At 38.7% G+C, this 57671-nt stretch carries 54 protein-coding genes, 4 tRNA genes and 1 pseudogene; 48 read left to right on the top strand and 11 right to left on the bottom strand.

Going from position 1 to position 57671, the window contains the following annotated elements:
• The first annotated feature begins 347 nt into the window (after positions 1–347).
• The 6 genes from ACWTVK_RS08525 (at position 348) to ACWTVK_RS08550 (ending at position 5794) form a co-directional block, all read left to right on the top strand.
• Positions 348–1688 (top strand): sensor histidine kinase, encoded by a 1341-nt coding sequence (locus ACWTVK_RS08525; protein ID WP_308522791.1) that lies wholly within the window; start codon positions 348–350, stop codon positions 1686–1688.
• The gene (locus ACWTVK_RS08530; protein WP_005387927.1) at positions 1685–2374 is read left to right on the top strand and encodes a response regulator transcription factor; all 690 of its coding nucleotides are present in this window, start codon (positions 1685–1687) and stop codon (positions 2372–2374) included. The genes ACWTVK_RS08525 and ACWTVK_RS08530 overlap by 4 nt, the downstream gene beginning before the upstream one ends.
• Before the next feature lie 674 nt (positions 2375–3048).
• Positions 3049–4143, top strand: a complete 1095-nt coding sequence (locus ACWTVK_RS08535) for a S1C family serine protease (protein ID WP_456046553.1) — start codon at positions 3049–3051, stop codon at positions 4141–4143.
• Between the two features lie 336 nt (positions 4144–4479).
• A complete protein-coding gene (locus tag ACWTVK_RS08540; protein ID WP_456046554.1) occupies positions 4480–4809 on the top strand; it encodes a PadR family transcriptional regulator in 330 nt (109 codons plus the stop codon).
• Positions 4796–5371 carry a DUF1700 domain-containing protein gene (locus ACWTVK_RS08545; protein ID WP_456046555.1) on the top strand — a complete coding sequence of 192 codons (576 nt, stop codon included), beginning with the start codon at positions 4796–4798 and terminating at the stop codon, positions 5369–5371. Before ACWTVK_RS08540 ends, ACWTVK_RS08545 begins: the two co-directional genes overlap by 14 nt.
• Positions 5372–5380: 9 nt before the next feature.
• Complete coding sequence (locus tag ACWTVK_RS08550; RefSeq protein ID WP_456046556.1) at positions 5381–5794, top strand: transcriptional regulator; 414 nt, start codon at positions 5381–5383, stop codon at positions 5792–5794.
• A gap of 191 nt (positions 5795–5985) precedes the next feature.
• Here the strand turns inward: ACWTVK_RS08550 and pyrE are convergent, their stop codons facing one another.
• Together pyrE and pyrF are read right to left on the bottom strand one after the other, a co-directional pair.
• Positions 5986–6573 carry an orotate phosphoribosyltransferase gene (gene pyrE, locus ACWTVK_RS08555; RefSeq protein WP_456046557.1) on the bottom strand — a complete coding sequence of 196 codons (588 nt, stop codon included), beginning with the start codon at positions 6571–6573 and terminating at the stop codon, positions 5986–5988.
• Positions 6570–7289, bottom strand: a complete 720-nt coding sequence (gene pyrF, locus ACWTVK_RS08560; protein WP_456046558.1) for an orotidine-5'-phosphate decarboxylase — start codon at positions 7287–7289, stop codon at positions 6570–6572. Before pyrF ends, pyrE begins: the two co-directional genes overlap by 4 nt.
• Positions 7290–7492: 203 nt before the next feature.
• Here pyrF and ACWTVK_RS08565 point away from each other — a divergent pair, with 203 nt between their 5' ends.
• From ACWTVK_RS08565 to ACWTVK_RS08580, 4 genes are read left to right on the top strand one after another with little or no spacing between them, the layout of a single operon-like run.
• Positions 7493–8122: a 3'-5' exonuclease gene (locus ACWTVK_RS08565; RefSeq protein ID WP_005387936.1), complete on the top strand. Its 630-nt coding sequence runs from the start codon at positions 7493–7495 to the stop codon at positions 8120–8122.
• 14 nt (positions 8123–8136) lie between these two features.
• Positions 8137–8799 (top strand): deoxyribose-phosphate aldolase, encoded by a 663-nt coding sequence (deoC, locus tag ACWTVK_RS08570; RefSeq protein ID WP_456046559.1) that lies wholly within the window; start codon positions 8137–8139, stop codon positions 8797–8799.
• 53 nt (positions 8800–8852) lie between these two features.
• On the top strand, positions 8853–10154 hold the full coding sequence (locus ACWTVK_RS08575; protein ID WP_456046560.1) for a pyrimidine-nucleoside phosphorylase: 1302 nt from the start codon (positions 8853–8855) through the stop codon (positions 10152–10154).
• A gap of 10 nt (positions 10155–10164) precedes the next feature.
• Complete coding sequence (locus ACWTVK_RS08580) at positions 10165–10560, top strand: cytidine deaminase (RefSeq protein ID WP_456046561.1); 396 nt, start codon at positions 10165–10167, stop codon at positions 10558–10560.
• Between the two features lie 42 nt (positions 10561–10602).
• Here the strand turns inward: ACWTVK_RS08580 and ACWTVK_RS08585 are convergent, their stop codons facing one another.
• Together ACWTVK_RS08585 and menA are read right to left on the bottom strand one after the other, a co-directional pair.
• Positions 10603–11424 carry a MetQ/NlpA family ABC transporter substrate-binding protein gene (locus tag ACWTVK_RS08585; protein ID WP_156719647.1) on the bottom strand — a complete coding sequence of 274 codons (822 nt, stop codon included), beginning with the start codon at positions 11422–11424 and terminating at the stop codon, positions 10603–10605.
• A gap of 257 nt (positions 11425–11681) precedes the next feature.
• A complete protein-coding gene (menA, locus tag ACWTVK_RS08590) occupies positions 11682–12578 on the bottom strand; it encodes a 1,4-dihydroxy-2-naphthoate octaprenyltransferase (RefSeq protein ID WP_314108246.1) in 897 nt (298 codons plus the stop codon).
• A 239-nt stretch (positions 12579–12817) separates the two neighbouring features.
• Between menA and ACWTVK_RS08595 the strand changes: the two genes are divergently transcribed.
• The 4 genes from ACWTVK_RS08595 to ACWTVK_RS08610 all read left to right on the top strand — a co-directional run bounded on the left by ACWTVK_RS08595 (position 12818) and on the right by ACWTVK_RS08610 (position 16278).
• Positions 12818–13762 carry a hypothetical protein gene (locus ACWTVK_RS08595; protein WP_456046562.1) on the top strand — a complete coding sequence of 315 codons (945 nt, stop codon included), beginning with the start codon at positions 12818–12820 and terminating at the stop codon, positions 13760–13762.
• Position 13763: 1 nt separating this feature from the next.
• Positions 13764–14540, top strand: a complete 777-nt coding sequence (locus ACWTVK_RS08600; RefSeq protein ID WP_105085320.1) for a hypothetical protein — start codon at positions 13764–13766, stop codon at positions 14538–14540.
• A gap of 117 nt (positions 14541–14657) precedes the next feature.
• Positions 14658–15029 carry a RidA family protein gene (locus ACWTVK_RS08605; protein WP_456046563.1) on the top strand — a complete coding sequence of 124 codons (372 nt, stop codon included), beginning with the start codon at positions 14658–14660 and terminating at the stop codon, positions 15027–15029.
• A gap of 1 nt (position 15030) precedes the next feature.
• On the top strand, positions 15031–16278 hold the full coding sequence (locus ACWTVK_RS08610) for an L-cysteine desulfidase family protein (RefSeq protein WP_456046564.1): 1248 nt from the start codon (positions 15031–15033) through the stop codon (positions 16276–16278).
• A 48-nt stretch (positions 16279–16326) separates the two neighbouring features.
• Here the strand turns inward: ACWTVK_RS08610 and ACWTVK_RS08615 are convergent, their stop codons facing one another.
• The 3 genes from ACWTVK_RS08615 to ACWTVK_RS08625 all read right to left on the bottom strand — a co-directional run bounded on the left by ACWTVK_RS08615 (position 16327) and on the right by ACWTVK_RS08625 (position 19052).
• On the bottom strand, positions 16327–17514 hold the full coding sequence (locus ACWTVK_RS08615) for an MFS transporter (RefSeq protein ID WP_456046565.1): 1188 nt from the start codon (positions 17512–17514) through the stop codon (positions 16327–16329).
• Positions 17515–17664: 150 nt separating this feature from the next.
• The gene (locus tag ACWTVK_RS08620) at positions 17665–18519 is read right to left on the bottom strand and encodes an IS3 family transposase (protein WP_456046592.1); all 855 of its coding nucleotides are present in this window, start codon (positions 18517–18519) and stop codon (positions 17665–17667) included.
• Positions 18483–19052: a helix-turn-helix domain-containing protein gene (locus ACWTVK_RS08625; protein ID WP_456046566.1), complete on the bottom strand. Its 570-nt coding sequence runs from the start codon at positions 19050–19052 to the stop codon at positions 18483–18485. The genes ACWTVK_RS08620 and ACWTVK_RS08625 overlap by 37 nt, the downstream gene beginning before the upstream one ends.
• A gap of 434 nt (positions 19053–19486) precedes the next feature.
• On the opposite strand from ACWTVK_RS08625, the gene ACWTVK_RS08630 reads away from it, so the two are divergent.
• Positions 19487–19717, top strand: a complete 231-nt coding sequence (locus ACWTVK_RS08630; protein WP_119206496.1) for a hypothetical protein — start codon at positions 19487–19489, stop codon at positions 19715–19717.
• Positions 19718–20013: 296 nt separating this feature from the next.
• Here ACWTVK_RS08630 and ACWTVK_RS08635 read toward each other — a convergent pair.
• Positions 20014–20104: transfer RNA gene (locus tag ACWTVK_RS08635), tRNA-Ser, on the bottom strand.
• Positions 20058–20603 carry a tRNA adenosine(34) deaminase TadA gene (gene tadA / locus ACWTVK_RS08640; protein ID WP_456046593.1) on the bottom strand — a complete coding sequence of 182 codons (546 nt, stop codon included), beginning with the start codon at positions 20601–20603 and terminating at the stop codon, positions 20058–20060. Before tadA ends, ACWTVK_RS08635 begins: the two co-directional genes overlap by 47 nt.
• Positions 20604–20686: 83 nt before the next feature.
• Between tadA and ACWTVK_RS08645 the strand changes: the two genes are divergently transcribed.
• The 27 genes from ACWTVK_RS08645 to ACWTVK_RS08775 all read left to right on the top strand — a co-directional run bounded on the left by ACWTVK_RS08645 (position 20687) and on the right by ACWTVK_RS08775 (position 43804).
• The gene (locus ACWTVK_RS08645; protein ID WP_287512089.1) at positions 20687–21334 is read left to right on the top strand and encodes a trimeric intracellular cation channel family protein; all 648 of its coding nucleotides are present in this window, start codon (positions 20687–20689) and stop codon (positions 21332–21334) included.
• A 128-nt stretch (positions 21335–21462) separates the two neighbouring features.
• Positions 21463–23277, top strand: coding sequence for a DUF4127 family protein (locus ACWTVK_RS08650; RefSeq protein ID WP_456046567.1), 1815 nt, complete (start codon positions 21463–21465; stop codon positions 23275–23277).
• Between the two features lie 10 nt (positions 23278–23287).
• Positions 23288–24409 (top strand): acyltransferase, encoded by a 1122-nt coding sequence (locus ACWTVK_RS08655; RefSeq protein ID WP_456046568.1) that lies wholly within the window; start codon positions 23288–23290, stop codon positions 24407–24409.
• A 174-nt stretch (positions 24410–24583) separates the two neighbouring features.
• Entirely contained in the window at positions 24584–25441 is an 858-nt protein-coding gene (locus ACWTVK_RS08660) for an aminotransferase class IV (RefSeq protein WP_316061914.1), read from the top strand.
• 55 nt (positions 25442–25496) lie between these two features.
• Complete coding sequence (locus ACWTVK_RS08665) at positions 25497–26543, top strand: methionine ABC transporter ATP-binding protein (RefSeq protein ID WP_456046569.1); 1047 nt, start codon at positions 25497–25499, stop codon at positions 26541–26543.
• Positions 26524–27177 (top strand): methionine ABC transporter permease, encoded by a 654-nt coding sequence (locus ACWTVK_RS08670; protein WP_024066186.1) that lies wholly within the window; start codon positions 26524–26526, stop codon positions 27175–27177. The genes ACWTVK_RS08665 and ACWTVK_RS08670 overlap by 20 nt, the downstream gene beginning before the upstream one ends.
• 9 nt (positions 27178–27186) lie before the next feature.
• Positions 27187–27483, top strand: a complete 297-nt coding sequence (locus tag ACWTVK_RS08675; RefSeq protein ID WP_005387967.1) for a YerC/YecD family TrpR-related protein — start codon at positions 27187–27189, stop codon at positions 27481–27483.
• A 65-nt stretch (positions 27484–27548) separates the two neighbouring features.
• On the top strand, positions 27549–28343 hold the full coding sequence (locus ACWTVK_RS08680; RefSeq protein ID WP_456046570.1) for a TSUP family transporter: 795 nt from the start codon (positions 27549–27551) through the stop codon (positions 28341–28343).
• Between the two features lie 11 nt (positions 28344–28354).
• Positions 28355–29122 carry an SDR family NAD(P)-dependent oxidoreductase gene (locus ACWTVK_RS08685; RefSeq protein ID WP_119208432.1) on the top strand — a complete coding sequence of 256 codons (768 nt, stop codon included), beginning with the start codon at positions 28355–28357 and terminating at the stop codon, positions 29120–29122.
• Between the two features lie 137 nt (positions 29123–29259).
• A complete protein-coding gene (locus ACWTVK_RS08690) occupies positions 29260–30111 on the top strand; it encodes a hypothetical protein (RefSeq protein WP_005387972.1) in 852 nt (283 codons plus the stop codon).
• A gap of 19 nt (positions 30112–30130) precedes the next feature.
• Positions 30131–30475: a YkvA family protein gene (locus ACWTVK_RS08695; protein ID WP_060924113.1), complete on the top strand. Its 345-nt coding sequence runs from the start codon at positions 30131–30133 to the stop codon at positions 30473–30475.
• Between the two features lie 118 nt (positions 30476–30593).
• Positions 30594–31013, top strand: a complete 420-nt coding sequence (locus ACWTVK_RS08700; protein WP_005387975.1) for an acyl-CoA thioesterase — start codon at positions 30594–30596, stop codon at positions 31011–31013.
• On the top strand, positions 31006–31809 hold the full coding sequence (murI, locus tag ACWTVK_RS08705) for a glutamate racemase (protein WP_456046571.1): 804 nt from the start codon (positions 31006–31008) through the stop codon (positions 31807–31809). Before ACWTVK_RS08700 ends, murI begins: the two co-directional genes overlap by 8 nt.
• A 12-nt stretch (positions 31810–31821) precedes the next feature.
• Positions 31822–32361: a hypothetical protein gene (locus tag ACWTVK_RS08710; protein WP_105085335.1), complete on the top strand. Its 540-nt coding sequence runs from the start codon at positions 31822–31824 to the stop codon at positions 32359–32361.
• 12 nt (positions 32362–32373) lie between these two features.
• On the top strand, positions 32374–33024 hold the full coding sequence (locus ACWTVK_RS08715; protein WP_005387981.1) for a coenzyme F420-0:L-glutamate ligase: 651 nt from the start codon (positions 32374–32376) through the stop codon (positions 33022–33024).
• 64 nt (positions 33025–33088) lie between these two features.
• Entirely contained in the window at positions 33089–34798 is a 1710-nt protein-coding gene (locus tag ACWTVK_RS08720) for a hydantoinase/oxoprolinase family protein (protein ID WP_456046572.1), read from the top strand.
• Positions 34788–36200 (top strand): histone deacetylase family protein, encoded by a 1413-nt coding sequence (locus tag ACWTVK_RS08725; protein ID WP_456046573.1) that lies wholly within the window; start codon positions 34788–34790, stop codon positions 36198–36200. The genes ACWTVK_RS08720 and ACWTVK_RS08725 overlap by 11 nt, the downstream gene beginning before the upstream one ends.
• A 104-nt stretch (positions 36201–36304) precedes the next feature.
• Positions 36305–37060: a ribonuclease PH gene (rph, locus tag ACWTVK_RS08730; protein ID WP_456046574.1), complete on the top strand. Its 756-nt coding sequence runs from the start codon at positions 36305–36307 to the stop codon at positions 37058–37060.
• Position 37061: 1 nt separating this feature from the next.
• A complete protein-coding gene (locus ACWTVK_RS08735) occupies positions 37062–37637 on the top strand; it encodes an XTP/dITP diphosphatase (protein ID WP_456046575.1) in 576 nt (191 codons plus the stop codon).
• Between the two features lie 66 nt (positions 37638–37703).
• Entirely contained in the window at positions 37704–38201 is a 498-nt protein-coding gene (locus ACWTVK_RS08740; RefSeq protein ID WP_105085340.1) for a metallophosphoesterase family protein, read from the top strand.
• 87 nt (positions 38202–38288) lie between these two features.
• Positions 38289–39071 carry an adenosylmethionine decarboxylase gene (gene speD / locus ACWTVK_RS08745; RefSeq protein ID WP_287499228.1) on the top strand — a complete coding sequence of 261 codons (783 nt, stop codon included), beginning with the start codon at positions 38289–38291 and terminating at the stop codon, positions 39069–39071.
• Positions 39072–39340: 269 nt separating this feature from the next.
• A complete protein-coding gene (locus ACWTVK_RS08750; RefSeq protein ID WP_456046576.1) occupies positions 39341–40546 on the top strand; it encodes an NAD(P)-dependent malic enzyme in 1206 nt (401 codons plus the stop codon).
• A gap of 262 nt (positions 40547–40808) precedes the next feature.
• Positions 40809–40885, top strand: a tRNA-Pro gene (locus ACWTVK_RS08755).
• 11 nt (positions 40886–40896) lie between these two features.
• Positions 40897–40970, top strand: a tRNA-Gly gene (locus ACWTVK_RS08760).
• Between the two features lie 105 nt (positions 40971–41075).
• Positions 41076–41152 (top strand) — tRNA-Arg (locus tag ACWTVK_RS08765).
• Positions 41153–41238: 86 nt separating this feature from the next.
• Entirely contained in the window at positions 41239–42729 is a 1491-nt protein-coding gene (locus ACWTVK_RS08770) for a DUF5677 domain-containing protein (RefSeq protein WP_456046577.1), read from the top strand.
• Positions 42704–43804 carry a hypothetical protein gene (locus tag ACWTVK_RS08775; RefSeq protein WP_456046578.1) on the top strand — a complete coding sequence of 367 codons (1101 nt, stop codon included), beginning with the start codon at positions 42704–42706 and terminating at the stop codon, positions 43802–43804. Before ACWTVK_RS08770 ends, ACWTVK_RS08775 begins: the two co-directional genes overlap by 26 nt.
• A 16-nt stretch (positions 43805–43820) precedes the next feature.
• Here the strand turns inward: ACWTVK_RS08775 and ACWTVK_RS08780 are convergent.
• Positions 43821–44300: pseudogene (locus ACWTVK_RS08780) on the bottom strand (site-specific integrase); the annotation flags it as partial.
• 73 nt (positions 44301–44373) lie between these two features.
• Positions 44374–44562 (bottom strand): hypothetical protein, encoded by a 189-nt coding sequence (locus tag ACWTVK_RS08785; RefSeq protein ID WP_456046579.1) that lies wholly within the window; start codon positions 44560–44562, stop codon positions 44374–44376.
• Between the two features lie 360 nt (positions 44563–44922).
• Between ACWTVK_RS08785 and ACWTVK_RS08790 the strand changes: the two genes are divergently transcribed.
• The 6 genes from ACWTVK_RS08790 (at position 44923) to ACWTVK_RS08815 (ending at position 57483) form a co-directional block, all read left to right on the top strand.
• Positions 44923–47127: an ATP-dependent Clp protease ATP-binding subunit gene (locus tag ACWTVK_RS08790; protein WP_287499230.1), complete on the top strand. Its 2205-nt coding sequence runs from the start codon at positions 44923–44925 to the stop codon at positions 47125–47127.
• Positions 47128–47398: 271 nt separating this feature from the next.
• Positions 47399–48169, top strand: a complete 771-nt coding sequence (locus ACWTVK_RS08795) for a LamB/YcsF family protein (RefSeq protein ID WP_456046580.1) — start codon at positions 47399–47401, stop codon at positions 48167–48169.
• 186 nt (positions 48170–48355) lie between these two features.
• Entirely contained in the window at positions 48356–49552 is a 1197-nt protein-coding gene (locus ACWTVK_RS08800) for an NRAMP family divalent metal transporter (protein WP_456046581.1), read from the top strand.
• A 74-nt stretch (positions 49553–49626) separates the two neighbouring features.
• The gene (pxpB, locus tag ACWTVK_RS08805) at positions 49627–50367 is read left to right on the top strand and encodes a 5-oxoprolinase subunit PxpB (protein ID WP_456046582.1); all 741 of its coding nucleotides are present in this window, start codon (positions 49627–49629) and stop codon (positions 50365–50367) included.
• Entirely contained in the window at positions 50357–51391 is a 1035-nt protein-coding gene (locus tag ACWTVK_RS08810; RefSeq protein WP_456046583.1) for a 5-oxoprolinase subunit C family protein, read from the top strand. The genes pxpB and ACWTVK_RS08810 overlap by 11 nt, the downstream gene beginning before the upstream one ends.
• A gap of 464 nt (positions 51392–51855) precedes the next feature.
• A complete protein-coding gene (locus ACWTVK_RS08815; RefSeq protein WP_456046584.1) occupies positions 51856–57483 on the top strand; it encodes an ESPR-type extended signal peptide-containing protein in 5628 nt (1875 codons plus the stop codon).
• Positions 57484–57671 lie beyond the last annotated feature (188 nt).

A 57671-nucleotide genomic window follows, 5' to 3' on the forward strand; every position in this document is an offset into this window, starting at 1 on the left:
TATGCTTATTTTTTTGCAAAAAAATAATGTTGGAAGTGACACCGTAGTGGTGTCACCCCAACATTTATTATAGAGCCAGTATTTATGAGTTCTTGTTCCTGATGTCCTAAAAACTACCTATACTACATTAAAATTAATTACCCGGATACGTGTAGATTGTATTTAAAGTTTAAAAACACTAGATAATAAAAGGTATACAGAACATATGTAATAACGGCTAATTATAAACTGATAATGAAGAAAATATGAAAGTTAAATCACTTTTTTACGCTTTTTACTTGCTTTAAGTATTAAAAATAGCGTAAACTATAAGAAGTATCTAATATTTATGATATTGAGGTAACCCTGTGAATTTACAAATACGGATTTGGATATCCAATGTTGTGCTCTTTGTAGTGCCTATTTTGATAGCAATTATCTTATTTTTGCTATACTTTACAGGTCTGCGCATATTGGCTAATGCCGGTTACTATTTGCGTATTGAGCAGGAACAACAGTTTAAAAGTGTCAGTCGAATCACTGAAACAATTACCTTTTATGGTTTAGAAAACAACTTAATAGATAGCTTAGTAAAGCCTAGCTATAGTCTACTTGATCCAAAGGAAGTATATGTAGAGGTACTAGATCAAGGTAATATGGTGTACAGCTATGGTAATCCTCAAATCTATAGCGCTTCAGCTATTGTTGGTCTTATTGATGTAAACCCTGAATTACAAGGTATTGTATATCAGTCCAATAATACGTTCGTATATGAAATGCGGAAATATGATGGGCGTCATACTTACGTATATCATATTGCTATAAAGCGCGCTACTCATGGTAGTGATAGCTTAATGGAATCAGTTTCCTTCTATATTATTGTAGTGGCTATATTACTCTTTATTGTTACATTCTTTGCTATTAACCGATTTGTTACACGCTTTATCATGATTCATGTTAAGAATATGACAAAATCCTTAGAAATGGCCAATCGTCAGATTGAAATGGAACAGGAGCAACAAAAAGAGTTACTAGCAGGGATATCCCATGATATTCGAACGCCGTTAACAGCGATTAAAGCGTATGCAGAAGGCGTTCGTGATGGTATTGCACCAACCGAAGAGCAACAAAAACGCTATATGGGAATCATTTTGAAACGTGCTAATGATTTAGATTCGATGTTAGAGGAATTATTCCTCATTACAACTTTGAATTATAAAAAAGAGTCGCGTCCATCTGAACGAATTGAACTCGGTCAATATGTACGTGATTTTGTAGAAGATCATTTGGCTCCTTATCAAACAAGAGGTCTAGAAATTAAATTCCGTATAGCAGCGGAAAATGCTTTCATTAATGCAAACCCACAATTGTTACAACGGGTTTTACAAAATGTGTTGAACAATAGTGCTAAGTATAAAATGGCCGATGTTGGTCATTGTGTTATTGATGTAACTAGTGATGATGATTTTGTATACTGTGTTATCAGTGATGATGGCCCAGGGGTACCACCAGAATCTCTAGAACGTCTAATGCGTCCATTCTACCGTGTAGATTCATCTCGTACGAATCCACAAGAAGGTAGTGGTCTTGGATTGTCGATTATTCGTCGAATTATGGAAATCTTTGAAGGCCGAGTTGTGATTGAAAATGTAAGACCACATGGTCTACGTATTATATTAGAATTTCCTAAACAAGGAGAAGAATCATGAGTGAACATATCTTAATTATTGAAGACGATTTGGATATCGCCAATATTGAGCGTGATTATTTGATGGTGGCAGGTTATGATGTAACTATTATGACTAATGGTACTGAGGGTATTGAGGCTGCCTTAAATACTCCTGTAGACCTTATCATCCTTGATGTTATGTTGCCAGAAATGGATGGTTTTGAAGTTTGTCGACAAATTCGTGACAAGGTTCGTGTACCAATTGTTATGGTAACAGCTCGTCTCGATGATATCGATAAAATCCGTGGTCTCGGCGTAGGTGCTGATGACTACATTGAAAAACCATTCTCTCCATCTGTATTGATTGCAAAAATTAAAGCTATGTTGGCACAATATAAACGCTTAACAGAGCGTGATGCAATGGAAACTAATGCGATTCAATCTGGAGAAATCCGTCTTGATCCTAAGATGATGAAAGTTTGGGTAAACGAAAAAGAAGTTCACCTTAAAAAGAAAGAATTCCAGTTATTAGAATTCTTGATGCGCAACCGTGATATCGTATTTAGTAAAGAAGAATTATACTCTCGCGTATGGGGCCTTGATTCCTATGGTGATTATGCAACTGTAGCGGTTCATATCAACCGTTTACGTGAAGAAATTGAAGATAATCCATCCGATAGTAAGCACATCATTACTGTATGGGGCGTTGGTTATAAATTTGTTTGATAACTGAAAAGCACTTTCATATTACGCTCACGTTTTTGGTGGCTGTTGATAAAATATGAGTTTATAGGAAGTTATTATATAGATATAATCAAAGATTTAAAAATTGTTTATATACTTCCTTTGATAGTTTAGATATTCCATGTATACTTATTTAAGTAAGGCTGACTTTTGATTCTAGATAAGAAACAACTAAACTTCTCTCTCTTAATAAGTTCTCTCTCAACTTATCTAGATCACATATACTCTCTCTCAACAGTCCTTACACTCTCAAACTATATGCATAAAGGGCATTCCTAGCGACGGCTAGTGAATGCCCTTTATGTTTTATATGGTACATTTTTATATAGATATGTTTTTATGTAATTTCTCTACAGTTGAATCGTCTTGAAATTAGATTTGCTCTTAACGTATTACGAGATACATATTATTTATAGAAATTATATTTTTATAATAGATGTAATAAATTGTTATCTTGCAATGTCATGTCTTGCGTACTATAATAGGTTCATCAAAAATTGATTTTATAAAATTGATTTTGGTGAAAGTAGACATATACTGCTATATATTGCTATGTTACATTATTGTTAAAGTGTGTATTTGATTGCGATTGACATTTTATATAATAAGGAATATGGCACTAAGAAATCATTAAGAAATGATATAAGGAGATATGCATGAATTTTTCAAAATATAAGAAATCAATTATTGCTTGTGTGCTAGCCCTCGGTATTGGCGTAGGTGGAGGATACTATTTCTTTGGTAATCCCGTTACACATCAAACGACTGTACGAGAACAAACAAAACAAACAAAACCTATTACGGATACGCGTAATACATACGTGGTACAAGCGGCTAAAGAATCTGGTCCGGCTGTAGTGGGGATTACTACACAAGTTTTCCAAAAGGATATTTTTAACCGTACCATCTATGCTGGGGAAGGTGTAGGCTCTGGTGTATTGATTGACAATGATGGACATATCGTAACAAATAATCACGTTGTAGCTGGTGCAAAAAATGGAGAGGTTACAGTTTCCTTGTCCAATGGATCTACGGTCACAGGTACAGTTATCGGTACAGATGCCCAAACAGACTTAGCTGTTGTTAAAATCGATCCACCAAAGGATATTCAACCCATAAAAATTGGTGACTCTGACTCTTTACAAGTAGGGGAACCTGCTATTGCTATTGGTAATCCATTAGGTCTAGAGTTTAAAGGCTCTGTTACATCTGGTGTAATTAGTGCGTTAGCTCGTACTATTGATGATCAAGGACAACGCTTCCCATTGATCCAAACGGATGCAGCTATCAATCCAGGTAACTCCGGTGGTGCGCTCATCAATGCGGACGGAGAGTTAATTGGTATTAATAGCTCTAAGATTTCTAAAGAAGGTGTGGAAGGTATGGGATTTGCTATTCCTATTAATTCCGCTATGACCGTTGTAGACTCTATTATTAAAAATGGTAAGGTTGTACGCCCTTATATTGGTGTGTGGGCTGTGGATCGTCAAACAGCAGCGCGTAACAATGTAAGTTATGAAGGCGAAGGTCTTCTTATTGTCCAACTTGATGCGAATGGTCCTGCTGCACAGGCTGGTTTAGTGGAAGGAGATACAATTGCTCAAGTTGATGGTAAGGATATTAGCACATTGTTAGAATTAAAAGAGCAAATTGACGCTAAGAGCCCTGGTGATACAGTTTTGGTATCTTATACTCATAATGGCAAAATGAAGAGCACACAGCTTAAATTAGGCCAAGCATCTTCGAATTAATCGGAGTATTAAATATATTAGTAGATTAAATTTAACTGAAATAAAAATCCTCATCTAAGATGAGGATTTTTTATTTCAGTTGAATTATTAGACTAGATTTGTGTAAAACCACTTGTAAAATATATAAATTTCTAAAGTATTTTATATCTATAAATTCAGTAATTATCTATGTTTGTGATCGTTGGAATGTGTTAATTTTTATTTTGTAAATTATATTTTTAACAAGGTACCTTGCAATACGAGGTACCTTGTGTTATTATGTATTTGTCAGTACATGATAGTGACCGTAAGAGAGCTTTCACATTGGCAGGTAGGCACAACCTAAAGGGAGGAACTATGCAAGTTCAATTAAAAAAAGGTGTTATGGATATGCTTGTGCTAGCATTATTAACACAAAGTGATCGCTATGGATATGAAATCGTAAGCACCATTTCGGAGTATATTGAAATTTCGGAAGGAACGATATATCCATTATTTAATAGATTAAAAAAAGAAAAGTATGTTGAAACATATTTGAAGGAATCTTCCACAGGACCATCTCGAAAATATTATCATATCACGGCTGATGGTCGTGCAGCATACAATAAGATGCGCCAAGAATGGGATGAATTCTCTGGTGTAATAAATATCTTGTTGAAAGGAGTAGACTATAATGAACAAAAATAACTTTTTAGAAGCACTGCGCAATATATTTAAGAAAGCGCGCGTTGCTGATGTAGAGAGTATTATAGAGGTTTATGAGGAACATTTTGCTGTAGGCTATGAAAAAGGTCTTACAGATAGTGAAATCATTAAATCTTTGGGAACTCCAGAAGAAATCTATACATCCTATGTAGATGCAGGTATTATTACAGATACATTAGGACAAGATGGTGCTGAAAGTAAATCTGTTAATATGCAAGAAATTTATGCACGCTTTGATGATTATAAAGAACGTTTATTACCACAATTACCAGGTATGGCTAAAAAAGCATCCAAAACATTGTTATCTATTGGAAGTGGTTTGTCATATATTGTAGGGGTTTTACTATTTATTATTACACCTGCTATCTTATATTTACTCGGAAGCTCATGGCAACCGTTTGAGAATGTAACGGCATTTCCTGCATTATCATTGGTAACTTTAGTTGCACTTGGTGGTGTAGGTCTCTTTGGGGGCCTTACATGTATCTTTATTGGTATTGAACTTCGTGGTGTACGCGAACGTTATTTCAGCAATGTAGATTAAGGAGGACCTATGAGACGAATTATAATTGCTGCCATTCTAACTGTAATCAGTGCTGTAGGTGTAGGTACATCCTTTGCTGTAAATGATTTACCAAATTTTGGTGAATGGATGAAAACCAATGAACAACAGTTTAGAAAACCACATAGACATGATGGTTCTAATATGCATATGGACCAACATATGATGGATGGAAATAATCAAATGATGCCTCAAGATGGTATGGGACCAAATAATGGTCAACATATGTACCAAAATTGTCAAAACCAAATGATGCCTCAAGATGGTATGGGACGAAATAATGGTGGTCAGCATATGTATCAAAATGGTCAAATGCCTCCACAAGGTCCAGGACCACAACAATCTAATGGTAATGCACCACAACAACAAACTGGTCAAGGTGCATCACAAACTACACAAAACTAACCATATTTTATGAGTCCTTTTCTCTCATAAATAATAGAGAACGTGGTCGTGAAAGTGCATTCATGGCCACCGTAGAGCCACACACTCTATGTGATACATTCGTATCAGAATCTCTCTCTTACACACAATAACTACACACAAACAAAAAGAGCTCCTCAGTGAAGGAGCTCTTTTTGTATCTGTTTATAATTTTATTTGATGTGTTTAGAACCACGTTCGGTCATAGCTACGCCATCTTTACAAAGAGGGCATTCTTCCTGTTTATATGTAGGAACTTCGAGGTTAAGCAATGCTTGTACTTTTTCATGAGGTACGCCGAATTCTGCTTTACCACCAGAGCGGTTAACAAGCAAACCTACACCTACGATTTCACCACCGGCTTGGTTTACAACATTTACTACTTCTTGTACAGAACCACCAGTAGTTACGATATCTTCAACGATAAGTACGCGTGTGCCTGGCTCAATTTTAAAGCCACGGCGCAATGTCATAACACCTTTTTCTCGTTCAGTGAAGATCGCACGTGTGCCAAGAGCTTTACCCACTTCGTGAGCAAGTAAGATACCGCCAGTCATAGGTCCAATAACGAGTTCTACATTTTGGTCGCGGAAGCGTTCAGCTAATTCTTTACAAAGCGTTTCAGTGTATTTAGGATGTTGCAATACATTGAATTTTTCAACGTACATTGGGCTGTGGAGTCCAGATGTCAAAAGGAAGTGACCTTCTAAAATAGCTTGAGTATCGATGAGTAATTGTTTTACTTCTTGTTCTGTCATCATTTGGATACATTCTCCATTTCTTCAATAATTAAACGAACTGCTTCACGAGGATTTTCAGCCTGTGTAATAGGGCGGCCAATAACGAGGCGAGATGCGCCATCTTGTAATGCACTAGCAGGAGTAGCAATACGTTTTTGGTCATTTGTTGCTGCAAAGGAAGGGCGAATACCAGGTGTTACGATGAGGAAATCATCACCACATGCTTCACGAATCATCTTAGCTTCTAATGCGGAACATACAACACCATCCATACCACATTCTTTAGCAAGCTTAGCAAGGCGAATTACTTGGTCGGAAATAGGTAGTTGGCCACCGATAGCAGTCCAAGATTCATCGTCGAAACTAGTTAGAGCAGTGATAGCCAATAATTTTGGTCGCTCAACGCCTAGTATTTCACCACTTTCACGAGCTGCCTCTACAGCGGCTTTCATCATGACAGGGCCACCTTGACCATGCAAAGTGATTAAACTAGCGCCGAGACGTGTTAAGGAAGAAACTCCATGGGCTACGGTGTTTGGAATGTCGTGCAATTTCAAATCAAGAAATATTTGTTTGTTTTGCTCTTGTAAAAAGCGAATTGTTTTTGCTCCTTCGGCGTAGAATAGCTCCATGCCGACCTTGTAAAAGCTAACCGAATCACCGAGTGATAATACGATTTCTTTTACAGCATCCATCGTGGATACGTCAAGGGCAACGATTAATCTGTCATCTGCCATGTTGCAACCTCCATACTACATATATATCTAAATAATTTTCACATACAGAGGGCCCATCTGTCAATTAAAATTACTGTGAAAGCGGTGACTATTAGTCACCCTTGAATAGTAGATTATAGACTGTTTCATGCTATAATAAATGGAGAAAATGAATATAATTCTTATATATAAATTTTGAAACATATAGATTTGAAAGGAGTCCTATGTTAGATTTTGTTGCATTAGACTTTGAAACAGCTAATAAATTTAAAAATAGCGCGTGCTCCTTGGCGGTTATTACCGTAAAGGACGGACAGATTATAAAAAAGGCATACAGCCTTATTAAACCACCATTCATGAGCTTCGATGATGAATGTATTGAAATTCATGGCATTCAACCAAAGGATGTTATCCACGAGAAAACATTTGATCAATTGTGGAATGCTATCTACGAAAATCACTTAAAAGGCAATATCATGGTAGCTCACAATGCAAAATTCGATATGAATGTATTGCGTGCTACACTGGATTACTATAAAATCCCTTGGCCTGATCTTGATTATGCTTGTACGGTGAAACTTTCACGTGCAGTATGGCCAGATTTAGTAAATCATAAGCTAAATACAATGGCTGCATACATCGGAGTCGAGTTTAAACATCACTACGCATTAGATGATGCAGAAACATGTGCTAAGGTTGTATTGGAGGCGGCTAAAGCTAAGGGCGTTAATAGCTTGCCAGATTTATTGAAGGCTACAGGTGTACCACTAGAACCATTTATTGATGACAAAAATCGCGCTGCTCAAGAGGCTTTACATAAAGAGCCTGAGCCAGAGCAAATGTCATTTTTTTAGTAAGGAGAGACACTATGTTAGGTAAAGAATTATTATCCTATGTGGACCACACACTATTGCGTCCCACAGCTACATGGGATGATATTAAAGAAATCTGTGAAGCTGGCGTAGCCTATAAAACAGCATCTGTATGTATTCCACCGGACTTTGTGGCTTCTGCCCATGAAGCATATCCAGGCCTCAATGTATGTACTGTTATTGGTTTCCCTTTAGGCTATGAAACAACAGAGGTGAAGGTGGCTGAAACAAAGCAAGCCCTTGTAGAAGGCGCCTCTGAAATTGATATGGTCATAAACCTTGGCAATGTAAAACAAGGTGATTTTGATGCCGTTACTGATGAAATTAAAGCCCTTAAAGCAGCCTGTGGAGATAAAATCCTAAAGGTTATTATTGAAACTTGCTACCTTACTGATTCTGAAAAGGTAGCGCTTTGCAAATGCATTACGGATGGTGGTGCTGACTATATCAAGACATCTACAGGTTTTGGTAGCAGTGGTGCCAGTATTGAAGATATTCAACTCTTTAAGAAACACATCGGTCCTAATGTAAAAATTAAGGCTGCCGGTGGTATTCGTTCTATCTCTGACATGAAAGCCTATATTGCAGAAGGTTGCAGTCGTATTGGCGCTAGCGCAGCAGTAGAACTACTTAAAGATCATTTAGACGAAGAAGTATAATAGAAAACCACCTAGGCCGTGCTTAGGTGGTTTCTTAGAATGGCGGTATAACCATGCGCATGTATGATATTATTCTAAAAAAGCGATCTAATTTACCCTTAACAGATGAGGAAATTCGTTTTGTCATCTCAGGCTATGTAAATGGGGATATCCCCGACTATCAAGTGAGTGCCTTATTGATGACCATTGTATTTAATGGGATGAATGCACGTGAACTCGGCACATTGACATTAGCGATGGCACAATCGGGGCATATGGTAGATTTGTCCGATATTGATGGGATAACAGTAGATAAGCATAGCACTGGTGGTGTAGGGGATAAGACAACACTTATCATAGGTCCTCTCGTAGCTGCTTGTGGAGGCAAGGTGGCGAAAATGTCTGGTCGTGGTTTAGGGCATACGGGCGGCACTATCGATAAGATGGAGTCCATACCAAATCTAAAGGTATCATTGGACCAAGAGGCATTTATTAATCAAGTCAATACAATAGGTCTTGCCGTCATCGGACAATCTGAAGGGCTGGCACCTGCAGACAAGAAGCTATATGCTTTGCGTGATGTAACAGGCACCGTCGATAGTATCCCTCTAATTGCATCCTCTGTAATGAGTAAAAAATTAGCCTCTGGGGCACAAGCCATTTTGCTGGATGTAAAGGTTGGTAGTGGCGCCTTTATGAAAACCTTAGATGATGCTCGTGCATTGGCTAAAGCAATGGTAGATATTGGAACGGAAAATGGCCGCTCTGTTAAGGCTGTTTTAACTGATATGGATAGACCACTGGGTCATGCCATTGGTAATGCTTTGGAAATCCGTGAGGTTATTGATACGTTGAAAGGTCATGGCCCAGAGGATTTAACTCATGAATGTGTTATTATGGCAGCTCATATGCTCGTATTAAGCCAAATTTGTGATTATGAAACAGCTCTCAGTCGTGTACAAGAGGCCCTTAATTCGGGATCCGCTCTTGAACGATTGCGCATGATGATTGATGCTCAAGGTGGAGACAGCCGAGTTCTTGATGATGAAAGCTTATTAGCAATCGGAAAATTTACCTATGATGTTACAGCGCCTCAAGATGGTTACATTACACACATGAATACAGAACAATGTGGTATTGCATCTGTTATGCTTGGAGCTGGTCGCACCGTTAAGGATGGGCCTATTGATTATAGTGCGGGCATCGTAATGCATAAGAAAACAGGTGATACTGTTCGAGCTGGTGAAAGTATAGCTACCTTGTATGCTTCAGATGAAAGCTTGCTCGCCAATGCTAGTAAAACATATTTAGAGTCAATTACCTTTGGCAAAACTGCACCAATTGTAGTGGATACGATTCTTGATATGGTGGAATAAGGAGATCCATATGACGGAACAAGAAATTAAAAATCTTATTGACCATGCTATAGTAGCGCGTGAGAAAACCTATAGCCCGTATTCTCATTTTGGAGTGGGTGCAGCCCTTCTGTGTGAGGATGGGGCAATCTATGAAGGTTGCAATATAGAAAATGTATCTTATGGTTTAACTAACTGTGCAGAACGAACTGCTATATTTAAAGCCGTATCAGAAGGTCGTACAAAAATTAAGGCCCTCGCCGTAGTTGCTGATACGGAAGGGCCTTGTGCACCATGCGGTGCCTGTCGCCAAGTAATTTCTGAATTTGAAATACCACAGATTATTTTGGCTAATTTAAAAGGAAATTATAGAGTCCTTGACCTTGATGAATTATTACCATTTAGATTTGGTGCGGACAGCTTATAGTAAAAAAAGAGACCACCAATGTGGTCTCTTTTTTGTTATAACTTAGAATGCAGGAACAACTGCACCTTTGTATTTTTCTTCAATGAATTTTTTGATTTCAGGGCTATGAAGAGCTTCCATCAATTTTTTGATGCGAGGATCGCTTTCATTGCCTTTAAGTACAGTTACGATGTTTACGTAAGGGGAATCTTTAGATTCGATTGCCAATGCATCTTTACTAGGGTTAAGACCTGCATTTAATGCATAGTTTGTGTTAATAGCTGCTAAAGCTACATCGTCAAGAGAACGAGGTATTTGAGCTGCTTCTAATTCAACAAATTGGTAACCATTAGGATTGGAAGTGATATCTTGAATTGTAGACAAGATATTGCTGGAATCTTTCAATGTGATAAGACCTTCTTTTTGCAATAACAATAATGCACGACCACCGTTTGTAGGGTCATTAGGGATAGCGATTTTAGCGCCTTTAGGAAGATCTTTTAAATCTTTAATTTGATGGGAGTATAAGCCCATTGGCTCAAGGTGAACACCACCAGCAGATACTAGTGGAAGGTTGTGAGCTTTTGCGAATTCATCCATGTAAGGTACATGTTGGAAGAAGTTTGCATCGATTTCTTTATCACCCAAAGCAATGTTTGGTGTGTTGTAATCAGTGAATTCAGTGATTTGTAAATCAATACCATCTTTTGCCAAGACAGGTTTAACTTGTTCCAAAATTTCTGCGTGAGGTACTGCTGTAGCACCGATTTTTAATACTTGTTTGCCGTTGTTAGCAGCTTGTTTGTTATTGTCATTACCGCAACCAGCGATTAATAAAGCACCGCCAAGGATTACAGTAGCTGCTAATGCTAAAAATTTTCTCATTAGACACACTCCTTTTACAATCATTTCATATAAAATATTACATTTATAGTACTAAATTATTTCCTATCTATCAAGAAGGAATTGTTACGAGTTCTCCATAGCTTAAAGTTATACCAAAAAGAGATTTCCAAACTAGTATCTATAAATAGTTGATAGTGTTTGGAAATCTCTCTTTATTTTATGTAATTTTATTTATTGTATTTAATGTATGTATTGGTAAACACTTATTTGCTAATAATTGAATCTATGGTTCAACCTTATTTACCTATGATAAGTCCAATGGACCACATGATTTGGTAAATCATTGCAGCCCCTGCAGTTGTACCCATAGCTTTGTCGAGTAGGAACTCATCTGTTTTAGTACTTAAGGTATGTACTGTTTTGAAAGCTAGTGGTACTGCGAGAAAGGCGAAGAGGGAGAACCATGTCATGTGACCTACGATGATCCATGCAAGAATCCAAATGAAATTGAATAGGTAAGTGATGCTCATCAAACTGAGGGCACGTTCACGACCCAATACGATTGGTAATGTACGACGACCATGGCTTTCATCATTTCGAATATCACGAATATTATTCGTGAGCATAATGGAACCAACGAGCAATGTAGATGGAATAGCAGGGATTAATAATGCTAAAGATAAGTCTCGCGTCCATGCATAGCCTGTAATGAGGACGATGGCAAAACCCATAGCGATACCAGAGGAAATTTCACCAAATGGTGTGCGAGAAATCGGTTTTGGCCCACCAGAGTAGAGAAAACTGATGAGAATGCAAAGAAAACCAGCTGGAATATAGTACCAAGTAATGGTTGCCGATAGATAAAGACCGATGATAATAGGTACAACCATGAGTACCTTAATCATGGTAACGATGAGCTCTGGTGTAATGGCACCACGGGTGATAGAACCAGCATTGCCGACCTTCTGCCCCGCATCGAGACCAGATTTAAAATCTTTATATTCATTCCATAAGTTAGCAACAATTTGAGCTGTTACAACAGCTAAAAATATTAAAATCGTATGGAAAATGGCGAGACCTGTACCCTTTACAGCACCAAATGCGTAATAACTAAAGGATGCACCTAAAATGGTAGGCCCTAAAGCGGCCGCTAATGTACGAGGCCTAGTGAGTGGAATTATTTCTTGTATCATAATAAAAGCACACCAAGTGTGCACTCCTTTCTATTTCTCATACTCTATGTTTACATATCTATTTAAGTATTGTATAGCAGAACTGAAAGGTTGTAAATTATACTATACAGTTATACATCTCTATATAGTATAATAATTAATATATGCAGTATAGATTATCTTTTTGAAATCTATATATGCAATACAGGTTATAAATATAATCTGTATACATAGTGTATTGTTAAATCGTGAGGTGTCTTATGAGAGCTCTCAATAAAAAATTGATGACATTGGCTTTTGCCACATGCTTGACTGTTGGCGTGGGTGCAGTGGCATATGCTGATACAGTAGATTTAGGCTATGGTTTATATGGCAGTACGTCTCCTACGGTGAAAGCTGTAGAAGTCATGCGCGTTCCTACGGATGCAAAGCTACGTAATAATGAGCAAAGCCAAATAATTTCAGTGGCAAATAAAGCGGCTGTTGATGCTGTTAATACTAGTTTAAAATTACAAGCACCGGTACAGGTTGAACCTATGAAGGGCGATGTGTTAGATGGTTTTTCCTACTATCAATTACAAGGAACTGACAAACAAGGTCACCATGTAGGGCAGTTAGTTGTTGTAGACTATTCTAAAAATGCTATAGATCAAGTGATTAATATGAATAAAACTATTTTAGAAAAGGTTCCAGACTCAGAAAAAGCTAAAATAAAAAGCTCTATCTCTAAATATGTAGATTCCTACTCTAAAGAGAAGGCTCAACAACAATTACAAGGCTTGAAGGGCAATACTATTGAAGGTGCTAAATTAGCGAAAGATTTGAAGATGCTAAATGACAAGTTACCTGCTCACATTATGGGGGTAGTTGATAAAATGCTTGCTACAGAAAAGAATTTATCTCCTAAAAGTAAAGAAGAGCTCCGTTCTTATGTAGACTTTATGGCAAAACAAGTGAGCCTAGATGCAACTCATGTAGGATATAAACCTGTTCAAACACGTTATGGTACGGCTGTAACAGGCGATTTGCGTGGTGCTCTTAGCTATGATGGCTTTAGAAATTCTTATGCTTTGATTGGTTATGCCGTTCCTACAGATAAAGGTATATCCTTACAGATTTTATCATCTGATGATTCTAGCTATGATTATTGGGCTAATGAGTTGAATCATATGTATCAAACACAATCTCTCAAGGGAGGTAAATAATATGAAATCTTTGAAAGTATTGGCTTGTGCAGCCTGTTTATTAGGTACTGTATCTGGCGTAGGTTTCGCTAAGGATGTGCAAACTATTGCAGGTTCTATGGTAGTGCCTAACAATGTAAATGTTGTTTCTGCATCTAAAACAAATACACGTGATTTTGTAGAAAAACAATTGAATGAGAATCCTTCAAAATCTTCAATGGCAAATATGATGGCCAAGGAGCTTCTTCAAAACTTTGGCACTACTTTTGACGTATACCAATTAAAAGGTGCTGACAAAACAGGTCAAAAGGATGCGTTAGTAGTAGCTGTAGATGTAAAACAAATTGCACAGCAAGTGGCTAAGGACAAAGCTAATGATCCTATGTTTGTAGCGGCTATGGCGGCTCTAGATAAAGGTCAAATTGACCCTGTTACAGAACAACTCATGTTAGGTGCTATTAACAAGCAAATTCCAACTACTACAACTGTAGTACCTTTAAATGATCCGAAACGCTATGCTAATCTTAAGACTCGGTCAGGTGAACTGCTTATAAAACCTAGAACGCTTACCGTAGAAAATGCGGAACAAGTACATCCTGTGGCAGGCACTAAATATCAAACTTATGCAGCAAGTTCTCGATTGTTATATGCGGATGGAAATGTACAAACTCCGCTTTATGCAAATGCTGCATTTGTGTTAAAGCCAGGCAAACCGGTACTATACGTAGGTGTAACAACTGATGTACAACGGGATTATTTCAAAACGATATTTGACAATGCCTTCAAATCTATTAAATAATTTGTTATAGATATACTTTCACAGAGTATGTCATATACAAGGTAATTACTAATGTGAGTATGTCGGCATTAGCATGATTTATATTATTTTTTATTATATTTTTAAAGGAGAATTATTATGAACACAATTCACACAGACAAAGCTCCAGCAGCAGTAGGTCCTTACTCTCAAGCTAAAGTAGTAGGCGGTTTATTATTCGCTTCTGGTCAAATTCCACTCGATCCTGCAACTGGTTCCATTGTTGCAAGCGGTATCGTAGAGCAAACTGAACAAGTATGCAAAAACATTGATGCTGTATTGGCTGCAGCAGGTTCTGACTTCTCTGAAGTTATTAAAACTACTTGTTTCTTGGCTGATATCGGTGACTTCAAAGCATTTAACGAAGTGTATGCTAAATATTTCACTTCTAAACCAGCTCGTTCTTGCGTAGCAGTAAAAGATCTTCCATTGGGTGCTTTGGTAGAAGTGGAAATTATTGCGGAAGTATAAGATGGATTATATTTCCTTATTAAAATCAGAGATGCGTCCTGCCTTCGGGTGCACTGAGCCGATTGCATTGGCTTATGCGGCTGCGAAGGCAGTCTCTGTTTTAGATGAGTTTCCTAATCATATTCACGCACGATGCAGCGCGAATATTATTAAAAATGTAAAATCCGTAGTAATTCCTAACTCTGGTGGACGAAAGGGCCTTCAAGCGGCTGCTACCCTTGGTGCCATCGTAGGTCATCCTGAGCGTGAGCTAGAGGTACTAGAATCTGCTACAGATGAAGATCGTAAATGGCTTGGCACATTGTTAGATGCTAACTTCTGTATGGTCTCACTCGCTGAAGGTGTAGATAATCTTTATATCGAAATCACTGCTGAAACAGATGAACATACAGCGGTGGTTCGCATTGAAAATGACCATACGAATGTAACCTATGTTGCTGTAGATGGTGAGATTGTGTCTGAAACAATCAATGAAATCCAGAAAGCAGCTAAAACCAAATATGCAATGACCTTTGATAGCATTTACGAATTTTCTAAAACGGCAGATATTTCTGGCGTCATACCTCAAATTAAACAGCAAGTAGAATACAATACAGCTATTTCTCGAGAAGGTTTGTCTAATGATTATGGCTCCAATATTGGCCAGCTCTTGTTGTTGGATGAAGAAAACCCGTCTCTAGAAACAAAATGTAAAGCTCATGCAGCGGCTGGATCAGATGCGCGCATGAGTGGCTGTCCATTGCCTGTAGTTATCTGCTCTGGCTCTGGTAACCAAGGTTTAACCGTGTCGGTGCCTATCATTACAACTGCCGAGGAACTTGGTAAAAGTGATGATGAACTTTATCGTGCGCTAGTCTTTGCTAACCTGTTAACACTGTATGTTAAATCTGGCATTGGTAAATTGTCTGCCTACTGCGGCGTTGTATCTGCTGGTGTTGTAAGTGTAGCAGGCATTGCCTTCCTGAAAGGTGATAGCAAGGATATCATTGAGAATACCTTAGTAAATGGTCTTGCCAGCTTATCCGGTATCGTTTGCGATGGAGCAAAACCATCTTGTGCAGGTAAAATTGCTATCTCCCTTGATGGTGCCTTTATGGGATATAAACAAGCACGCCTTAATAAGAACTACCAAAAAGGCGATGGCCTTGTAGCATACTCCGTTGATGAAACCATACGCAGTATCGGCACTGTGGCTCAAGGGATGAAAGAAACGGACGTAGTTATCTTGAATGAAATGCTAAAACACTAATTTAGCTAACTATAAAAGCCCCCGTAAGGGGGCTTTTCTCTATTGTAATTATTGTAATTTTTTAGGATCTTTAAGTATCAATGATGCCCCAAGGCCCATTACGAGGAATGGCACGAGTGTCATCATAGCAACAGGTAGGGAGTAGGTATCTGCTAGGTTACCTACGACAGGAGCGATGACGCCACCGATGGTTTGGCTCACGCCGAGGGTGATACCCGATGCAAAGCCGATACTTTTGGCTAGATATGTTTGGCCTAGTACGATAACTGGGCTGTAGCTAATTGCTTTAGCAGCACCAATCATGAGTAGTAGCAAGTAGGCTACAGGCATCATGATGAATGGCGAGAAGGTTGGCACCTCTGTTAATAGGAACATAGCAGGTAACCAAACTAATAGGGATAGTCTGATAATCTTGATAGGACCATATTTATCGCCCAATAGACCGCCGATATAGGTCATGAAGATACCGATACTAAAGAATACGGTTAAAGCAAAGCTGCCTTGTTCGGGGCTTGTACCGAGCTCGCGAGTCCAGAAAATCGGAATAAATGCATTGATAACGCGGAAGTTTACTGATTGGCTCAAGATAATAATGAACAAGATGCCAAAGTATTTCCAGTAGTTCTTCAGTGGTTTCGCCGCCACTGTTGGATTTTCTGTGGCAATTGCTTGGTCGATGGTACGTGCATGAGCTACAATGCGAGGCATTAGTACGAACAATATAGTAGATATAATAATACCTACTACAGTGAAAGCTGCCAATCCATGAGGCCCAACTGTATAAGCAATGGCACCTGCAAAGAGTGGACCAAAGGCGAAGCCTGAGCTGCCGCCGATAGCAAAGGTGCCCATGGCCTTACCTTTCTTGCCACCACCGAGACGGTTCATAATCTTCGCGCCTTCAGGATGGAAGATGGAAGAGCCAACGCCCGCTAATGTGGCACAAACGAGGAGGCTTTCATAAGAGGTAACAAAGCCCATCATACCTGTACTACATGCAGATAATAAAACGCCGAAGGCAATGAGCCGCGGTTGATTGATCTTGTCTGAAATATAGCCTAGTAAAGGCTGTAATAATGATGATAATGCTGTATTAGCTAAGATGAGAAAACCTGCTTGCTCTAAGCTCAGTCCATAGGTATAAATGAACAATGGTAAAAGGGCAGGCAACACACTTTGACAGGAATCGTTGATCATGTGACTCACTGTGATGAGATAAGGGTAATATTTTTTCATAGTAGTGTCCCCTTGAGTCTATTTAATAGCAGTAATTATATCTTGTGTATATTATAACTCATAAAGTTACTAAAGTATTGATAAATATAGATACAAAAAAAGCGCTAACCATAGTGATATGTACCCATTTTCCTGGACACATATTATTTACTAGCCTAAACACATGGATGCTTCCCTGTATTTTACAGGGGGCATCCATTTTGTTTTTTTCTGGATCCTTCTGTTGTTGTAATAGTTAATGTATTCTTCTATCGCTACTGCAAAAGCATTAAATGATGAATATTCTGTTTCAAAACCATAATATATTTCTGTTTTCAATCTACCAAAAAAGGTTTCCATCACAGAGTTATCATAACAATTTCCTTTTCGAGACATAGATTGAATAATACCGTGTTCTTTGAGTGTTCTCCTAAAGTACTTATGTTGGTATTGCCATCCTTGATCAGAATGGAGGATTAATCCTGAAAGATTCGTAAACTTCTTGAATGCCTTCTCTAACATACGAGAAATTTGTTCTAAGTTGGGCCTTAATGCTAAGTCATAAGCAATAATCTCATTCGTATTCATATCTAAAATAGGCGACAAATAGCATTTTCCCCACGAGAAATTAAATTGAGACACATCAGTAGTCCATTTTTGTAATGGTGCAGTTGTACTAAAATCTCTATTGACGATATTTTCGGCTACCTTACCGACTTTCCCTTTGTAAGAGTGATACTTTTCTTTCGGTCGATTTCCTGCGAGTCCCATACAATGCATAAGTCTTTGTACTCGTTTATGATTAACTACAAAACCTCGATTAAGAAGCTCCCGATATACACGGCGTACACCATACCGCCCTTTATGTTCTGTAAAAATCTTTTGAATTTCATCTTTTAGCTCTGTATTTCTTTTATCTACAAGATCTACTTTATTAAGTTCAAAATAATAGGTAGATTTGGACATTGGCATAGCTTTCAAAAGATGTTTTAGTTGATAGCCTTGCTGGCGGAGCGTTTTGATAATCGCTGCTTTTTCGCCTTGAGTCGCGCAGCCTCTTTTTCTTCTCTCAAGGCAATCTCTTTTTTTATGACTTCATTTTCAGCTTTAATATAAGCATTTTCAGCTCGTAAGCGAATGAGTTCCTCATATTCACTCTCTTTGAGCTCTCGAGGTGAGATAGTCTTAGGTACTTTCATTTTGCAATCCTTTGGTGGTCGTCCTTTAGGTTTATTAATAAGACCATTGTATCCCAAAGTTTTGTATTTATGAACCCATTGATACAGTTGTCCAGAATTAATACCCGCTACAATAGCTACTGATCTTAAACCTTGACCTGAAAGAACTTGGCATACTAACTCAAATTTTTCTTTTGGAGACCAACACTTATTAGTCCCTCGACATTTATTAATGTCTGAACCATGAAGTCTTTCTAATTTAACCCAATCTCTTATTAGTTTATGAAATGTATCTGTCCTCACACCGTTAGGCGTCTTGGGCCATTCACCTTGATAGAATAATTCAATTGCTTTTCTTTTAAATTCATAACTATATCTCATGAAAATACCCCCTTTACTGGTTGTCCAGTAAAGGGGGTACATATCATAGTTAGCGTTTTATATAGTTTAGTTGGCGTTAACTAAAACAGAGTTTAATATCATTCAAGATGAATTCATCAATTTGATAGATATTGAAGTGACATGCGACATATCTTTTGTAATAAGCATTTAATCGTTACGGCCGTAGTGAGTAGGAAACAGATATGAAGATACATTTCTCATGCAGTAACGAGGCGGAGTATATCCGCCTCAATCCTATCATAAAGTTATTGATAAGTGATAAATCATTAAAATATAGAGAAAAAGTAGATAAAGATGGTAGAACTCATATTTACTTTATTACTAAAAAGGCCTAGTCATGACTAGGCCTAAATATTGTATCTTGTTTTAATACTATGTATAATGAACTTAAATGATATGGAAAGAGTGGTAAAATGTTATCTCTTATATTAATAAAACTAAATGAAGAAAAAGCTATATATGAGTTCCACCCTAACGCTAGTGCTGAGTATGGCATAATAGAATTAGATCGTAAAAGCAATGTGGCTATTGTTAAAGAACCATTGCAAGGTAGTGAGTGGCATACAGTACACGCTTTAAATAAATTGGAGGAATACGGAAGTTTAAACTCATTTCCTAAAGAAGAAACATTATATTGGTATTAAGAGTTATGCAACATGTATAACTCTTTTTTATAAGCATTTTACGCTCTTTCATGTGTGATGATTGGGCACATTTTTATTGGTGTAAAATAAAACATCCTGCTTATATGGCAAGGTGTAAGAGATGATTATATGATTTTGTAAAATGTCATGGGGCAATAAATGGGGCAAATACCACCATTTAATAGAGAATGATTGATACACAAAATTCACTCAATAATATAAGAAAACCTAGATAACATCTGTATTATGTGTATCTAGGTTTATCTATTATATCTCTATCATTATCATTTAAAAGTTGGCAGAGGAGGAGGGATTTGAACCCCCGCGCCGGTTGCCCGACCTACCGCATTTCGAGTGCGGACCCTTCAGCCTCTTGGGTACTCCTCCGTGCTTTACGGCGCTCTTTAAAGAAGTCTTTCATAATTTGGCTACATTCATCACCAAGCACTCCAGATGCTAGTTCTGGTTCATGATTTAAACCAGGATGAGAGAGCACATTGAATAGCGATTCCACGGCGCCTCCTTTGTAATCACTTGCACCATATACAACACGGTCTATACGACTGTTAATGATGGCTCCAGCGCACATCGGACACGGCTCTATCGTAACATACAGGGTACAACCAGTCAACCGCCAGCGCTTGAGTACATCGCATGCTTCGCGGATTACGAGGACCTCTGCATGAGCCGTTGCATCATGGTCGAGTTCACGACGATTATGGTGGCGTGAAACAATTGTATTATCTTTTACGAGAATGGCACCGATAGGGATTTCTCCAAGTTCATAAGCCTTGCGAGCTTCTTCCATGGCAATGGCAATAAAATATTCGTCCCGTGTGCGTTCATCCATATTTTCAATGTCTGTAGGTGTAATGTCTTTTGTCATTGGCATACCTCTTCATGTATAATATCTTACATAAAGTCTATCATAGTGTACGCAGTTATGCGAATAGATTATTTGGGGGAATTATGGACATTATTTGGTATATATTTGATATGATTGGCACCATTGCCTTTGCTGTATCCGGTGCACTCGTTGGGGTATCCCGGAAGATGGATATATTTGGTATGACTGTCCTTGCATTGGCTACTGCTATTGGTGGTGGTATTGTACGGGACGTGTTGCTCGGCTATTTTCCGCCGAATTCATTGCGAAATATAGTGTATGTTACTGTTGTTTTAGTGGTAACTGTTATCGTGTTCTTGATTTATAACAGCCGATATCGCAAGCATGCGATGGGGCCTCGTAGTCGAGCTAGTTACTTGCTGGCCGATGCGTTAGGGTTAGCATCATTTACCGTAACAGGTGCTTCTGCAGGTTTTAAACTTTATCCAGAGTTGCCTATCTTTATTGTGTTGCTCGGTACAATCACTGCTGTTGGTGGCGGTATTATCCGCGATATGTTGGCGCAACGCATCCCATCTGTTTTGAAAGAGGATGTATATGCCTTGCCTAGTATTATTGGAGGCATCGTTTATTATCTTATGGTCACATCGAGTTGGGACAGTATGGCCGTATATGGTGCTTTCACAGTAGTACTCGTTATCCGTCTGCTAGCCCTCAAGTACAATTGGAGTCTGCCTAAGGTAGGAAAAACCAAGCCGGTTGCGAAATAATAGTCAAATGATATAATTATACTATTGAGCATATGAACATTTCATAAAAGTGTCAGAAAAAGAGAGTATTATAAAACAGTTAATTTCGCGAGTCGGGAGTACTCGCTACACAGAAGGAGATTTGATTTATGACGAATAAATGGTTGAAAGTAGCACTTATGGCTGCAGCTATCGCTACTGGCACATCTATTAAAATTGATGCGGAAACCGTGTTGTATGTACCTCAAGATGATCGCCCTGTAAGCTTACAATATACTGTAGATACAGCTCGCGAAGCAGGTATGACTATATTGACACCACCTCAGAACTTGATTTCTGGTAAGAATTACCAAGGTCAAGCAGATCAAATCATGGCTTGGGTTGAACAAAATGCAGGTCGTGCTGATGTGATGGTATTGAGTACAGATACGCTTATTTATGGTGGTCTTGTAGACTCTCGTAAACACAACATTCCACTTACTACATTGGAAAGCCGTTTAAAACGTATTGAATCCTTAAAAGCTCGTAATAAAAACGTGCGTATTTATGGTTTTGGCACTGTAATGCGTTCTCCACGTGCTAGTGGGGGCGGCACTGAACCAGCTTATTATGCGGAATACGGTCCTACTATCTTCCAAATTGCAGCATTGCAAGATAAATTAGACTCTGGCTCCTTAACACAAGAGGAAACTCAAAAATTGATGAGCTTACAAGCCTCTGTTCCTGTAGAATATTTACAAGACTGGTTTGACCGCCGTCAAAAAAATATGAAAATCAACAAAGAGTTAATCGACGAAACTCGTAGCGGTGTATTCAATTACTTTGCATTGGGCCATGATGATACATCCCAATTGTCCCAATCTGCATTAGAAGGTCGTTACTTAAGTAAATATTCCAAGGATATTCCTGTTGAGAAATATGGTAGCTTCCCTGGTGCCGACCAACTTGGGCTCTTGTTGATGGCTCGTTCTCGTACAGATGAAAGTACAGAAAAACCTACATTCTCTGTAATTTACCCACTCGGTGGTGGCGGTAAAACATTGCCAGGTTACGAAGACCAAACCATCGATAAAACAATTGCTCAACACGTTGAGGCCGTAGGTGGCACAATGGTGACACAAGGCAAACCAACTGTGTTGTTAGCAGTGAATACACCACTTACTACAAGCACAGGTGAATCTGAAAGCTTCGAGAACTTCCCGATGATTTCTAATTCTACAAATGCTTTCGTAGATCGAATTCAACAAGCTGTTGATTCTGGTGTAAACGTAAGCGTTGCTGATATTGCTTATAACAATGGTGCGGACAATACATTAGTAGCTGCTATGTACAAACGCGATATGTTATACAAAATCGGTGCGTACAATGGTTGGAATACCGCAAGTAATACGGTAGGCTACGCCATTGCGCAAGGGGTATTGCTCAAAACTATGAGCCCAGAAGGTCACCGCAAAATGTTGACTCAACAATATTTGGATAACTGGGCGTACCAAGCAAATATCCGCAAAGATATTTACCGTATGCAAGACTCTATTCGCACAGATAATGTACGTTATTCTGGCGAGTTAAATGAACGTCTTGAAAGCTACTTAGGCGAACGGATTCAAGACTTCGCTGAAAAATATCTTAAAATCGATCCTCGTACAGTAAAAGCTACATTCCCTTGGGGGCGTCTATTCGAAACAGATATCACTGTTTACGACAAACCAGTGGTACCTCTTGAAAAAGAATTGCGCTTGAAACGTGAAGCAGAAGCGAAAGCTAAAGCTGAGGCAGAAGCTAAGGCTAAGGCTGAGGAAGCAGCTAAAGCGAATGGTCAAGCTGCGCCAGCACAACCTGCTCAACCAGCAAAGACAACAGCTGTTCAAATTACATCATCTGTAATTCCAGTAGTTAAACAACCGGCTACAACATCTCAAGGGCCACGCCTTGTGCCAACACCTGCAGTTGTATCTGGTCAATAATGAATAGGGAATGGCTATGAAAAAAGCATTTTTACCGGAAATTACATATATGCGTGGCCTCTGTATGCTCGGTGTTATCGGCATTCATGTAGGTTCTTACGCATTACAAAATCCTTTTGTAAATTTAGAACTCATTAGCGTCTTAGAAATTCTATCGCGCTTTGGAGTACCAGCATTTTTCTTCCTCTCTGCATTTGGATTGTTCTACCATACATCTGTAGAGGGACCATTCTCATATAAGGAATTTATGCACCGCCGTATTCAGGTGGTGCTATTTCCATATATTACGTGGTCCATATTTTATTTGCTCTACACGGGACTAACGGCGCATAATCTAGGTAATTTGCATCCTGGACCATTGGCTGTAAATCTATTATTTGGTACGTCTATGTATCATTTATACTTTATGGTTATCCTCTTATGGTTCTACGTGATGATGCCTCTATGGCGAGCTATGGTGAAAGTCATCTTAAAACGCCCTGTATTTTGGATGGTTCTATTATTTATCATCCAAGTGGGCATCGATTATGTTTCGTCTTACATGCTCGGCCGGTGGGTAACAGAACACCTCAGCAATAATCCTGTCTTGAAATATCTCTTTGATATGAGACTAAATTATTGGGTTATCCATTATGTGTGGATATTCCTGTTGGGGGCTGTATGTGCTGAGCGCTATGAAACGGTATGCGAATACATGTGGCGCTATCGTTACTTATTAGGCATTAGTGCAGTAGGCTCTATTTTGTTGATGCTTGGATCCTACTACTATGTCATGGACGTATGGCATTATACAGTGCTTGAAGCAATTTATACAGTTCATCAAATGAGCCCAATGGGTGTTCTCTATACTGGACTGGGAACACTATTTAGCCTGTTCTTATTCCAAACCTTACCAATGAATGCAACTATGGAATCTACTTGGTCAGAAATAGGGGATAAGTCCTATGGTATTTATTTAGCACATCCATTCTGGTTGTTGATCATCTCTGGTGTGATGGCTAAATATAATCTCCTCTATACAGTGGTCAATGTACTTGCCATGTATGCTATGGCGCTAGGCCTGTCCTATTTGACTACCGTGACATTAAACCATGTACCTAAACCATTACGTAAATTTATATTAGGACATTAATAATATACATCCGCTAGGATATAGTTTTTAACTATGGTATCCTAGCGGATTTTTGTATATCTAAGTTACATCTTTCACAAAGTAAAGTGTGAAAATTTGAAAGTAATTGTGATATAATAAGTCCATGATGATTACTACTTGATAGAGTAACGATATAGAAAAAGAGGTGCTCCTATGCAAGAATTAACATATTTTAATGGCGAGTTCGTTGAACCAGGTGCCAAAGTTATCAGTATTGATGACCGTGGATATTTGTTTGGTGACTCTGTATACGAAGTGGTACGTGTCGTAAAAGGCCGTTGCTTCGCATTGTCTTACCATCAAGATCGCTTGTATCGCTCTATGCGTGAAATGGATATTCCAGTAAAAATGACCCCAGATGATTTAACAGAATTGCACGAAATTTTAATCGAGCAAAGTGAAATCAAAGAGGGCTATATTTATTTGCAAATCTCTCGTGGTGTAGCGCCACGCCATCATGCATACGATCGTTCTAAACTAGAACCACAAATGCTCATGTCTATCCGCAATTTGGATATGGATGAGGTTAATAAATTGGGTGAAGGTGTAAAAGCGATTGCATTACCTGATGAGCGTTGGGACCATGTAGATGTTAAGACTACTAATTTGATTCCAAATATTTTGGCACAAACTAAAGCGGAGAAGAAATTTGCTTATACTGCCATGTTGTTCCGTGATGGCGTTTGTACAGAAGGTGCAACATCTAATGTATTTGCTGTCAAAGATGGTATCTTGTATACTCATCCAGCAGATAATCATATCTTAAAAGGTATTACGCGCCAAATGATTTTGACCCGCGTAGCACCATCTCTAGGTATTACCGTTATTGAAAAAGAATTTGACCGCGCTTTTGTAGATGATGCGGACGAATTATTCTTTACCGATACAATTGGTGGTGTCATCCCAATTACTAAGCTAGACAGAAATCCAGTATCTGGTGGTAAACCAGGTGCTATTACACTTCGTCTACGCGAAGCACTAGAAAAATTGATGGAAGAAGGTTTGCCTTAATAGGTAATCTACTTTCATTACATGGTAAACTTTTACCTTAAGAAAGGACATTATTTTGATTCAATTACAACACATTAGTAAAGTCTATGAAGGCGCTACTCGTGTGGAAGCCTTAAAAGATATTAGCCTTGATGTTAAAGAGGGTGAAATCTTTGGCATTATCGGTCAATCTGGGGCCGGTAAATCCACATTGATTCGATGCATCAACATGCTTGAAGCGCCTACATCTGGCTCTGTTATCGTTAATGGTACAGATTTAACAACACTTAGCAAATCCGATTTGCGTAAAGCGCGCAAAGATATTGGTATGATTTTCCAACATTTTAACCTTTTGTCCTCTCGTACAGTGTATGACAATGTGGCATTCCCGTTGGAATTACAAGGCTTGAGCAAATCTGAAATCAAGGAACGCATTACGCCAATCCTTGATATCGTAGGCCTTACTGAGCGTATGAACAACTATCCATCCCAATTGTCTGGTGGTCAAAAACAACGTGTTGGTATTGCTCGTGCCTTAGCGTCTAATCCAAAGGTTCTTCTTTGTGATGAAGCTACATCTGCTCTAGATCCGCAAACAACAGAATCCATTTTGAAATTGTTGAAAGATATCAATGAAAAAATGGGCCTTACTATCGTTCTCATCACTCATGAAATGCACGTAATCCGTGAAATTTGTGATCGTGTAGCGGTTATCGAAGGCGGTGTAATCCTTGAGGAAGGTAGCACTGTTGAAGTATTTACACATCCTCGTGAAAATACTACAAAAGAATTCATCAGCTCTGTTGTGAGTGACAACTTACCACCAGAAGCGCTAGAACATTTGGAATTGCATGATCAATGGATCGGAGGTACAGCTCCATTAGTACGCCTTAAATTTACAGGTCAATCTACGGATGAACCTGTAGTGGCAGGTCTCGTACGACGCTTTAACCTCGATGTAAGTATCCTCTTTGGTGGCATCGACTATATCCAAAATACATGCGTTGGTCGCCTTATCGTTATCTTGAATGGTGACCCTGAAAATGCGCAAGAGGGCTTAGATTACATCAAAACATTACCAATTGAAAGCGAGGTGATCGGTTATGTCAGAGCAAATCATTAATCTTCTCATAACTGGTACCCTTGATACATTGCAAATGACCATCATCTCTACGGTCATGGCTATGTTACTTGGTATTCCTCTCGGTGTTATTTTGGTAGTAACCTCTAAGGGTCATATCTTAGAAAATGTAGCGCTTAATAAGGTGCTAGGTGCTATCGTCAATGCAACGCGTTCCGTACCATTTATCATTTTGATGGTAGCTATCATTCCATTCACTCGTATGGTAGCAGGCACATCTATTGGTACCACTGCAGCTTGTGTACCTTTAACAATCGCTGCAATTCCATTCTTAGCACGCCTTGTAGAAACATCTATTAAAGATATTAACTTTGGCGTAATTGAAGCGGCCCAATCCATGGGGGCAAGTCCACTCCAAATCATTTGGAAAGTATTATTACCTGAAGCATTGCCTACGATTATCGATAATGTAACGGTTCTTATTGTTAACCTCATCAGTTACTCTGCAATGGCTGGTGCTATTGGTGGCGGTGGCCTTGGTGATATTGCTATCCGCTATGGTTACCAACGTTTCCAAGCTGATATTATGATTGCTACCATTATCATCTTGATTATTTTGGTACAATTAGTCCAAATGATTGGCGATGCTTGGTCTAAAGCGATGAATAAGAAGTAGGAGGATCCTATGAGTATCAATGAGAAGTTGAGAAGTGAACAAAACGATGAGCTATTCACCGCTATATTAACGCTTGAAAATACTGAGGAATGCTATGCATTCTTTGAAGATATCTGTACGATTAATGAATTGAAAGCTTTGTCTCAACGCTTACAAGTAGCAAAAATGCTACGTGCCGGTGATAGCTACGAAAAAATTGTAGAAGAAACAGGTGCGAGCACGGCTACTATTAGTCGTGTCAAACGATGCTTAGTCTATGGTGCTGATGGATACACATTAGCTTTAGATCGTCTAGGTGCAAAATAAAATAAACTAGCATGACAACGGTGGCCTTTTGGCGACCGTTGATGTGCTATCTATAGGAGGTTTATATGGAGTGGCTTATTGAGGTAACAGGTTTACCATTTGATATCCTAATTCTCGTTTTGCTCGCTGTAGCAGGTGCTTTTGCCGGCTTTGTAGACTCCATTGTGGGTGGTGGGGGCCTAATCTCTGTTCCCGCTATGCTATTAACCAACCTTCCGCCGAGCATGGCCTTAGGCAGTAATAAGCTGTCTAGTATATTCGGAGCTGGCAGTGCGTCAATTACATTCTTAAGAAATCATATGGTTGATTTTTCTCTAGTTCGTAAATTACTACCTTTTACATTTATAGGATCCATGCTTGGTACCTTAGCAGTTGTATCATTGCCACCCTTGTACGTAAAGCCTATTATTATCGTCCTACTCGTTTGTGTCACACTTTTTGTGGTATTAAAAAAGGATTGGGGCGAAATAAACCGTACCTCAGCAGTAGCAGGAAAAGCATTGTATATTTGCATGTCTTTTGCTCTTGGCATTGGTGTTTATGATGGTTTTATTGGTCCTGGTACAGGTACATTTTTGATTATGGGCTTTATTTTTACTGGCTTTGATTTTCTGCATGCTTCTGCGAATGCAAAAATATTGAATTTTACCAGTAATTTAGCATCCTTAATCGTATTTTTCTGCTTAGGTCACGTCAATATTAAGTACGGCTTAGCTACAGGGGTAGGCCAAATTATAGGTGCTTACTTAGGATCTCATTTAGCTATTGCTAAAGGTTCGTCGTTAGTACGTGTTGTATTCTTGTCGGTAACGACAGTTATGTTGTTGAAATTAGTCTATGACTATGTTTCCACATTATAGGAGGGCAAGGTATGCCTCATAAAAGTGATGTACAAGTGGCATTGATTAGTGGTGGCACATCGGGCATCGGATTTGCTACGGCAAAATTGCTTCTTAAAGAAGGCTGGTGTGTTGTCATTAACGGTCGTGATGAAAAATCAGGACAAAAGGCTAAGATGAAATTGCGCCGCTATTCTTCAAGGGTGCAGTACATCCAAGGGGATGTATCGAAGATTGAAGATTGTCAGCGTATTGTAAAAGAAACCGTTAAATTATTTGGCGGTGTTTCTGCTCTCGTAACAGCAGCAGGCTATTATGAAGAAGAGCTTCTAGCAGATGTAACGGAAGCTGCCTTTGATGAAATGTTTGGTACCAATGTGAAAGGTACGGTTTTCTTGTGCCAAGCGGCATTGCCCTATTTGCGCGCTACAAAGGGCAGTATCGTAACGGTAGCTAGTGATGCAGGCTTACAAGGCAATGTGGCTTGCTCTGTATACGGTGCTTCAAAAGGTGCGGTAGTGAGTTTTACGAAATCACTATCCCTTGAAATGGCACCACATAATGTGCGCGTTAACTGTGTTTGTCCTGGTGATGTGGATACCTCTTTAGTAGATAAACAAATTGCAAATGCTCAGCAAGATGCAGAGGCTGCTAAGGCTGAAATGGGCCAACATTATCCCTTGGGACGCATTGGTCAACCTCATGAAATTGGGGAGGTTATTGTATTTTTATTGAGTAATAAAGCTTCCTTTGTAACGGGGGCAGCATGGACTATCGATGGTGGTCTCACTAGTTGGTAAGATAGAAAATATTGGAAGTTATTTTATTTTTTAAATCTATAGATAATTAGAAAAATTCATTTCACTTCTAGCAATAGAATGGTATAATAATACTAATAATATGACCTATAGTTGGTTCACAACAAAGGAGAATACTTATGGCAGAATATAATGGCGTAACACTTGAGCCACTTATGGATGGTTCTCAAGATCGTGACTATCAAGTTGAACAATTTATTTTCTGGGGTGCAGGTCGTGCAGCGGCATTGGCATTATCCCCTAAATTCAGCAGTGTTGCTTTGTGCGCCAATGCAACGTATATGGTAACTCGCATTGCACATCTTTACGAAGTAGAATTGCAATCTGGTGCTGTAGTGGGTCTAGTTGGTGGTCTTAGCACAGCTGTAGGTACAGCGGCTATTTCTCTTCTTGTTCCTCTAAAAGCAGTTCGCGTTCCTGTAGCAGTTGGTTTAACATATGCTATCGGTAAAATTGCTCACATTTGGATCCAAGATGGTATGCCTTCTGATATCGAACGCTATAAACCAATGGTTGCTGAATTCCTTGAAAGCGGTAAAGCTATAGCAGGTGACATCATCCGTGATGCAAGTGCTAGCATTCCTTTCACACAAGGTCAACGCGACGTTTGGGCTGGTATTGCTAATGAAACAGGTCTTGCTAAAGAAACTTTGAAACAAGTTTACGAAGAAAAAGTAACACCTGCTATCGATAAATGGAATACAGAAACAAAATATCAAATCCATGACAATGCAGCAGAAGTTGTGGCGAAAGTAACCGATGCGGCAAAAGAGAAAATTGATGTTGCTAAAGGAAATATTGATGTAGCTAAAGAATTAGCTAAAGGTGGCGTAGAAGTAGCTAAAGCTTCTGCACAAGCTGCAGTAGAAACTGCAAAAACTAAAGCTAATGATGCTGTTGAAACAGCAAAAGATGTTGCTACAAACACTGTTAATACAGCAAAAGATAAAATTGGTGGTTTGCGCAAATAGGCGCTAAAGGATTATGAAGATGAATCCATTAAAAATTATTACATATGGTAAGTATTTTAACGAATCTAAATTCGCCGCTTTTTTAGGACGATATGGTAAGAAGCTTGCCTTTGTACAACGAGCAGTGACCTTGTTCCTTTGTATGCGTGACAAGGACACTCCAAAATATGTAAAAGCAGTCATTGCTGGTGCCTTAGGGTATCTCGTATTACCTATTGATATTGTACCGGATACAATTCCTGTATTAGGTTGGATAGATGATGTAGCCGTGCTTGGTCTTGCCTTCAAGGTTGCCAATCGTTACATTAAAACTCGTCATCAAGAAGAGGCAAAAAAATACTTCCCATTTGGTGGCAGTAACTAGCTTTTAACCATTAAGGCAGTTTGATCCGTTGCGATTGAACTGCCTTTATTTATTTGACACGCTAAAGTAATAGATATACAATGAAGGTTGTATTCTATGAAAAAAGAAGGATAAATATATGCATATTGCTTCAGTAAATGTACGCTTTTACGAAACCGATATGATGGGTATTGCGCACCATAGTAATCATTTTAGATGGTTTGAAATGGCACGCATTGAATTCCTTCGTCAAATCGGTGTAACCCTGTGGGATATGATGAATGAGGATATTGTATTTCCTATCATGAATGTATCCTGCAATTATAAAGAACCAGCAAATTTTGATGATGAACTTCACATCGAAACATATTTGGTTAAGATGACACGTGCTCAAATGATATTCCGTTATCGTATGCGCCGTGCCAGTGATGGTGCGCTCCTAGCTACGGGAGAGACTAAGAATGCATTTATGTCAAAATCAACAGGTAAAATTGTGCGATTAGACGATACTTTTTATCAGCCTATGTTAGCAGCTGTTGAGGAGATGCCTAATGAGTAATGTACAACAATTGCCTATCGGCGTGTTTGACTCCGGTGTAGGCGGGCTATCTGTTTTAAAGGTCTTACAAGAACAATTCCCTAACGAAGACTTCATCTATATTGGTGATAATGCGAATAACCCGGTGGGGAATCGTAGTGATGATGAAATTACTTATTTAGCTTGTCATATTGCAGAGGCTCTTGAAAAACAGCCTGTAAAATTGATGGTTATTGCTTGTAATACATTTACTGTTGTAGCCCTTGATGCGGTACGTGAACGCGTGTCTGTACCCGTTATTGGAGTATCACAAGGCGTAAAAACAGCGATTAGTCAAAGCAAAAGCAAGACAATTGGTATCATGGCGACGGCAGCAACTGTGAATAGTCATATTCATAAACATGTAGCCCTTGAAGTTGATCATGAAGTGCTCGTATGGGAGCAACCATGTCCTGAATTGGCAGGCCTCATTGAACAAGGTCATTTAGATGACTATTTTGTACGCGATGTATGTACTGAATATCTAGAGCCTTTATTATCTCGAGAAATTGAGGTCGTAGTTTTGGGTTGTACTCATTTCCCATTTGTACAACCTTTGCTAGAGGAACTAACGTCAGGGCGCATTCAATTCATCGACCCTGCTTTTGAAACGAGTGAACTTGTTCGCCGCAGATTAGAGGGTAAAGATTTGTTTAACCCTCAAAAAACGGCGGGTACTGTGTCATTGTATTTTACAAAGGATATTGAGCTTGGTGATACGTTGAGCGCCTCTTTCCTTGATACAAGTCGTCGCAGCATTGAACGTATTACATTATAAAGGAGATGCCCTATGTGGTTTTATAACATCCTAAGTGTAGTAATAGCTATTATTGTAGCTATTGCAGCTTTGTATTTATTATTCCGTTTGTTCGTATTGAAACAAGGTAATGAAAAGGTTATTTTATTGCCAAAACGTGCAACAAACTTCCAAGTATCTGATCGTAATTTTGAATCTATTACCTTGTTCTGTGATATTCCATTTGTGAACAAAGGACGTCAACTTGGTACAATTATGGACTTATTCCCACGTCCATTGTTGCCAGAGGAACATTTTGATGCTGTGAAAGTAGATGCATGGGCTATGGACATTAATCGTCCTCGTCATGATGGCTATTTTGAAGCTGTTATTATCAAACCTCGTAAAGGCGGTACTATTCGTGTATTCGTTACCTTAACAGGCAAAAATGGCAATATTCGTGAAGATATTAAGGGCTTCCCTTATATGGACATCGATATTTACTACCAAATCGTAGGCCGTACAGATTATCATATCGATAAACAACGTATTCGTTTGACTGCTGAAGAAGTTCAAGCAGCATTGGTTCAATAAGGAGGCATAACAATGGCAGAATTAGAGTTAGTATGTGTGCCAACACGTATTCTTACAGATAATGATGACATCGTGGATGCTATCGTTGAATTTGGCGGTCATAATATTGGACCTGAAGATATCGTATGTGTAGCTGAATCTGTAGTGGCTATTACACAAGGTCGTTTTACACGTCCTGAAGAGCTAAATGTTTGCTGGCAAGCTCGTTTAATTAATCGCTTTATCCATCCAGATGGATCTATGGCATCCATTTACGGCATGCAATCCGCTATGAATCTAGATGGTAAATGGAAAGTATTGGGTGCCTTCATTTTAGGCGCTATTGCTAAGATTTTCCGTAAACCAGGGGTATTCTATGCAATTGCTCGTGCAGCATCTTTAACAGATGATGTAACTGGTACAATGCCTCCATTCGACAAGCACATCGTATTTGGTCCAAAGGATCCAGATAAAGTAGCTGAGAAAATCGTATCTCGCACAGGCTGTTATGGCGCTGTTGTAGCTGACGTTAATGACTTGAAACGTTCCGCTGTGTTAGGTACAAGTCGTGGCATTGACGGTAATAAAATTGCACAATTGTTGATTGACAATCCATTTGGTAATGATAGCCAAATGACTCCGATTGTTATCATTAAAAATTACGCATCTGTATCTGGTAAATAACAGAAGGCTGTACTCATTACATAGAGATGGGTACAGCTTTTTTTTATACTAATTAGGAGGTCTTATGTTACTAGGTTTAGACGTAGGTGGTACTTTTACAGATGCGGTCATCATCGATGGCCATCGTGTAGTAGCATCTGCTAAAAGACGGACTACCAAAGATAATTTAATGCAAGGCATAGGCGAGGCCCTTGATGCAATTCTCCAACATTGTGATACTACAAATATTGATCAAGTTACGCTGTCTACTACTGTGGTAACAAACACCATTGTGGAAGAGAAAGAGCAAGTGGTAGACTTGTTTGTAGTAACGGGACCTGGCCGAAATGTGGATGATATATTCCCTGTAAATCCTATCTATCTTCAAGGCTATACTGATCATAGAGGTATTGTGGTGGAACGTACACCTACAAATGCAGTTCGAGATATAGCCAAAATGGTACAATCTCGCAGTGGCACAGATTTGGCTGCTGTATCTGCTAAATTTGGGGTACGGAATCCTCAAGAGGAATTATCTATAACAGAAGCATTGAAAGATAGATATAATACTATCTCTAATGGCAGCTTATTAAGCGGCTCTTTGAATTTTCCACGTCGCACTATTAGCGCATATTTTAATAGCGCTGTAACACCGGTATTTACAGTATTTAAGAAGAATGTAGAAGATGCGTTAAGCGTGCGAAACATTAAGGCTCCACTTCATATATTAAAGGCCGATGGAGGGTCTTTACCTATGGAACATATGGTGAGTAGACCAGTAGAGACCGCTTTTACAGGACCTGCAGCAACCGTACTGGGCTTATCTGCTCTTGGAGCTATTGGGAATGAACATACAGTTGCTTTAGATATTGGCGGTACCACTACAGATATTTCTTTGTGGAAACAAGGCAGACCGTTGATGACTAAAAGTGGTGTATCTATTCGTGAATACCCAAGTGCGGTACGCTCCTTTGCCGTTACCTCTGTTGGTATTGGCGGTGAATCTGTCGTTCGAATTGTAGATGGTGAAATTACTGTCGGACCTGAACGGGTGGGCCCATCGGTAGCATTAGGTGGGACAGAACCTACACTAGGGGATGCTCTCATTGTACTAGGTTATGCGTGTTATGGTGATGTTGGATTAGCTGAACGTGCTATGAATATATTGGCTAATAGACTAAATGCTAGTACAAAGGGAGTAACAACTCAGACTCAACAACAATTAGCAGAGGATATAACTGCTTCTGGCGTTGCTCAATCAATCGTAAATAAGGCGTTGCAAACAATTCAGCATGGTATAGATGAGGTGGTAAGGGCAGAAAACAAACGACCTATCTATGTAGTAGCGGATATTGTGAACCCCGATGTATTTGTGCCTGCTCAAATCGTGGTAGTAGGTGGAACGGCGCCAAGTCTTGGACCTAGCATAGGTAAATATATGGATTTACCGATTACCATACCAGAAAATGCGGCGGTGGCGAATGCTATCGGAGCAGCCCTAGCATTATCGACCATTGAACTCACTGTTCATGTCGATACAAAACGACGCTTACTCGTTATTCCTGAACTAGGGATTAAACAACAAACCTGTACGTTGAAGCGAGTAGAACAAGTGGTGGAACGAGCTAAAGAAGCCCTCAGTGAAGAAGCATTGCGTTTAGGTCTTGGTAAGGACCAAGATATAGAGGTCATTAGTATAGAAGATTTCCCTGTTGTTGAGGGCTGGCAATCGATGGAACGATTAATCACTGTAAAAGTACAATTAGCAGCGGGGGTGAAACAGTATGTGGAATAAAGGCTTATCCTATCGTGAGCGTCATGGACTTATTAATAGCAATAAAAGTGTACATAATAAGTTGAATACTGACAAAAATACATCAAATCATAGTTTAGGGCTTGTATTCTTCCCTGCTTTCGACTGGAAAATTTCTGAAACTCATCCAGAACGACAAGAGCGCTTGCTGTATACGCGTGATCAAATCGTTGAGGAAGGCTTATTAGATATACCTAATATTGTGGAATATAATCCTATCGTAGCCGATTGGGATACCATAGAGCGCGTTCATGTAGGCGCTCCTGACTTAGAGTCCTGGGTAACGGAAGCACATCGTGTGTCTGCAGGTGGGGCTATTGCCGCTGCTGATGCGGTTATGCGCGGTGAAGTAGATCGCGCTTTTGCCTTAGTAAGACCGCCAGGGCATCATGCGATGGCCATGGTTCATGGTATTCGTGGTTTCTGTACCATTAACATTGAAGCTGTCATGATTCAACATATGCGTCAAACCTATGGTATTAAACGGGTTGCTGTAGTGGATACAGATGTACATCATGGTGATGGCTCTCAAGATGTGTTCTACCATGATCCAGATACACTATACATTAGTTTCCACCAAGATGGACGGACCTTATATCCTGGCACAGGTTTTATGGATGAATTCGGTGGTCCACAGGCTATCGGTGGAAATATAGATATTCCATTGCCACCTGGGACTGGTGACGAAGGCTTGATGAAGGTTATGCGTGAGTTAGTATTGCCAATCCTAGAAGAATTCCATCCAGACATTGTTATTAATTCTGCGGGGCAAGATAATCACTTTAGCGATCCATTGGCTAATATGCAGGTAACCGCAAAGGGCTATGCTGAGCTTGTAGATTTATTGCAAGCAGATATAGCTGTTTTAGAAGGTGGTTACTCCGTACAAGAAGCATTGCCATATGTAAATACTGGTATCATTTTATCTATGGCAGGCCTTGATTACAGCAAGGTCGTCGAACCTGCCTTTGATCCTGTTAAATATAAGCAAAGCCAAAATGTAACCGCTTATATTGATGACCTTATCGCTAAGTGGAAGGTACAATGGGCTAACCGTCATAAGATGGCCAAAGAGGAACGCACCGGTGTGGGCGATATATGGTCGAACCGCTACAATGTGTACTATGATGAAACAGGTGTACAAGAGGAACGCCTTGAAAAGGTGCGCATGTACGAAAATAAAGTTGGATGGCATAGCGTACTTTCACATGGTCAATATGGACCCTATGGGCCACAAAGTGTTTATGCCATGTTCATTCCTTGGCAAGCCGATGAGGGAACTCGTCAAGATGCCATTACAGAGGCCAAACGGGCTAAAGCAGAAGGCGGTGCAAGCCGCTATGTTGTGGTAGATCCACTTGGTGATGGACAATATATAATCTGATTCGTAGTGATAAAAAATAGTTAAATTGTGATATAATAAAAAAAGATAACGCCCCTTTGTGTAAGGGGCGTTCTAATGTTTAGATTTAGAATGGTGAGGTTCCTATGCGCAGCGATAATAGAACAGCAGGTCAATTGCGACCTATTAAAATAACACGGAATTTTACAGAGTATGCAGAAGGTTCTGTACTCATTGAGTGCGGCAAGACAAAGGTTATCTGTACGGCTACTGTGGAGGATTCTGTGCCGCGATGGCTCAAAGGTTCTGGCCAAGGCTGGGTAACAGCAGAATACTCCTTGTTGCCACGTTCTACGCAAACTCGCGTTAGTCGTGAGGCTGCAAAGGGGAAACAAACGGGCCGTACTGTAGAAATTCAGCGCCTTATCGGTCGTGCATTACGCGCTGTTGTAGACCTTGAAGCATTAGGTGAACGCTCTATTACAATCGACTGCGATGTAATCCAAGCCGATGGTGGCACGCGTACAGCATCTATTACAGGTGCTTTTGTAGCCCTTGTTGATGCGGTGGATTTCACCTTTGGTGGAGCAGGAAAATTCCCAATTACTGACTTCTGTGCAGCTATTTCAGTAGGTATTGGTCCAGAAGGCCCTATTACGGACCTTTGCTACGAAGAGGATAGTGCGGCTATCGTTGACATGAACGTGGTGCGCACCGGCTCTGGTAATATGGTTGAGGTACAAGGTACTGGTGAACATGGTACCTTTAACCGTGATGAGCTCAATGCATTACTTGATTTAGCAGAGGCTGCTACAGATGAGCTCATGGCAAAACAACGGGAAGTACTTGGTACAACAGCAGATAAAGTAGGTAAGGTATATTCTACAGCTCCGGAGGTGTAAGGTGGAACAAATCGTATTAGCTACAGGCAATAAAGGGAAAATTCGTGAATTTTCTGAGGCTTTCTCCCATTTATCTATCGATTGTATACCAGTAAAAGAGGTTGTTACCATTGAGGAACCTGAGGAAACGGGTACCACTTTTATGGAAAATGCTCTATTAAAGGCTCGCTACTACGCAAAGGCTACCAATCGTCCATGTCTTGCCGATGATTCTGGCATCACCGTAGATGCTCTTAATGGGGCACCAGGCGTATATTCTGCGCGTTATGCAGGTCATCATGGTGATGATCAAGCTAATAATGAAAAATTAATTCGCGAACTGCAAGGTAAGAGCGACCGTACAGGTCATTATGTATGTGCCTTAGCTCTCGTATATCCTGATGGCCGTGAAGTGACAGCTGAAGGCTATTGTGATGGACTTGTTCAAGATGAGCCAAAAGGGGACAATGGTTTTGGCTATGATCCATACTTCTATGTACCTGAATTTGAAAAGACAATGGCAGAACTTAGTATTGAAGAAAAGGAAACCATTAGCCATCGTGGCCGTGCTTTACGCAAATTAATTAACAAGCTTTAATATTTTCGAACTATATGGTATAGTTCATATAAATATGTAATATAATAGTATTAGAGAACTTATAAAATGAAACGAATTGGTATTTTAAGTGATACCCATGGGTATCTAGATGATATAGATCTTGTCTTGGAGGCTACAGCAGACCAAGAAATTGATATGTGGCTTCATGCTGGTGATTATGGCGATGATGCAAGATATATGCAGGAACATACTGATATTCCTGTGTATGCAGTGCGCGGTAATAATGACCGTGTACAGCCTCTTGAACCGCGAGAACAGTTGATTCCTCTTGAGGATACCTATATTTACATGACTCATGGTCATGAGGTATCATATTATAATCGAATACAAAAACTGATTGAGTTAGGCACTGATATGGGGGCGCGACTCATCGTGTCCGGTCATAGTCATCATCATGGTGAGGTTCGTGTTCGTGATGCGGTATTTGTGAATCCCGGCAGTATATCGTTGGCTCGTGACCGCTCAGGCGGTACATTTGCTATCGTTACCTACGATAATGGACAGTTTGATGTAGAGTTTGTGTACAAACAAGATATTGTTTAGTTATATGGTAAAAGCTTTGAACCTCAATGGTTCGAAAAGCTTTCAAAAAAATAGTAAGTCTATGCATGGAAAGGGTTATGACATATCATGGATACACCAGTTAAAGCAAAGCCTAAAATGAAATTATATGGTTTTAATAATCTCACAAAGACATTGAGTTTTAATATTTATGATATTTGTTATACTCGTACAGAAGAAGAGAAAAAACAATACATTCAGTACATTGATGAAGTATACAATGCGGATCGTTTAACAGCTATCTTAACAGAGGTTAGCCATATTATTGGTGCCAACATCCTTAACGTAGCGAAACAAGACTACGACCCTCAAGGTGCGTCTGTTACGATTTTGATTTCTGAAGAGGAAATTGAAAAGGAAGATGTAGTCATGCATCTTGATAAATCTCACCTTACTGTACATACTTATCCTGAAAGCCATCCGCACAAAGGAGTTAGTACGTTCCGTGCCGACATTGAAGTATCTACATGTGGTCAGATTTCTCCACTTAAAGCACTTAATTATTTGATTCAAAGCTTTGATTCCGATATCCTCACAATGGACTACCATGTTCGTGGCTTTACACGTGACGTATCTGGCAAGAAAATTTATATCGATCATCGCATCAACTCTATCCAAAACTACATCAATGCAAAAACTCGCAACATGTACAATATGATTGATGTGAACGTATATCAAGAAAATATTTTCCACACAAAAATGATGTTAAAAGAATTTGATTTAGATAACTATCTCTTTGGTATTACTGAATCTGAATTGAGTGAACGAGAAATCAAACAAATTAAACATCAATTAAAACAAGAAATGATGGAAATTTTCTATGGTCGTAATTTGCCATCTGTAAAAGCATAAATAAAAAATATATATTCTGTATGCTATGTGTCCTATCGGATAATATGTATATAGTACCAAAGTAGATAAGTCGTATATGGCTTATCTACTTTTTATTTAATTATCATTTTTATTACTAAATTAGATTAATTGAATTTAATTCTAAAATATTCGAAAAACTATATCGAAAAAACTTGAATTGTTATATATCATTTTGTATAATACAATTAGTTAAAGGTATTAATTACCGACTCAAAAGAGTCCGAGTTTATCCACAAAGGAGAATTATTATGGACGTACGTGAATTAGCTGTACAAAAAAAACGTGAATTAAAAGGTTTCCTTACTGTAGGAACAAAATATGAATTAAAAGACGCTCATGATTTATCTGTAGCTTACACACCAGGTGTAGCAGAACCATGCTTGCGTATTAAAGATAATGAAGCAGAATCCTTTGAATTAACTTGCCGTTCCAACATGGTTGCCGTTGTATCCGACGGTACTCGTGTACTTGGTCTTGGCGATATCGGTGCTGCAGCAGCATTGCCTGTAATGGAAGGTAAATCTTTATTATTCAAAAAATTCGGCGATGTAGACTGCATTCCATTGGTTGTAGATACAAAAGATGCTGATACATTGATCAACACTGTAAAATTATTGCAAAAAAACTTTGCTGGCATTAACTTGGAAGATATTTCTTCTCCTAAATGCTATGAAATCGAAAACCGTTTGAAAGAAGAATTGGAAATCCCTGTATTCCATGATGACCAACACGGTACTGCAATCGCATGTTTGGCTGGTGTAAAAGGCGCTCTTCGTTTAGTTAAAAAAGATTTAGCTACTGCTAAAATCGTTGTAAACGGTGCTGGTGCTGCTGGTGCAAACATTGCTCGTTTGTTATATCTTGCAGGCGCTCGTGATATTACATTGTTAGTATCTTCTGGTGTATTGCACAAAGATTACAAACGTCTTGACTCCTTGCAAGCTGAATTGATCGACTTGCTTAAACTTGAAGAAAAACATGGCAACTTGGCTGAAAATGCTAAAGGTGCTGATATTCTTCTTGGTGTATCTGCAGCAGGTGCTTTTACAAAAGAAATCTTGGAAAACTTGGCTGACGATGCAATTGTATTTGCTATGGCTAACCCTAACCCAGAAGCTACATATGCAGATATGAAAGCTGCTGGTATCCGCGTTGCTGGTACAGGCCGTTCTGACGCTCCTAACCAAATCAACAACGTAGCAGTATTCCCAGGCGTATTCCGCGGCGCTATCGATGTTCGTGCATCTAAAATTACTGATGAAATGAAATTGGCTGCTGCTGACGCATTGGCTCATTTGATTCCAGACAGTGAATTGAACGAAGAAAACGTAATGCCATCCGTATTCGATCCTCGTGTAGCTCCAGCTGTTGCTAAAGCAGTTGCTGAAGTTGCTGTAAAACAAGGTATCGCTAAAAACCCTGGCGTAGTAGAAGACGGTAGCTACGAAGGTTAATCTATTTGCTGTAAAAGCATTGGCACAACCACAATAGAACAATAGGATAATATAACATGCACCTCGAAAGAGGTGCATGTTTTTTATATGTACTAATAAAATTTAAAAAATTAATGAAGTTGTAAAAAAGTACTTGTCACTAATTTGTATCAATGATATAATAATTTTCGTTGCAGAGCGATACTCAATAGAGTAAAAACTCAGCAAGAGTAGTGGTTGACATCAACTACCAGGTTTGCTATAATTAGCAAGTAATTAATGACGGGGCATAGCGCAGTTTGGTAGCGCACCTGGCTTGGGACCAGGGGGTCGCAGGTTCGAATCCTGCTGCTCCGACCATTTTTTTATTTGCGGGTGTAGCTCAATGGTAGAGCCCCAGCCTTCCAAGCTGGTCGCGAGGGTTCGATTCCCTTCACCCGCTCCATTTTTTTTTGCCTTTTTTAGGGTAAACTGCAATAGAGCACAGTTGACGATACATAGTACATAATTTATACTATAATAGATAATTACATATATAGGTAATCCACATGGTTCAGTAGCTCAGTTGGATAGAGCAACGGCCTTCTAAGCCGTGGGTCGGGGGTTCGAATCCCTCCTGGATCACCAAGTAAATAAGCGAGTTTTCAGAAATGAAGGCTCGTTTTTTTGTATTCGATTAGTAGTTACATTAGTAGTTTTGGTGGTGAAGAATCATGAAACCTAAATTATCTGGATATACATGGAAAAAAGGAATTTTTCAATCTGTATGGAATGAAATTGCAAATCCGTTAGAAACTGAAAAAAGTTGGACATATGGACAACTCCCTGAATATATTTGGTTAGCTTTAATTCTTGATAAATTAGGACGAATAGAGGGAATTAATCAGTCTGTTAGAATTTTGAAATACTGGAAAGAGATAAATCCTAAAATTGAAGATTGTAGGTTTTCTACACTTCTTGCTGAATCAGTAGAAAATCAGCAGGAATTATTCGATCAGATTCGATTATCTGTTGGTGATAATACGCTTGAGCCATTAACGCTCATTTTTGATATACATGAGTATCCAACGTTTAATGGTAATTTTTATAATAAGATGAGTATTGAGAAACGCTTATCAAAAATAGAACAAATAATGCAAGAATGTATGGGAAGTCAAACTAATATGACTACTGATATAAAATATATTGTTTTATTTTTCCGCTCAATATGTAATAAGATTAAAGTCATGAAGGGGCAGGAACATATAATTGATTATTTGAACGATTATGCAAGGTTGCCTCATGAGAATGAAAAAATGCAAACAATTCGACCTCTTGTTCGTTCGATGTTTGGTACTATTCAATTTATGGATAAAAGTAATTTAGTATATTTGAATAAATTTTGGGAGGATTTAAGTTGTATGTCTACATGCAAGTTGTTTTCAGTTAATCTTAGCGAAGTAGATGAGCAGAATTTGAATAAAGACCAGTGTGTTGAGGCATTTCAAAATATCTTTGATTACTTTATTTCAATCAAACAAGATGTTCTAATTTTAGATGAAAAAATGACAGTGCTTTTAGGGTTAGCTGTATTTGCATATAATCGGTTTTATGAGGTATATAAACATGATTTAGATAATAGCATATCTGGGAGAAGTTCAGTTCGGGGACTATTTGAAATACTTATCATAATGAAGTATTTAATTCATGAGGCGAATAATCACGATAACATCTGGATGGATTACCAGTTATATGGTTTAGGAAAGTATAAACTAGTATGTGAAGTGAATAAAGATAAAATCAATATGCCAGAAGGTGAAGGTACTCATATTCCTTTAAAATATTTAAATATTTTAGTTGAAGAGTTTTTTAGGCCTGAGTTTTTAGATATAAATACAAACTATTTTGACGATACTAATATTAGGAAGAAGGCAGAAATCACAGGCTTAGCAGATCTTTATGCCACTTATTATGAATATCTTACATCTTATGAGCATGGCTTTTGGGGGAGTGTTAGAGAGAGCTCTTTTGTAAAATGTGATAATCCTGCACATCAATATCACTGTATACCTTCTATAGAGCAACATGATAACTTAACATCTGTGTGGAATGATTGTGTATTGCTAATGCATCATATTGTGAATGTTCTTAATGAAGAATATGGAATTCCTGATAAATTGTTAGTTGAGGTGAATAAATTTGGTCCAAAATCAGTTAATGGATAGGCTTAATCAAATTCAGGATGAATATAAGATATTATTACTTAAAATTGAGGATTCTCTTACTAGGAATCCGGATTATGTAGAAAATATTTTAGATTCTGTTCTCATATTTTGGAAGAAACATGAAACTCTAGTAGATATTTTTTTAAACTATCAACTTGAAAGTTATAGTGCCCATCTTTATACTGCAGCAGATTATTTAGATATTGATGGCCTTGAACACTATCCTTTTTTAGCTCAAGGAAAAATTCATATAATGGATGACCCTTTAGCTAAAATGTGCGATACGACTCTAAGATTGTCTAGTGATGAGAAAATTAATACTCAAGCTATGATTGAGCATGTTTCATTTCTTATCAGTGATAACATCAAATTATTAGAATTGGAAGAACGGCCCATTTGGTTATTACCTGTTAGGGAAAATAATAGGACAGAGGGATCTAGTGAAATTAATTCATTAGCTGAACAATTATTCTTGAATTTATTTACGGATATAGAATCAATTGAAGTATATATGAAAACATGTATTACAATTGTAGACATAAAGAACCATCTAAGACCTGAATTGCTAGATGGAATTCTTTTATTTAATGAGGATGTAAAGGAGGATACATTTGAAAAGCGAATGGAAGGACTTATTAGCTATAGCTCCAAAGTACCCCACCTAAGACATTTTTGTGAAGTCAAAGATTATAAATCTGTATTTTTATTGTCAATAATAGGTTATTTGATACAGGCAATTGATATTTTTTTGCTATCAGAAGAATATAAAATTATACCTTACATAAGATCAAAGTCCGCATTTTATTACTACAGTTCGCTTTGCTATCAACATTTGGAAAATGAAATCAGTGCAGATAAAATGCTTTTTAAACATGCAATTTATTGTCATTTAATCTATCTGGCATTTGATAGATCGATTGTAGAAAAAATCTCTTTAAAACAATACTTAGATATTATAAGTACGCTAGACATAAATATTGATTTGATTGAGATGAAGGACTTGAAAGATATAAAAAAAGTAGTGGATAATAATTTAGCAACTTTATATTCAAAAATTAATGAAGAGGCTAATTAGTTTTTGAAAGGGAGGGTTATATGCCTAAACTATCTAAAGCATGAACCGCCTCTTTCTGTATATCAGGTACTAAATGCGAATAGGTATCTAATGTTAGTATAATCGAGGAGTGTCCTAACCGTTCTTGTACTATTTTAGGGTTTATTTTTTGAGAGAGTAGAATAGTTGCATGTGTATGGCGAAGATCATGAAAGGTAATATGTTCTAAATGTAGCTGTTTTAATACAGGAATAAAATATCTAGATTTAAAGTTACTTGTAGATAATACTTTACCAAAGATACCAGATATTACAATTCCAGAAGTATCTGTCCATTTATCACCGATTTCCTGAATATACGTATATTGAAACTCTTTATATGTTCTAAGATCCTCTTGTAACTCTTTACTAATTGGTATACCACGGCGTGATGTTTTAGTCTTTGTTTCTTGAAATAATTGCTCGTTGGTACCAGTTTGAATACTACGGCGAATAGAGATAATAGAGCGGTCTAAGTCAACGCAATCCCAGCATTATACAGTATTGAATAGAAATATAAAAATATATACGTTATGTATGAGGTAAAATGTATTAAAATTTGGTATTATTTCTTCTAAGCCGTGGGTCGGGGGTTCGAATCCCTCCTGGATCACCAAAGAAATAAGCGGATAGTTCGTAATGAGCTATCCGCTTTTTTACTTCTTTATTAGTATCACTAGTCATGATGGGGGACTCTTGGGTTGTTGGGAGATTGCCGATTTTCGGATCTTTCAGTGTCATAGATCAAACTCCTTTATTATTTATTCGACTTTTATATTTCTTATATATTTGACTTTTATATCTATTATATAGGGAATAAATCAATATAAACAATCTGATTTATAATAAATAACCTAAAAGTTCAAATTTAATTATCTCTCACAAATCCAGCAATTATCTATATTCTTGCCATATAAATATAATTAGTCAAAATAAAAGTCAAAAAAAGTCAAAAATTTTATCTTTGACCTATTGACTTTTTGACTTAATCAGATTATTATAATGTCATAAGGTTGAAGAAACCTAGAAATAAAGCAAGAAATTAAACAGACTTAAAAAGTCAAACAGATATACTTGTAGTAAAAAAGTGAGGTAATTTATATGAACAACAATTTCAATAACTTTGGTAGCGATTTCGGTAGCATGAATGATTTATTCAATCAATTGATGGGGAACATGGGTGGTTATTCCACAGAAAACCGTCGTTATAAAATTAATGGTCGTGAAGTGACTCCAGAAGAGTTTGCTTTCTATCGTCAAACTGGTCGTTTACCTTCTAATGAAGAAATGCAAGCTGCTCAAGCTGCACAACAAGGTAAAATGAAACAAGATGGTATCCTTGCCAAGTTGGGTACAAACTTAACTCAACAAGCTCGTGATGGTAAACTCGATCCTGTTATTGGCCGTAATAAAGAAATCCAAGAAACAGCAGAAATCTTAGCACGTCGTACTAAAAACAATCCTGTACTCGTAGGTGATGCTGGTGTTGGTAAAACAGCTGTAGTAGAAGGTTTAGCACAAGCAATCGTCAATGGCGATGTTCCTGCAGCTATTAAAAATAAAGAAATCATTTCCATCGATATTTCCGGTTTGGAAGCTGGTACTCAATACCGTGGTTCCTTCGAAGAAAATATCCAAAACCTTATCAAAGAGGTTAAGGCTGCTGGTAACATTATCTTGTTCTTCGATGAAATCCACCAAATCTTGGGTGCTGGTTCCACAGGTGATGGTCAAGGTTCTAAAGGCTTAGCAGATATTTTGAAACCTGCTTTGTCCCGTGGTGAAATGACTGTTATCGGTGCTACAACACAAGATGAATACCGTAACACAATCATGAAAAACGCAGCTCTTGCTCGTCGTTTCAATGAAGTAAAGGTAAATGCACCATCTCCAGAAGATACTTTCAAAATTTTACAAGGCATTCGCCCATTGTATGAAGCGCATCATAACATTGAATTGCCAGATGCTGTGTTGAAAGCAGCTGTAGATTATTCCGTACAATACATTCCTCAACGTAGCTTACCAGATAAAGCTATCGACTTGATCGATGTAACAGCAGCTCACTTGGCTTCCCAACATCCTGTAACTGATATCAAAACATTAGAAGCAGATATTGCAGAGGCTAAAGCAAAACAAGAAGAGTTTGCTCAAAAAGAAGATTACGAATCCGCTATTAACGAAAAAATGCGTATTCAAAAATTACAAGAAGAAATCGACAACCACACTGAAAACCAAAAGGTTGTGGCTCAAGTTAACGATGTAGCGGAAGCGGTTGAAAGAATGACTGGTATCCCTGTATCTCAAATGGGTGCATCCGATATTGAACGCTTGAAAGACATGAAATCTCGTTTACAAGCTCATGTAATCGGTCAAGATAAAGCAGTAGAAGCTGTATCTAAAGCAATCCGTCGTAACCGTGCAGGCTTTGACGAAGGTAACCGTCCAATCGGTAGCTTCTTATTCGTAGGTCCTACTGGTGTTGGTAAAACAGAATTGGCTAAACAATTAGCACTTGATATGTTCGGTAACAAAGATGCTATCATCCGCTTGGATATGTCCGAATACAGTGATCGCACAGCCGTTTCTAAATTGATTGGTGCTACAGCTGGTTATGTTGGTTACGAAGATAACTCGAACACATTGACTGAACGTGTTCGTCGTAATCCTTACTCTATCGTATTGTTCGACGAAATCGAAAAAGCAGATCCTCAAGTTATTACATTGCTTCTTCAAGTGTTAGATGATGGTCGCTTAACAGATGGTCAAGGTAACACTGTAAACTTCAAAAACACTGTTATCATTGCTACATCTAACGCAGGCTTTGGTTATGGTCAAGATAATGACGATGAAAATAAAGTAGATGTAATGGAACGTATCGCTCCATTCTTCCGTCCAGAATTCTTGAACCGTTTCAATGCAGTTATTGAATTCAATCAATTGAAAAAAGAAGACTTGAAGAAAATCGTAGATTTGATGCTTGATCAAGTAAATAAAACTTTAGCTAAAAAAGAAATTACTCTTGATGTAACTGAAGCAGCTAAAGAATTATTGATGGAACAAGGGTACGATAAAACTATGGGCGCTCGTCCATTACGTCGTGTTATCGAATCTGAAATCCGCGATAATGTAACTGACTTCTACTTGGATCACATCGATGCAAAACACTTGCTTGCTGATGTTGTAGATGGTCACATTGTAATTAGCGACAAAGATGCTGCTAATACGTCTGATGATAAATCTGCAGATGATAAAGCTGCAGACGACAGCAAACAAGCTGATGATGCTGCATCCAAGGATAATAAATAATCGATAGGCTATCGACACTAACTAATGAATCCCTTACAACTCTCTCCATATATAAACTAATGATAGACCTATTGATATTGAGAGCACCCCACATAATGTGGGGTGCTTTTTTGTGTCTTAATATGCATTTTAATATGTGTATTAATAAAGAAATTTTGTATACATGACAAAAATCATTGCTAATATATCGATTTATTTAGTATAATCATATCTATAAATTCAATATTCTATAGAATTTAAAAAAGAGATGAAGAAAGGGAGGAGATTATTGATGTCACATTATGTAGATCTAAATAGCGATTTAGGTGAAAGTTTTGGCAACTACACATTAGGCATAGATGGTGAAGTGTTAAATCACGTCACAAGTGCTAATGTTGCCTGTGGATGGCATGCTGGAGATCCTCTCATTATGGATGCTACAGTTCGCATGTGCAAGGAAAAGGGCGTAGCCATAGGGGCTCATCCTGGTTATCCTGATCTTATGGGCTTTGGTCGTCGAGCAATGGCAGTAAATCCTGCAGAGGCTAAAGCATATATGATATATCAAGTTGGTGCACTACAAGCCTTCTGTGATAGCTATGGTGTTACATTACAACATATGAAATTACACGGTGCTTTTTATAACACTGCTTGTGTAACTCCTGCATTGGCAGATGCTGTATTAGATGGCTTACAAGCGGTAAACCCTAATATTGCAACTATGGTGTTGAGCGGTAGCTATATTGCTAAAGAAGCAGAGCGTCGAGGCATTCCTGTAATTCAGGAGGTATTTGCTGATCGCGGTTATACAGATGAAGGTACATTGGTACCTCGTACAGAACCTGGCGCTTTCATTAAAGATCCTCAAGAGGCTCTTGAACGAGTACTTATGATGGTTACAGAAGGCAAGGTTGTCACTAATACAGGTAATACTATTGATATTGTAGCTGATTCCGTATGCGTCCACGGCGATAACCCTGAAGCAATAGCTTTCACAAATTATATCCGTGAAGGCCTTACAAAAGCGGGCGTTACAGTGGCTAATTTTCAAAACCGTAAATAGTAAAACGGCGATTATAAAATAAGCAATACATAGCTAATATGTAATGCTTAGCTAATATATAATACATAGCAAATACGTAATAAATAGTGAATACGTAATAAATAGTGAATACGTAATAAATAGTGAATATGTAGTAAATAATAAATACATAATAGATTGTTAATAAATTATTGTGTGGAGGTTTTTATGAAACCAATTTCAGGTAAAGCAAGTTTATCTGTCCTCTTGGGGGCAGCTTTCTTGATGGCTACGTCTTCTATTGGGCCGGGCTTTATGTTACAAACGGCGGCATTTACAAATGATTTAAAAGCAGACTTTGCGTTTGCCATCATTGTGTCTGTTATTTTTTCAATTATTGCACAGCTTAATGTGTGGACCATTATTGGCATATCTAAAATGCGTGGTCAAGATATTGCAAATAAAGTATTGCCAGGACTTGGCTATTTCGTAGCATTCTTGATTTCCCTTGGGGGCCTTGCGTTCAATATCGGCAACATTGGGGGCGCATCTATGGGCCTAAACATTGTATTTGGTATTGATACGACGACTGCGGCGGCTATCAGTGGTATCTTGGGTATTCTATTATTCGCATCTCCAAAAATGGGTGGTGTACTAGACAACACCGCTAAAATTCTTGGTACGGTAATGCTTGTATTGATTGGTTATGTAGCGTTTTCTACAAACCCTCCAGTGGCTGAAGCGGTTACTCATGCGGTGGCACCAACGCATTATCCATGGCTTGCAACTATTACCCTTATCGGTGGTACCGTAGGTGGTTACATTACATTCTCTGGCGGTCACCGCCTCATTGATGCAGGTATTACTGGTCAAGAACATTTGAAAGATGTACGTCGTGCAGCCTTCATGGGTATGTCCGTAGATGCAGTGGTTCGTATCTTGTTATTCTTAGCGGTTCTTGGCGTTGTGTCTATGGGGCATGTACTAGACCCTAAAGATCCAGCTGGCTCTGCATTCCTTCTTGGTGCTGGTGAAATTGGTCATAAATTATTCGGTATCGTGTTCTTCTGTGCAGCCTTAACATCTGTAGTAGGTGCAGCGTACACATCGGTGTCCTTCTTAAAAACATTATTCAAAGTGGTAGAACGCAATGAGAAATTGACTATTATGACATTTATCTTCGTTTCTACATGTATTTTGATCTTCATTGGTAAACCAGCATCCTTGTTGATTTTGGCTGGCTCCGTAAACGGCTTAATCTTGCCGATTACATTGGCAGTAATGCTCTTTGCTACTCATAAATCTGAAATCGTAGGAGACTACAAACATAATAAACTGTTGTATTATACAGGATGGATTGTAGTACTTGTAACAGCATACATTGGTGTTACATCCTTACAAGGTATTGCTAAATTACTAGGTTAATTTGATAGTTGTGAAAGTACCATTATTTTCGTTTGAAGGTAATGGTTCTTTCTGGTTTTAGGAAGGAGATACCTATGAAACCTATAATTTCACCTGTAGGGGATTGCGCTATCTCTATTGATTTTGGTCAAGTCATCGATCCAAAGATTAATCGACATATTCGTCAAACGATAGAGCGAATTCAAGAGCTAAATCTAGAGGGGATTATTGAATTAGTACCTACCTATTGTGCATTGCTTTTGCAATATGATGCTATGTTATACTCCTATGCAGAATTGTGTAACATCATTGAGCCTACATTGGAGCAGACTGTAACAGATAATACTAATGAATTTGTTACCGTCGTGGAAATTCCTACCGTATACGGTAGTGAGTTTGGTCCAGACCTTGGTTTTGTAGCCTCTCATAATAATCTAACTGAAGATGAGGTTGTAGCCATTCATAGTGGTACTGATTACTTGGTATATATGCTTGGCTTTATTCCTGGGTTTACCTATTTGGGCGGCATGGATCCACGCATTGTAACACCTCGTTTGTCCTCACCAAGAACATTGATACCTGCAGGTTCTGTAGGTATTGCGGGAGCTCAGACTGGCACGTATCCATCCGACTCTCCAGGGGGCTGGCAAATCATTGGCCGTACACCGGTAACCATGTATGATATATCTAAGGAACAAGCGGCGCTATTGAGTGCCGGTGACTATGTGCGTTATGTGCCCATAGATGAAGCGGAATATAATCGTATTAAAGCATTGGGGGCGGACTATGCGCCGTCCATGTATGAAGTAGAGGTAGGTGAGTTGCGTGGCTATTAATGAATTCAAATCAGCATCTATCTACGTAAATGCACCTGGCATGTACACTACCATTCAAGATGAAGGACGCGTTGGGTTCCAACAATATGGTATGCCTGTAGCAGGTCCTATGGATAGTGAAAGCTATCTCTTGGGGCAAGCGCTGGTAGGTAATGTAGAAATGGCAGGTGCTTTAGAGTGCACATTGTTGCCGCCGACACTCACCGTGAAAGGCACATGTATCGTTGCTTTCACAGGAGCTGACATGGAACCAACTATCAATAGTGTACGAGTACCGAGATATATTCCATTTGTATGTCACGACGGCGATGTCATTTCCGGCGGTTTTAGCCAATGTGGCGTGCGCATGTACATTTCTTTCTCTGGAGGTATCGACGTGCCAAGCATCAACGGCAGTGTATCGACCCATACAAAGGCGAAAATTGGAGGCCTTGAGGGGCGACCATTACAAAAGAGCGATGAACTTGGCATCAAAGCGTTCACCAGAGATGAAGTGCATGTTTGCGATTACCGTGGTGAAGGGCACACTCTATTCAATACTGCCTTATATAACCGTGGGGGCCGTGAATGTCATGAACCATTACGCGTTGTATTAGGTGATCAGGCAAAACATTTCACCGAGAAGGGAATCAAGACCTTTAGTGATAACATCTATACACTGACTGTAGAATGTGACCGTATGGGCTTCCGCTTAGATGGTCCTGAAATTGAACACGTAGATAGTGCAGATATTATTTCTGATGGTGCCGTATTTGGCTCTATCCAAGTGCCATCGAATGGACATCCCATTGTCCTCATGGCAGATCGCCAAACAACAGGGGGCTATACAAAAATAGGCACTATCATTACCGCAGACCTACCGCGGCTTAGCCAATTGCCGGTAGGGGATGGTATTAATTTTAATATCGTGTCTATTGATGAAGCGCAAGATATATACCGAGCGTATATGGGACGTTTAAAGAAACGTATCAAATTAGCACATGAACAAAGTGCTTATGTATTTAAATTAAATAATGTCATATAAAAAATAACGTCTAAAGAGATTATTCTTTAGACGTTATTTTTGTTTTGGGCTGTCAATTTATCTCAATTTGACTGAAATGCTAATTTATAAAAATTTAATGAAATATAGTACTGTAAAACAGGTGGAGTTATTAGAGTGTAGATATATAAGGCATTTTGATCATTATTTTTATAATTTATCAATTATATTTATATGGGAAAAGTTAAAATGTGAGTTTAAATTCATCTTCTCTTCTAAATTATGGTATAAAATCACCCCAATTATTAGGTTTTATTTTATAAGTGGGTTAAAGAAATCACGTTGTTGCTGAATTTGCAATAGCTATTCCAAAAATGAAATATTGGTGAAAAGGGGTTGCAAGCATATCGAAAAATTTGGTATACTCGCTATATCGAAAAACTTGAATTGAAATTACTTGTTATATAGAAGTTTGAAAGATTTATAGTAGTTTAAAGGAGAAAACAATGAACAAAATCTTTAAAGTAGTTTGGAACAAATCCAAAAATTGCTACGTAGTAGTATCTGAATTCGCTAAGAACAATAGCGGTAAAAAGAAAATTGTTGTGGCTGGTATCTTTGCAGCATTAGCTATGACTAATGCTAATGTAGCATTGGCTGTAAACGAGGTGCCTACATCTACTGGTGGTGCATCTGTAGCTTTTGGTGATAGTGCTACTGTTACAGGTGCCAATGCAGTCGGTTTAGGTAACAGTGCTAGTGTTACAGGTGTAAATGCAGTTGCTTTAGGTACAAATGTAAAAGCTCCTAATAGTGATGTTGTTGTAATTGGTACTGCTGCAAAAACAGAGACTGCTGGTGGTGGGGTTGCTATTGGTCAAAATGCTTATTCAAAAGGTCTATATGGTAATACACCAAGTGTTGCTGTAGGTAAAAATTCAATTGCAAATGGTGGTACTGCGATTGCTATTGGTACTAGTGCGACGGTAAACGAAGCTGGTACTTCATTTTCACAAGGTATTGCCATTGGTGGTGGTGCATTACCGGGGCAAGGGGCTACCGTTATAGGAGACCAAGCTATTGCTATTGGTGGTAATACTAAAGCCTTTGGTCACTCATCTATTGTTATTGGCGGTGACGATGCTGATAGAATGACGTCTACTAGAGCAGTTTATACTGATATTACAACAGGTAGACCTGCTGTCGCTACTGTTTCTGATGCTGTTAAAGCTTTAACAGGGTATGAAATTAAGTGGCGTGATTATAATAATGCTACAGCAGACCATATCGGTATCACAGTAGGGACTAAAGGGCAATCTGGTAATGCTGGTATTGCTATTGGTACTGGCGCTGATTCTAAAAACCGTATCGCCGGCGCTTTAAATGGCGTAAATACAAGTGGTGCAGATAATACATCTGTAACAAATGCCATCGCTATTGGTACAGGTGCGAAAGCAAATCGTGATAACTCTGTCGCTTTAGGTGGTGGTTCTACTACAGATAAGCCAGGTACTAAACAAACTGGCTATACATTGCCAACAGGTGTTACTGCAACGTGGTCTGGTGGTAACTCAACATTAGAAGGTGATATTGTTTCCTTCGGTGCGGAAGGTTTCGAACGTCAGTTGAAAAATGTAGCTCCTGGTGAAGTAAGTGCTACTTCTACAGACGCGATCAATGGTTCTCAGTTAGCTGCTATCGCGGATCAAATTGCACTTAAATATGTGTCTATTAACTCTACTGATGTTCCAAATAAAGACAACACTGGTGCAAAAGCTAATAACTCTATTGCTATTGGTCCTAATGCATCTACAGATACGGCTGCAACAAGCTCTGTAGCTATTGGTGATGGTGCTAATGCAACAGGTCGATCTACAGTTGCATTGGGGTTATCAGCACAAGCTAAATCGGCAAATGCTACAGCGGTAGGTGCTAACTCCATTGCGTCCGAGGATGATACTGTGGCAGTTGGTCATGGTGCTAAGGCAACAGATGGCAATGCCAGTGCTTTGGGGGCTGATGCGATAGCTTCCAATATTGAATCTACTGCAATTGGTCATGGTACTGCTGCATCTGGTGCATCCTCTACTGCATTGGGATCTAGGGCAAAGGCCGCTGGAACTGCAGGTGTTGGTATCGGTATGTTAGCCAATGCAACTAAAGATTATAGTATTGCTATTGGCGGAGAAAGCTCTTCCACTGCAGATAACAGTATTGCTATTGGTAGAAAAAGCTCAGTATCAGAGAATGATGGTATTGCTATCGGTACTAGATCTAACGCAAGTGCAGTTAAATCGATTGCTATTGGTGATGGTGCTAGTGCTACAACTGCTGATGGTGTTGCAATAGGTTCTAAGTCTGTTGCTAGTACTGCGGCAGGTGTAGCAGGTTATAATGCTAATACTGGTCGTACTGATACTTATGCTAACTTAACTGGTGCAACGTTAACATCTACATTGGGTGGCGTTGCTGTTGGTACAACAGGTCAAACTCGTCAAATTAACTATGTAGCTGCTGGTACGGCTGATACAGATGCAGTCAACGTAGCACAATTGAAGAGTGTAAACCTTGCTTTCACAGGCGACACTGGTTCTGGTGACGTAAACCTTGCTAACAGTAAATTAGCTGTAAATGGTGACGATACATATATTACAACTACAGCTAATGGTAAGAAAATTACAATTGCTGGTAAAAAACAAGATATTACTGTTACAAATGGTACAGCTGCAGCAACTCCAGGTATGGCAGATTCTGCTAACGTGGCTGATGCAATTAATAAGGCTATCGATCAAAATAAATACGGATGGAATCTTTCCGCTAATGGTGAAGCAACACCAGAAGCAATTGAAAAAGGTAACACTGTAGATTTCTCTGGCGACGACAATATTACGGTTGCTAGAAACAATAAAAATATTTCTGTATCCTTGAAGAAAAATCTTACTGGCTTGAACAGTGCATCTTTCAACAATGCTGCAGGCAATCCAACCGTTAAAATTGATGGCGATAAAGGTATCAATGCAGGCGACATGAAAGTTACTAACGTAGCTGATGGCGTAGATGATAAAGATGCTGTCAATGTATCTCAATTGAAGAAAACAGATGATAAAGCAGAAGCTAACAAAGCTGCTATTGCTCGTAAAATTTCCTTAGGTGGTAACACTGGCTCCACAAGGGAAAAATCCTTGAGCACTGGCGATGTAAAATTCAATGTTAAAGGCGCTAATGGTCTTACTACAGTAGCAGCTGGTGAAGATGTAACTGTTCAGCTTGATACAGATACTAAAAATAAAATCGATAACGCTGCTGACAAAGATTTGAGCAATTTGAATCCTGCAGGTGAGCAAAAGGTTAAAGATTTAGCTGCTTGGAAAGTAGTTGCTAACAGTGGTACTGCTGAAGATGTTAAAGGCGGCGACACAGTTAAATTCATCAATGGTGATAATATCGAAATTACACAAGCGGGTAAAGATTTCACAATTTCCACTAAAAAAGATGTAACATTCGATAGTGTAACTGCAAACCAAACAATTACAGCACCTAAAGTAAAAGCTACAACTGGTGTTGAAACTCCTCAAGTTACTGGCTTGACTAATACAGATTGGGTTCCAGGCCAAACAACACCTGTATCTGGTCGTGCAGCAACTGAAGATCAGTTGAAAAAAGTTGATGACCAAGTAGCAGCAAATAAAGATAATATCGACAAAAATACAACAGCAATCGCTCGTAAAATCTCCTTAGATGGCGACACTGGTTCCACAGCTGAAAAATCTTTGAGCACAGGTGATGTGAAGTTCAATATTAAAGGTGAAAATGGCATTACTACTGCAGCTAATGGAGTAGATGTAACTGTTAAATTGGACGATGCTACAAAAGATAAAATCAACAATGCTGCAAACCAAGATTTGAGCAACTTGACTCCAGCTGGTGAGCAACAAGTTAAAGATTTGGCAGCTTGGAATGTAGTAGCTAATAATGGCACTGCAGAAAAAGTTCAAGGTGGCGATACAGTTAAGTTTATCAATGGCGATAACATTGAAATTACACAAAATGGTAAAGACTTCACAGTTGCTACTAAGAAAGATGTTACTTTCGATACTGTAACTGCAAATGACACAATTACAGCTCCAAAAGTTAAGGCTACAAATGGTGTAGAAACTCCTCAAGTAACTGGTTTAACTAATACAACTTGGGTTCCAGGTCAAACACAACCTGTATCTGGTCGTGCAGCAACTGAAGATCAATTGAAAGCAGTTGATGATCAAGTAGCAGCAAACAAAGCTAACATCACTAAAAATGCTGGCGATATTAAAACAAACAAAGATAATATTGCAGCAAACAAAGCTCAAATCGATAAAAACACAGAAGCAATTGGTCGTAAGATTTCCTTAGGTGGTGACACAGGTTCTACTGATGAAAAATCCTTGAGCACAGGCGATGTGAAATTCAATATTAAAGGTCAAAATGGTATCGTTACTGAAGCTAATGGCGACGATGTAACTGTTAAGTTAGATGATGCTACTGCAAATAAAATCAATAATGCAGCAAACACTGATTTGAGCAACTTAACAGATGCTGGTAAACAACAAGTTAAAGATTTAGCAGCTTGGAATGTAGTAGCTAACGATGGTACTGCAGAAAAAGTTCAAGGTGGCGATACAGTTAAGTTTATCAATGGCGATAACATCTCCATTACTCAAAATGGTAAAGACTTCACAATTGCTACTAAGAAAGATGTAACATTTGATACTGTAACTGCTAACGACACTATTACAGCTCCAAAAGTTAAGGCTACAAATGGTGTAGAAACTCCTCAAGTAACTGGTTTAACTAATACAACTTGGGTTCCAGGTCAAACACAACCTGTATCTGGTCGTGCAGCAACTGAAGATCAATTGAAAGCAGTTGATGATCAAGTAGCAGCAAATAAAGGAAATATTGCTGCTAACAAAGACGCTATCAATAAAAATGCTGGTGATATTGCAACAAATAAAGCAAATATTGCAGCAAACAAAGCTCAAATCGATAAAAACACAGAAGCAATCGGTCGTAAGATTTCCTTAGGTGGTAACACTGGTTCTACTGATGAAAAATCCTTGAGCACAGGCGATGTGAAATTTAACATCAAAGGCGAAAACGGCTTAACAACGGTAGCTAATGGTGAAGATGTAACTGTTAAAATCGATGATGCAACAAAAGCTAAAATCGATAATGCAGCAAACCAAGACTTGAGCAACTTAACACCTGCTGGTAAACAACAAGTTAAAGATCTATCTGCATGGAATGTAACTGCAGCTGGCGGTACTGTTGAAAAAGTACAAGGCGGCGATACTGTTAAATTCCAAGCCGGTGATAATCTTGAGGTTAAACAAGACGGTACTACTTTCACATATAGCCTAGCTAAAGACGTGAAAGGTCTTAACAGTGTAACTGTAGGCGATGAAAATGGTCCATCCACTAAGATCACTCCTGCTGGTACAACTGTAAAAGATGCAGCTGGTAACGCTACAACAGTTAATGGTGCAGGCATGACTATCAATCCTGCAAACTCTGCAGCTAGCCCTGTATCCCTTACTGTAGATGGCTTGAACAATGGTGGCAACCAAATTCATGGCGTAGCACCTGGTACAGCTGATACAGATGCAGTAAACGTAAGCCAATTGAAAGAAACTAAAGCTGGTTTACAACAAGCTATTAACAATGTAGGCGTTGAAACACAACGTGTTGGTGCTCATGCGGCAGCTATGGCAGCGTTGAAACCAATCCAATACGATCCATTGGAACCAACACAAATCATGGCTGGTATTGGTAACTACCGTGGTGAAACAGCTGGTGCAATTGGTCTTGCCCATTACAAAACTGAAGATACTATGTTCAATATTGGTGTTACACTTGGTTCTAGCCATAACATGATTAATGCTGGTGTAACTCACAAATTCGGTGGTAGCCGTGATAGAAAAGATGCGATTCCAGAACGTTATAAAGCTGGTCCTATCAGCTCTATCTACGTAATGCAAGATGAAGTAAGTCACTTGCGTTCCCAAAATGAAGAGTACAAATCCAAGCTTGAACAACAACAATCTGAAATTGATGCGTTGAAAGCAGCAGTTAACCAATTGTTGGCAAATAAAGCATAATCATATTGTACATATAGTTAGAACTATGTATATCCCGTGAATGGATATGTAAAATTAGAAAGAGCCTTCCTCGAAAGAGGGGGCTCTTTTTAGTACAAAAATAAAAATAGTTTATTAAAGCTATATCTGTAAAATAAAATAGCCTGAAAATTCTAATTTAATGATTAATAAAATTATCGATAAAACTG

This window comes from Veillonella sp. Ser01 (assembly GCF_053850375.1).

Bases quoted from the DNA above. Each gene is read 5' to 3' on its own strand.
- ACWTVK_RS08605 (WP_456046563.1), top strand. From the start codon at position 14,658: ATGAACACAATTCACACAGACAAAGCTCCAGCAGCAGTAGGTCCTTAC.
- menA (WP_314108246.1), bottom strand. From the start codon at position 12,578: ATGATACAAGAAATAATTCCACTCACTAGGCCTCGTACATTAGCGGCC.
- ACWTVK_RS08650 (WP_456046567.1), top strand. From the start codon at position 21,463: ATGACGAATAAATGGTTGAAAGTAGCACTTATGGCTGCAGCTATCGCT.
- rph (WP_456046574.1), top strand. From the start codon at position 36,305: ATGCGCAGCGATAATAGAACAGCAGGTCAATTGCGACCTATTAAAATA.
- pxpB (WP_456046582.1), top strand. From the start codon at position 49,627: ATGAAACCTATAATTTCACCTGTAGGGGATTGCGCTATCTCTATTGAT.
- ACWTVK_RS08725 (WP_456046573.1), top strand. From the start codon at position 34,788: ATGTGGAATAAAGGCTTATCCTATCGTGAGCGTCATGGACTTATTAAT.
- ACWTVK_RS08750 (WP_456046576.1), top strand. From the start codon at position 39,341: ATGGACGTACGTGAATTAGCTGTACAAAAAAAACGTGAATTAAAAGGT.
- ACWTVK_RS08575 (WP_456046560.1), top strand. From the start codon at position 8,853: ATGCGCATGTATGATATTATTCTAAAAAAGCGATCTAATTTACCCTTA.
- ACWTVK_RS08675 (WP_005387967.1), top strand. From the start codon at position 27,187: ATGAGTATCAATGAGAAGTTGAGAAGTGAACAAAACGATGAGCTATTC.
- ACWTVK_RS08550 (WP_456046556.1), top strand. From the start codon at position 5,381: ATGAGACGAATTATAATTGCTGCCATTCTAACTGTAATCAGTGCTGTA.
- ACWTVK_RS08585 (WP_156719647.1), bottom strand. From the start codon at position 11,424: ATGAGAAAATTTTTAGCATTAGCAGCTACTGTAATCCTTGGCGGTGCT.
- speD (WP_287499228.1), top strand. From the start codon at position 38,289: ATGGATACACCAGTTAAAGCAAAGCCTAAAATGAAATTATATGGTTTT.
- ACWTVK_RS08685 (WP_119208432.1), top strand. From the start codon at position 28,355: ATGCCTCATAAAAGTGATGTACAAGTGGCATTGATTAGTGGTGGCACA.
- ACWTVK_RS08595 (WP_456046562.1), top strand. From the start codon at position 12,818: ATGAGAGCTCTCAATAAAAAATTGATGACATTGGCTTTTGCCACATGC.
- ACWTVK_RS08580 (WP_456046561.1), top strand. From the start codon at position 10,165: ATGACGGAACAAGAAATTAAAAATCTTATTGACCATGCTATAGTAGCG.
- ACWTVK_RS08615 (WP_456046565.1), bottom strand. From the start codon at position 17,514: ATGAAAAAATATTACCCTTATCTCATCACAGTGAGTCACATGATCAAC.
- ACWTVK_RS08540 (WP_456046554.1), top strand. From the start codon at position 4,480: ATGCAAGTTCAATTAAAAAAAGGTGTTATGGATATGCTTGTGCTAGCA.
- ACWTVK_RS08625 (WP_456046566.1), bottom strand. From the start codon at position 19,052: ATGAGATATAGTTATGAATTTAAAAGAAAAGCAATTGAATTATTCTAT.
- ACWTVK_RS08600 (WP_105085320.1), top strand. From the start codon at position 13,764: ATGAAATCTTTGAAAGTATTGGCTTGTGCAGCCTGTTTATTAGGTACT.
- ACWTVK_RS08645 (WP_287512089.1), top strand. From the start codon at position 20,687: ATGGACATTATTTGGTATATATTTGATATGATTGGCACCATTGCCTTT.
- ACWTVK_RS08720 (WP_456046572.1), top strand. From the start codon at position 33,089: ATGTTACTAGGTTTAGACGTAGGTGGTACTTTTACAGATGCGGTCATC.
- ACWTVK_RS08565 (WP_005387936.1), top strand. From the start codon at position 7,493: ATGTTAGATTTTGTTGCATTAGACTTTGAAACAGCTAATAAATTTAAA.
- ACWTVK_RS08700 (WP_005387975.1), top strand. From the start codon at position 30,594: ATGCATATTGCTTCAGTAAATGTACGCTTTTACGAAACCGATATGATG.
- ACWTVK_RS08795 (WP_456046580.1), top strand. From the start codon at position 47,399: ATGTCACATTATGTAGATCTAAATAGCGATTTAGGTGAAAGTTTTGGC.
- ACWTVK_RS08535 (WP_456046553.1), top strand. From the start codon at position 3,049: ATGAATTTTTCAAAATATAAGAAATCAATTATTGCTTGTGTGCTAGCC.
- deoC (WP_456046559.1), top strand. From the start codon at position 8,137: ATGTTAGGTAAAGAATTATTATCCTATGTGGACCACACACTATTGCGT.
- ACWTVK_RS08545 (WP_456046555.1), top strand. From the start codon at position 4,796: ATGAACAAAAATAACTTTTTAGAAGCACTGCGCAATATATTTAAGAAA.
- ACWTVK_RS08670 (WP_024066186.1), top strand. From the start codon at position 26,524: ATGTCAGAGCAAATCATTAATCTTCTCATAACTGGTACCCTTGATACA.
- ACWTVK_RS08660 (WP_316061914.1), top strand. From the start codon at position 24,584: ATGCAAGAATTAACATATTTTAATGGCGAGTTCGTTGAACCAGGTGCC.
- ACWTVK_RS08770 (WP_456046577.1), top strand. From the start codon at position 41,239: ATGAAACCTAAATTATCTGGATATACATGGAAAAAAGGAATTTTTCAA.
- ACWTVK_RS08715 (WP_005387981.1), top strand. From the start codon at position 32,374: ATGGCAGAATTAGAGTTAGTATGTGTGCCAACACGTATTCTTACAGAT.
- ACWTVK_RS08790 (WP_287499230.1), top strand. From the start codon at position 44,923: ATGAACAACAATTTCAATAACTTTGGTAGCGATTTCGGTAGCATGAAT.
- murI (WP_456046571.1), top strand. From the start codon at position 31,006: ATGAGTAATGTACAACAATTGCCTATCGGCGTGTTTGACTCCGGTGTA.
- ACWTVK_RS08630 (WP_119206496.1), top strand. From the start codon at position 19,487: ATGTTATCTCTTATATTAATAAAACTAAATGAAGAAAAAGCTATATAT.
- pyrE (WP_456046557.1), bottom strand. From the start codon at position 6,573: ATGATGACAGAACAAGAAGTAAAACAATTACTCATCGATACTCAAGCT.
- tadA (WP_456046593.1), bottom strand. From the start codon at position 20,603: ATGACAAAAGACATTACACCTACAGACATTGAAAATATGGATGAACGC.
- ACWTVK_RS08695 (WP_060924113.1), top strand. From the start codon at position 30,131: ATGAATCCATTAAAAATTATTACATATGGTAAGTATTTTAACGAATCT.
- ACWTVK_RS08610 (WP_456046564.1), top strand. From the start codon at position 15,031: ATGGATTATATTTCCTTATTAAAATCAGAGATGCGTCCTGCCTTCGGG.
- ACWTVK_RS08690 (WP_005387972.1), top strand. From the start codon at position 29,260: ATGGCAGAATATAATGGCGTAACACTTGAGCCACTTATGGATGGTTCT.
- ACWTVK_RS08800 (WP_456046581.1), top strand. From the start codon at position 48,356: ATGAAACCAATTTCAGGTAAAGCAAGTTTATCTGTCCTCTTGGGGGCA.
- ACWTVK_RS08710 (WP_105085335.1), top strand. From the start codon at position 31,822: ATGTGGTTTTATAACATCCTAAGTGTAGTAATAGCTATTATTGTAGCT.
- ACWTVK_RS08740 (WP_105085340.1), top strand. From the start codon at position 37,704: ATGAAACGAATTGGTATTTTAAGTGATACCCATGGGTATCTAGATGAT.
- pyrF (WP_456046558.1), bottom strand. From the start codon at position 7,289: ATGGCAGATGACAGATTAATCGTTGCCCTTGACGTATCCACGATGGAT.
- ACWTVK_RS08655 (WP_456046568.1), top strand. From the start codon at position 23,288: ATGGCTATGAAAAAAGCATTTTTACCGGAAATTACATATATGCGTGGC.
- ACWTVK_RS08680 (WP_456046570.1), top strand. From the start codon at position 27,549: ATGGAGTGGCTTATTGAGGTAACAGGTTTACCATTTGATATCCTAATT.
- ACWTVK_RS08530 (WP_005387927.1), top strand. From the start codon at position 1,685: ATGAGTGAACATATCTTAATTATTGAAGACGATTTGGATATCGCCAAT.
- ACWTVK_RS08815 (WP_456046584.1), top strand. From the start codon at position 51,856: ATGAACAAAATCTTTAAAGTAGTTTGGAACAAATCCAAAAATTGCTAC.
- ACWTVK_RS08785 (WP_456046579.1), bottom strand. From the start codon at position 44,562: ATGACACTGAAAGATCCGAAAATCGGCAATCTCCCAACAACCCAAGAG.